Source organism: Microvirga sp. TS319 (assembly GCF_041276405.1).
Lineage (GTDB): Bacteria > Pseudomonadota > Alphaproteobacteria > Rhizobiales > Beijerinckiaceae > Microvirga.
The window spans coordinates 335,807-391,028 of the sequence record NZ_JBGGGT010000001.1; the positions used below are offsets into that span (position 1 = coordinate 335,807).

Here is a 55,222-nt window from a genome sequence, read left to right on the forward strand (position 1 = left end):
CGTCGAGCCGGTGGCAATGATAGCCTTCAAAACCTCGAGCTGCTTCAGATTCATGAGCAGGACAAACCTCGGAAGCCTTCGAGGCATTCGCAAAATTTCATAGAGCTATCTGATTTTCTCATACTATTGCGCACCTCCCCGGGTGATGAGTAACTGCCTCATACCATCCGAACGCGAGCGTGTTAATGAAACATCACCTGCGGACATTCTCGAAGAGCCGATCGGGGCTCTGGCTCCCGTCACGGGGGTGTTTCCTGTGACCGTCTTCGTCATCCGGCGCCTGACGCAGAGCCTGCTCGTTCTTTTCATCACATCGATCATCGTCTTCGCTGGCATCTACGCGATCGGCAATCCCATCGATATCCTGATTGCCGGCGATGCGACGCCCGCCGAGCGGGAGCAGGCGATCCGGGCCCTCGGTCTCGACCGGTCGCTTCTCGAACAATATAGCACTTTCATATGGCATGCCCTCCAGGGCGATCTGGGCCGCTCCTTCGTCTTTAATCAGCCGTCCATCAACCTCATCCTCAGCCGGATGCCGGCGACCCTGGAGCTGGCCTTCGTCGCTCTCGCACTTTCCCTCAGCCTGGGCATCCCCTTGGGGCTCTGGGCCGGTCTCAGACCCCGCACGGTTCTCGATGAGACCGTCATGACCGGGTCGATCCTCGGCTTCAGCCTGCCGAATTTCTGGCAGGGGATGATGCTCATCATGATCTTCTCGGTCTGGCTCGGATGGCTGCCATCCACGGGACGCGGAGAGGTCGGGAGCTTCTTGGGAATCCAGACCAGTCTCGTAACCTGGTCCGGCCTGACCCATCTCATCCTGCCGGCCCTCAATCTGGCCCTGTTCAACATCTCTCTGGTCATTCGCCTCACCCGAAGCGGCGTGCGGGAGACCATGCCCCTCGATTTCGTGAAGTTCGCGCGGGCCAAGGGGCTTTCCGAGCGCCGGATCGTCTTCGTGCACGTTCTCAAGAACATCCTGATACCCATCGTGACGGTCGTCGGCGTCGAATTCGGGAGTCTCATCGCCTTCGCGATCGTGACGGAAACGATCTTCGCTTGGCCAGGAATGGGTAAACTCCTGATCGACTCGATCATGCGACTCGACCGTCCCGTCGTCGTCGCCTACCTCCTCATCGTCGTGACATTGTTCATCGTCATCAACTTCGTGGTCGACATTCTCTATTCCCTGCTCGATCCGCGCATCCGGCTGGGAGGCACGCCATGACTGTCATCGCTCTTCGAAAGCCGAGTTCGGATACGGTCCTCGGGCGCGCGCTCAACGGACTGCTCAAGAGCCCGAAGGCCACCATCGCGGCGATCGTCTTTCTGCTGCTGCTGTTCACGGCGGTCTTCGGGCCATCGCTTGCGCCGCAGGACCCTTACGATTTGATGCAGATCAGCATCATGGACGCCAAGCTCCCTCCGGGTTCGGAGAGCATGTCCGGCGGCATCTACTGGCTCGGCACGGACGGGCAGGGGCGCGACATGCTGTCGGCCATGATCTACGGCCTGCGCACGAGTCTCGCAGTCGGCGTCGTCAGTGGCGTCGTGGCGCTCGGGATCGGCACCGCGCTCGGCTTGATCGCGGCTTATTTCGGCGGCCGTGTCGATGCGCTGATCATGCGCCTCGTCGACCTGATGCTCGGCTTTCCGACCATCCTCGTGGCCCTGATGCTGCTTGCCACGATAGGGCAGGGCGTCGGTAAGGTCATGTTCGCCCTGGTGCTGGTGCAATGGGCCCTCTTTACCCGTGCGGTCCGGAGTGCCGCGCTGGTCGAGAAGGGTAAGGAATATGTCGAGGCGGCAGCCTGTCTCGACCTGAGCAAAGCGCGCATTCTCTTCGGCCATCTCCTGCCGAACTGCCTGCCGCCCCTGATCGTGATCGGAACATTGCAGGTGGCGAATGCCATCTCGGCGGAGGCGACCTTGAGCTTTCTCGGGATCGGGCTGCCGATCACCGAGCCGTCGCTCGGCCTCCTCATCGCCAATGGTTACGAGGTTCTCATGTCGGGACAATACTGGATCAGCGTCTATCCGGGCCTTCTGCTAGTTCTTCTCGTCTTCAGCATCAACATCGTCGGCGATCGCCTGCGCGAAGTGCTGAACCCGCGGCTTGAGCGGTGAAGGGGAGCAGCATGAGCGGTTCGACTCTCATCGTCGAGAATCTCCAGACCCATTTCTTTACCGACAAAGGCGTCGTCAAGGCTGTCGACGGCGTCAGCTTCGAGGTCGCGCGCGGCGAGGTGCTCGGCCTCGTCGGCGAATCCGGATCGGGCAAGTCGATCACCGGATTTTCCATTCTGGGGTTGGTCGATTCGCCTGGACGGGTCGCCGGTGGACGGATCATCTTCCAGGGCCAGGATCTCGTGGGCTTGCCAACGCACGAGATGCAGAAGATCCGCGGCCGGCGGATCGCGATGATCTTTCAGGATCCCATGATGACGCTCAACCCGGTGCTCAGCGTCGGCACGCAGATGGTCGAGGCTGTTCTCGCCCATGAGAAGATGAGCGTCAGCGCGGCGCGCGAAAGGGCTCGCGATACGCTCGGCATGGTCGGCATCCCCTCGCCGGAGGAGCGGCTCGCCGCGTATCCCCACCAGTTCTCCGGGGGCATGCGCCAGCGGGTGGCCATTGCCATCGCGCTTCTGCATCGCCCCGACCTCATCATCGCGGACGAACCGACGACCGCCCTCGACGTCACCATCCAGTCGCAGATCCTCGCTCAGATCCAGCAGCTGTCGAAGGAACTCGGCATGGCGCTCGTGTGGATCAGTCACGATCTCGGCGTCGTCGCTGGACTCGCTCACCGGATCGCTGTGATGTATACCGGCCGCATCGTCGAGATCGGGCCCACGGACGATGTCCTTGACCGGCCCGTTCACCCCTACACGATCGGGCTGCTCCAGTCTGTTGCAGCCAATGTGCCACGTGGGGCCCCGCTGCAGGCTATTCCCGGAATGGCGCCATCCCCGCTGAACCGCCCCTCCGGTTGCGCCTTCCGGACCCGCTGCGCCTTCGCGACTGCGATCTGTGAGACCGAGCCGCATATCGAAAGCGCTGGGAGCATTGCATGGCGCTGCTTCCACCCCCAGGCGAGGAGAGCCGCATGACGCCGCTGATCGAAGCCGTTCAGGTCTCCAAGCGCTTCGTCCGAGACCTGGATTATGCGGAGCGGATCGTGCGCATGCTGGGTACCGATCTCAAGCCGCAGGTCGTGCATGCCGTCGATCATGTCGATCTCAAGATCATGCCGGGCGAGGTCGTCGGTCTGGTTGGAGAGTCCGGCTGCGGGAAATCGACCCTCGGTCGCGTTCTCGCAGGCATCATGCCTCAGAGCGATGGAACAGTCCTTTGGAACGGAAGGGACCGGCGAGAGCTCAGTTCAAAGGAGGCCCGGGCCGCCCGCCTCTCCGCCCAGATGATCTTTCAGGACCCGATGTCGTCGCTCAATCCGCGCAAGCGCGTGATCGACATCATCGGCGAGGCACCCGTTGCGCACGGCATCATCCCCCGGCGCGAGAAGGACGCCTATGTGGCCGGCCTCATGGAGCGGGTTGGTCTTGATCCCCACTATCGCGAACGGTACCCGCACCAGTTCTCGGGCGGGCAGCGGCAGCGGATCGGGATTGCCCGGGCGCTTGCGGTCAAGCCGCAGTTCATCGTGTGCGACGAGTCCGTCGCCGCGCTCGACGTGTCGATCCAGGCGCAGATCATCAATCTGTTCATGGACCTGAAGCGCGATCTCGGGCTGACCTATCTCTTCATCAGTCACGATATCGGCGTCGTGAAGCATATCAGCGACCGCGTCGCGATCATGTATCTGGGCCGCATCGTCGAGAGCGCTCCGGCTGAGGAGTTCTTTGCCAGGCCCAATCATCCCTATACGGTCGCGCTCCTCGATGAAGTGCCCAGCATCGCCAACCGGCGGCGCATCTTCTCACCGATCAAGGGCGAGATACCGTCGCCCCTTTCTCCTCCGAGCGGCTGCCATTTCCATCCCCGCTGCCCGCACGCTTTCGGCCGATGCCGACGCGAGGCGCCGAAGCTGCGGGAAATCGCGCCAGGCCACATCAGCGCCTGTCACCTCAACGATGCCACATCGACCAACAGGCGGCCCGAAATCGCCGCTGCATCCTGATCCAGAAGGGAGAACACCATGAAACCGCTTCATCGCCTGAAAACCCTGAGCATCACCGTATCAGTAGCCGGACTGCTCGGATTGTCGCCTGCATACGCCGCCGACATCGTCATCGGCAGCTCCACGGAACCCTCAGCTCTTGATCCCCATTTCTCGAGGACCGGCAACAACCAGAACATAGCCGCTCAAATCTTCGACCGGCTCATCACGCCCGATCCGAACCTGCAGGTCACGCCGGCCTTGGCCGAGTCATGGCAGAATACCGACCCGACCACATGGCGGATCAAGCTGCGGTCGGGCGTGACGTTCCAGGACGGCAGCCCGCTTACCGCCGAGGATGTGATCTTTTCCCTCAACCGGGTGAAGGATATCCCGAACAGCCCGGCGCCCTTCACGGGCAATGTCGGCGCCATCGCCAGCATGACGATCGTCGATCCACAGACGATCGAGTTCAAGACGAAGGGTCCGACGCCCGACTTCATCGAGCAGGTGGGGCTCGTTTACATCGTCCAGAAGAAGCTGGCTGAGGGCAAATCGATCGATGCCTTCAACGATCGGTCGGCAGCGATCGGGACCGGCGCCTACAAGGTCAAGGAATGGGTGCCCGGCGATCACATCACGCTCGTGCGCAACGATGCCTTTTGGGGCAAGAAACCGGCCTTCGAGAACGTCACGATCAAGTTCATCGCCAATGACGCAGCGCGGGTGGCTGCTCTGCGCTCCGGCTCCGTGGATCTCATTGATGCCGTCCCGCCAGGGGATGTGAAGGCCTTGTCAGGCGTCAATGGCGTCAAGCTCTGGTCGATCCCATCGGCGCGTGTCGTGTATCTTGCTCTCGACGCAAGTCGCGATGAGAGCCCCTTCGTGGTCGGGACGGATGGGAAACCCTTGAACCCGAACCCGCTCAAGGATGTGCGCGTTCGCCAGGCGCTCTCGAAGCTCATCAACCGTCAACTCATCGTCGACCGCATCCTCGACGGCGCTGGCGAGGCTGCCGGGCAGATCGTGCCGGACGGGATCGGCGGCGCCGATCCGTCGCTGAAGGCTCCTGCCGCTGATCCGGAGGGTGCCAAGAAGCTGCTCACTGAGGCCGGATACCCGCAGGGGTTTGGCCTGACCGTCCATACCTCCAATGATCGATTCCCCGGAGATGCCGAATCTGCTCAGGCGATCGGGCAGATGTTCGCCCGAGGCGGCATCAAGGTGAACGGCGTGGTGGCCCAGCCCTACAATGTCTACGCCTCCGCCGCGGGCAAGCAGCAGTTCAGCGCCTTCATCTTCTCGCTTGGAACCACGACGCCCACATCCGCCACCAGCCTCCGCAATCTCATGATGACGCCCAATAAGGAAGCTGGGACAGGCTCCTTCAACCGCACGCGCTATTCCAGCGGGCAGTTCGACGAGAAGATGAAGGAGGCAACGTCGGAGTTCGAGTCGCAGAAGCGAATTGCCCTGCTGCAGGAAGCGACGCGGATCGCCATGAACGACGTCGCCGTCATCCCGCTGTTCTGGCCCAAGGTGTATTGGGCATCGAAGGTGAACGTCACCTATACCCCAAACAGAGGCGAGGATCTGATGGCGACTCTCGCAGGAAGCGCTCAATGACATCACAAGCCGCTCTGACGCCCGATGCCTCCACCGCTTACGCGGTGGAGATCCTTGCCGATGATGTCGTCGTTCAGCGGAACGTGATGGTCCGCATGCGCGACGGCATCCATCTCGCAACCGATGTGTACCGCCCCGCCATCGACGGGCAACCTGTCACAACTCCTCTGCCTGTCATTCTGGAGAGGACGCCCTACGGAAAGACGCAGCGCTCGCGATCGGAGATCGAGCCTGGGATGAGCCAGCCTATGGCGCGAGCCGAGGTCGCGATGCACTTCGTGCGCGCCGGGTTCGTGGTGATCTATCAGGATTGCCGTGGGCGCTACAATTCAGAGGGCACGTTCACGAAGTATCTCTCCGAAGGGCCCGACGGTTACGATACCTGTGCCTGGATCGTCGAGCAGCCTTGGTGCGACGGGAAGATCGGCACGATGGGCCTCTCCTACGCCGCGCACACGCAGGCTGCTCTGGCCTGTCTCAACCCGCCCGGGCTCGCCTGCATGGTCCTCGATTCCGGGGGCTTCTCGAGCGCCTACCGCACGGGCATTCGCCAGGGCGGTGCATTCGAGCTCAAGCAGCTTACCTGGGCTTACAACAACGCCAAGGAGAGCCCGGAGGCTCAGAACGATCCTCTGATTCTCAACGCCCTCGAGGCGGAGGACCTGAAATCCTGGTTCAAGGTCCTCCCGTGGTCCGAGGGGCGTTCGCCGGTACGCTGGGTTCCCGAATACGAGAGCTACGTTCTCGAGCAATGGCGCCAGGGCACGTTCGGTGATTTCTGGAAGAAGGTCGGCATCTATGCGGAGGGATCCTACGACACCTTCCCGCAGGTGCCGGTTGCTCTTCTGTCGAGCTGGTACGACGCCTATGTTCGAACGACCTTCGACAATTATGAGGGCTTGTCCCGTGGCGGAAAGCGTCCGATTTCGCTGATCATGGGCCCGTGGCTGCACGGCAACCGGAACACGACCTTCTCTGGCGACGCCTATTTCGGCGAGACCGCGATGATCGCCGGCAATGTGACGCCATCCTGGCTCGAGTTCCGGCGGCGCTGGTTCGAGCGGTGGCTCAAGGGCATCGGGAACAGCGTCGACACCGATCCGGCCGTTCACTTGTTCCTCATGGGCGGAGGCACCGGGGAGAAGACGAAGGCGGGCAAGCTCGATCACGGCGGCCGCTGGATCGAGGCGACACGCTGGCCGCTGCCCGGGACGGAGTTCCGATCCTTCTATATTCGCAACAACGGAGTGCTGCATGCCGCGCCTGCAGAGCAGGAGGCCTCGCCCCTGAGCTACGATTTCGATCCATCGGATCCCGTGCCGACGATCGGCGGAGCCTTGACGAGCGGTCAGCCCGTTTTCGAGGGCGGCGCGTTCGACCAGCGCGAGGCAGCGCAGTTCTTCGGCTGTCGCAATCCGGGGCTGCCGCTCTCGGCGCGTCGGGATGTCCTCTCATTCGAGACGCCTCCCCTGGAGGAGGACCTCGCGGTCATCGGACCGATTACGGTCGAGCTATGGGTCTCGTCGGATGCACGCGATACGGACTTCACGGCGAAGCTGATCGACGTCTATCCTCCCTCGAAGGATTACCCAACCGGCTACGCCATGAACCTGACCGACGGCATCCTGCGATGCCGCTACCGCAAATCATGGGAGTATCCGGAACTCATCAATCCGGGTGAGGTCTTCCAGATTACGATAGAACTTTTTGCAACGGCCAATCTGTTCAAGAGAGGCCACCGGATACGGTTGGACATCTCATCGTCCAATTTCCCCAAGTTCGACGTAAACTCGAATACGGGCGAACCGGAGGGCATGGGGCGGACACGCAAGGTCGCCCGCAATACCGTCTATTGCGACGCGGTCCACGCCTCGCGCATCATTCTTCCGTGCGTGCCGCCGGATCGCATCATAAATCTGCAGAAGTGCGGTACCTGAAGGGTGAAATTGAGCGTTGCTCGAGCCGGTACCCGATACCCTCGATAGAGGCGGTCATAGGCTCGGGCGGGCACTGTCACGGGAACAGCTGCCGGTCCACAGCGAGGCGCAGTAGCGTAGGGGTATGCATCCCATCTCCTATTCTCGTCACCAGTTCCCGCCCGAGATCATCTGGCACGCTGTCTGGCTCTACCTGCGCTTTACGCTCAGCTACCGTGATGTCGAGGATCTGCTCGTCGAACGCGGTCTCGATGTCTCGTATGAGACGGTCCGGCGGTGGGTGCTCAAATTCGGACCAGCCTTTGCCCGCAATCTCCGCCGGTTGCGGTCTCGCACTGCCGGTACTTGGCACCTGGATGAGATGGTGGTCTCGATCCAGGGCAGACGCATGTTTCTCTGGCGAGCGGTCGACAGCGAGGGCGAGGTCCTGGACGTCCTCGTCCAACCCAGGCGGGACAAAGCTGCAGCCCTGAAGCTCATGCGTAAGCTCCTGAAGAAGCACGGCTTCGCTCCGAGCGTACTTGTGACCGACAAGCTGCCGTCGTACGGTGCAGCCCGTCGAGAACTGGGCCTCGCGGCTCACCATGAGCAGGGCCTGCGTAAGAACAACCGGGCCGAGAATTCTCATCAGGTGGTGCGACGACGAGAGCGCAAGATGCAGAGCTTCAAGTCTCCCGGGTCAGCCCAGCGATTTCTCTCTATTCTTTCCGCCGTCTACAACACCTTCAACCTCCAGCGCCATCTCGTCTCTCGCCGTTCGTTGCGCCTCTTCAGGGCCGCGGCTGCGGGCGCGTTCACGTCCTAATCAACAGGGAGAGGTGGCGCTCGCAGTCGATGTCCTTAACCGCATGATCCGGATCGGCAAGCCAGTATCGGTACGCGTCGCTTGAGCACCGTCAAGGAGGGGCCTCGGCGGCATCGTTGTGCCTTCATGCACCAACGCCTATTGTTGCGACAGGTTCGCTCCGCACGGGCAGGGGACTCATTCACTCAAGATTCATTCACGTAAGATTCAGCAGTGCCGGTTCATCCTGGTGGCTCAACAGAGCGCGTGAAGCCCCATGCCCTCGCCGCGATTGACCCAGTCCCGATGAGTCCTCCTCCCTCCGTCTCCGCCGTAGCGGACTGTCCGTCCGTCGCCGAAGGTATCACCGCGAGGCGCGCCGCTCCGGCCAAAGACACGACCTTCGCGGCCATCGGCCTGGCTGTCCTGTCGACCATCTTCTTCGCTATGGGTGATGTCACCGCGAAGGTTCTGACCGGCATGCTGCCTGCGATCGAGGTCACTTGGCTGCGCTACGTCGTGTTCTGCCTAGTGGTCGTTCCAACGGTCTTCATCGCACGTGGCGCGACGGCAATGCAGACGCAGCGCTTGCGCCTCCAGATCATCCGGGCGCTGGCGATGGCCGGCTCATCCGTCCTCTTCATCCTCGGACTGGGGCACCTCCAGATGGCTGAGGCGACGGCGATCAACTTCATTTCACCGCTCTTCATCACGGCCCTCTCGATCCCCCTTCTCGGAGAAAGGGTGGGCATTCGGCGCTGGGCTGCGGCGGCGCTGGGTTTTCTGGGCGTGATGCTTGTCGTCCAGCCCGGCGGCTCGGCTTTCCAGCTGGCCGCCTTGCTCCCGATCGGCGCCGCGCTCTCATGGGCTGTGGCCGCTATCGTTACCCGCCGGATGATCTCTGAACGGCCCGAGGCGACCTTGGCATGGTCGGCGGCGGTTGGGCTGATCACCCTGTCAGCCTTCGTGCCGTTCAACTGGCGCACACCCGCTGTTGGGGAGATCGGCTTGGCCGTTCTAATGGGCGCGTTCTCGACCACGGGCCACTGGCTCATCATCCTGGCCTACCGGAAGGCAGCAGCCTCCACAGTCGCCCCGTTCTCCTACGTCCAGCTCCTGTTCGCCGGGCTGCTCGGCTTCGCCGTCTTCGGTACCGTCCCGGGGGCAATGACCCTCGCTGGCGGAGTCGTCATTGCGGCGAGCGGCCTCTACACGGCCCATCGCGAGCGCATCAGAGCCAGGGAGGCGAGGCTTGCTGCCGCCGGGCTCCGCCGTCCTTAACTTGCGGTGCACGGCGGCGACGGCTCTGATCGACAGGCGCGAAAAGGGTTTACCACCGCCAAGGACCGGATCGGGTCGATCCAGGTGTTTCGACGCAGCAGGCGACATGAAGCCCCGCGACAGGTCGGCAGCGGGAGCGGTCCACCTGGGTTCGCCTCGAGGAGGACAGGGCCTGCTGATCCTCACCACGGTCAGCTCTTACGGGAGGTCGAGGACCAGACCGAAATCTCGCTGGTCCATGAATTGTCGATCAGCGCGAAACCAAGGCTCGCGCGACGGCGGGGCCGGTTTCATTGTTCGGTGGGGCTGAGCTTCAGAAACAGATGGGCGGCCAGCAGTGCATCGTTCAAGGCATCGTGCTCGGCACGCAGGTGAGCAATGCCGATGCCAACTTGCCTACAGGCCTGGCGAAGTTTGCCAGGAAGACCGGATCGTTTCGCCAGAGCCATCGTGCACAAGAAGCGGTCCCTTGCATAGGTCGGCTGATCTGCGCGCTCGAATTCCCGTCTGAGCGTGTTGTACTCGTAGGCGTAGTTGTGAGCGATGATTGTGTCACTGCCCACGAAGTCAATCAGGTCGTGAACAACATGCTCAAAGTACGGCTCCTCCTCCAGGTCCGCCAACGAAATGCCGTGTACCGCATAACAGAAAGGGCTCATGGCTGAGCGGGGCTTGACCCGCCTGACAAACGTGCGAGGGGAGATTGTCCTGCCGAGGACCTCAACAGCGGCAATTTCGATGATATGATCATACGACTGCGCAGTTTCGACGTCGATGACAACGTACCTGTCTTCCGGATTCATGGGGAATATCGTCAATGTATTGTAGCTCGGTGGGAGGTTAGAGCATCGAACGCGGGAAGTGGGAACCGGTTCTGCGTGAAAAGATGCTCAAGGTCAAAATGTTACAGCGTCCAACGCTATAGTGGGCGCGTAGCGTATGCGATACGGAAAGCCTGCGACGAAGAATACCCGCTCTCCATGCTCCCCTTATAGAAAAACGCATCGTTTTTGCGAAAAACCGGGGCCACTTTTTCGCACGATGCTCTAACGTCGCAGAGCGTGCGACACGCCGGTGTTCCGTAGGCTTGCAGTGGCATGGCGCAAGCGTCGGACGGATCTGTATCAGAATCGTCGTTGTAGGGCGCGACGGTGCAGTCTCGAGCCTCAATCTCGAGTGGCCGTCACGAGGGGCCCGCCTCGGCCCCCTGCGCACCACGTTGGCTTTTGCCGTATGTCGGAACGAAGACACGCTTGCGGTGCCACTCGCACCAGCTCGAGCCCTCTCGCGTCGGGGCTCCGCAGCACACAGCGCTCCGGAGATCATCCGAGACGATGTAGCGACACTGCCGCAATCCTAGCTTGAGCATCTTGGCACGATGGCGGGGATCGGGCTCTTCGGCATCAGACATTGTCATCGCATGCGAGGCGGTTTCTGAGACAATTATTGGGCCCTGATCCCCGGCAATCAATGGGCGTATCAAGGTGTGTCGTCTCACTTGCGGGCGGCCATGAGGTCGTGCGTCAGGACGGTGAGCTTACCGATCAGGGATGCCATATCGCCAGAATCGCACGACCATTGGGTTCCGATCGCCGAACCATCCGCGGACACGGATACGACGGCAAGCGAGCGCAGCTTGCCCTCGCGAGCGAGCCGCAGATGCTCCTGCAAGAGGTCGATCATGGAAGCTGTATGCTCATCAATGGGCGGAGCCGCGACCGGCTGGAGTCTGGTTACCGATCCTCGTTGATTTGCGTGCGTATCGCTCATGGTGCACCCCTGACTGTCATAAATCCTGTGTTGCTGCAGCCTTGTGCTCGGCTGACGAGCCGTTACTGGACATGAATGAAGTGTCAACACTAGGCCCGTATAGCAGAAACATTGACTGTGTCGCATTTCGACAACAGGCTGCGAATAAGCTTGGCCGACACTCCCGGAGTCGGCTGAAGACGGAGATCTTCCTTCAACGATACTGGAACCTCTCAAGGCGTTCGGCACATGTTCTCGGCCTGAACTCCACGTCTCGCCTCTAACCCTCCCTTTACCTGTTGTGCCTAAACCATTGGGGATCCTTAACCGCGCCCGCCACGCGGCATCCAGGTGCCCAGAGATCATGCGACCGACTTCGAAACTCCCGTTTTGTCCGCCGCGCCGTCCTCTTGCGCCAGATCAACAGGGCCCTGGCGCCACCAATCTCTCCTGGAAGACGCCATGGGCCGCACGAGTTCTCCACCGAGGCAGAGGCGGCGCCGGCGACACTGATCGACATTGACGAGGCCGATCTCGATCTGGGCTATCTCGCTCTCTATGCGGATGAGCTTCACTTGGTCGCCAAGCCTGATTCCCAGCCAGGATTCGTTGCCGAAGAGATTAGGCTGAGGGCCGCCAGTGCGGCTGAGAGCGCCCAAACGACTGATCCGATCGTTCGTGTCCCGGCACCCTATGGCGGCGGGGAGTTCTCGACGGGCGTCGACACGCCTGAGGATCTCGCGCGTCTTCCAGCCAACTACGCGGGTGGGGTCTGAACTAACGAGGTCGAGCTTGTGGCTAGAGCCCTCAAGCAACGGGAGCAGTGAACATCTCGGTTCGCGATCCTTTCTGGGCGAACGTCCAGCCAGGTTAGCCGTCCTGAAGGGAGTCCTGAACCTGGAAGGTCTCTTGATGGCACGGGGCAGACGAAAGCCGAACTTCTGCACTTGCGGCGTAAGCCGACCATCATAGGCAAGGGCTCAATGGCTCAGTTTGACCCCGAGCGGAATCTAGTCGACCCGAAGCCCAAGCATTCATCCCATGGCTCTGGCAGCGGAGCTAGAGCATCGAACGCAAAAGTGGGAACCGGTTTTGCGTGAAAGGACGCTCGAGACCATCAACTGACTGCATCGGATGTGGGTTCGATGTCATGTCCGATGCTGTAGTTCAGCAGGATGATCGTTTCCGAGTGCGTTGCTCCCGGTAGCGCGCGAGCGTGACGGATACCCGAGGCTGGCAGGAGGTACTGTGACGCTGGCGGTCAGACATCTTGGGCACGGGGTGGAGCCACGCACCGGGAATCGGTGCAGCCTCCGCCATTGTCCGATCGTCTCCCGGCACGCCAGGATCACATCGCCGACGGTCCACCCAAGGCTGGTCGCCGTGACCTAACGGCTCCCCTTGCGCCCCTTTGCAGAATTTCAGGTGCCTGATTAACATGGTTCGAATCCTTGATTGGAGAAGCCGATGCCTGATGAGATCCGGTTCGCGAACATCGAAGATGCCGCCGCCGTGGCGTTGCTGGTGCGGGACATGGATCGTCATTACCGTCCCGGCGAGGAGCTCCGACCCGAGGCCGATTATCGCCGGATCATGGAAGAGGCGATTGCCAGCCATGAAGGCACGCGTTTCGTCCTCGCGCGGGATGCAAGAGGGCAGAATGTCGGCCTCGCATGTGTGGCGATCCTGCGGCCCGGTCGGGACCTGCGGAGCCTGCTGTACCTGAAGGACCTCTATGTGGTCGAGGAAGCCCGGGGAGCCGGCATAGGGACCCGCATCATCCGCTTCCTTGCAGCCTTTGCGGTCAGGAACGGGATCGGACGGATGGACTTCACGACGGATCACGGCAATGTCCCGGCACAGCGACTCTACGATGCGCTTGGAGGTGTGGTGAAGCACAAGGTGCACTACACCCTGTCAACAGAGGTGTTGGGGGCACTGGCCGCCGAATGCTTGGCCTCCTGAGAGCGGGCTATTCCATCTGCGACTAGCGGGATGGAAAACTATTCAATTGCCAAGTCCGATTGAGCTGACAGCATTAGGCGCTTGCGGAGATTGCCATGTCGACTGACCCCACACCACGCCCGGCCAATCCGGCTCCGCCGGCTCCTCAATTCCCGTGGCCTGACGGCAAAAGATGCGCCCTGTTTCCTGGCTTCGACGTTGACGCCGAGTCCGTCTGGCTCGGCATGGACCGCAGCAATGCGGACCGCCTCGTCACCATGTCCTATGGGGGGTACGAGGCCCGTGTCGGCATTCCGAAGCTGCTCGAGCTCCTGGCTCGCTACGAGGTCAAGGCGACGTTCTTCATCACCGGATGGACCGCTGAGGCGCATCCGGCAGCCTGCGAGGCCATCCTCAAGGGCGGCCATGAGATCGGTCACCACGGCTACTGGCACCTGCGGCCCGAGCCGGGTGATCTTGCCGCGATGGTGGAAGAGGTGGATCGCGGTTTCGATGCGCTCAAGCGCGTCCTTGGCGTGAAACCCACCGGCTACCGCGCGCCATCCGGCGAGAGCTTCACGGAACTTCTCGCGCTGCTGCGGGATCGCGGCATCCGCTATTCGAGCTCCTGGCGCGACGATATCCGGCCCTATCGTCATGTCCTGCCGACGGGTCCCGGTCCCATCGAGATTCCCGTAAACTACAGTTTCGATGACTGGAATTTCGGCATCACGCACCGCATGAGTCCGCGTGCGCTGTTCGGGCGTGAGGAAGTGCTGTCGATCTGGCGCGATGAGTTCGACCAGACGCGGGAATGGGGCGGTGTCGCCACTATGATCATGCATCCGCAAGTATCCGGCCGTCCCATGCGCTACAGGATCCTCGAGGAATTCCTGCAATATGTCCGTCGATACGACGACGTGTGGTGGACGACGGGTCGCGAGATCGCCGATCATTTCGAGGCATGCGAGCGCGCAGCACGATAGGTCCTCAAGAGCCGGCATCCTGTGCGATCGCGATCTCCATGGATTCCGTTTGTCGAGCCTCCCGGAGGAGCCATTCGCGCAGGGTCATGAGGCCGCCACTGACGGGCTTGGTTGCCGGCGTAGTCAGCCAGTAGCAATTTCGACTCTGGAATCCGAGACCGAGCGGATTGACCAACTGGCCGCTTTCGATCTCGTCAGAGATGAGGCTGCGCGGCACCAAGGCAAGGCCTTGCCCGCCGATCGCCGCACGGATCACAAGGGAATAGTAGGCGAACCGCGTAATGCGTACAGGCGCAAAATCGTGGAGGTCGGAGGCCTGCGCGAAGTCGTTCCAGCGCAAGGGCGTCTGCCGATGTTCCAACACCGGGAAGCGGCGGATATCCTCGATGGAACTGAGTCCGCCCCCTCTGTCGATGAATTGGGGCGCCCCGACCAGGATGACATCCCGACCGAGGAGATAGTCGGCTTTCCAGCCCGGCCAATTGCCGTCGCCAAAACGGAAGACCGCGTCCGCCTCTTCCACGGTATCGGCTGCCGCATAGGTCGTGAACTCGACCTCGATCTCCGGATGCCGTTCGGCAAAGCGCGAGAACCGGGGGATGAACCAGCGATCGCCGATAATGGGCAGCACATGCACAAGGATTGCGGGTTGGGCCCGGCGCAGGGCGGCCACACGGACCGCTGCTGTCTCCAGCGCGCCAAGGGCGATACGGGCCTGTTCGATGTAGATCACCCCGGCCTCGGTGGGCGTCAAACCTTGGCTGGTTCGATCGAAGAGGGGTATCCCCACCAATGTTTCGATGCTCTTGAGCTGCTTGCTCACGGCACTTTGGGTCAGATGAAGCACCTCGGAGGCCGCCGACACGGTTCCATGTTGGGCGAGCGCCGCCACGACCCGCAAGCCGATCGTGCTGGGAAGCTGAGTTCTAGGCATGAGGCTCCGGTCCCGAATGCAACAACGACACTATTCCATTTCGGACTAGCCTCACGGAAATCAATTCAATTGTCCAGATCGGAAACGGGTGCAAGCATCCTCCGCAACCAGGAGGATAGACAATGACAGAGACCGTCAGACTTTGGGGCGCGCGATTCCGGACGCCGCCGTCTGCGGCGCTGATGCGCCTCTCCCGCGCTCCACAGAATTACTTTCGCCTCGTTCCCGAAGACCTGCGCTCCTCCATCGCCCACGCGAGCGAACTGGTCCGTTCCGGAATTCTCACCCAAGACGAGGGCGACAAGATCAGCAAAGCGCTGACGGCCATCGGCAACGACTACGCCGCCGGAACGGTCGCGCCATCGCATGGGGACGAGGACGTCCATACCTTCCTCGAGCGCGTGCTCGTCGAGCGCCTCGGCGTCGTGGGCGGCAAACTGCGTGCCGGGCGTTCGCGCAACGACCAGGCGGCAAACGATCTCAAGCTTCACCTGCGGGGAGTTGCGAAGCAGATCGCCGGCGACCTCCTTTCGCTTCAGGATGCCCTGATTGCGCAGGCGAGCGAACATCAGAATACGCTCGCGCCGGGCTTCACGCATCTTCAGCCGGCCCAGCCGGTCACCTTCGCGCATCAGCTCCTTGCCCACGCGCAAGGATTCTCGCGCGATATCGAACGCCTTCAAGACTGGCATCGCCGTTCTTCCCGTTCGCCCTTGGGTGCAGCCGCCCTGGCGGGCTCCGCAATCGCACTTCATCCCGAGCTGTCGGCAAGGGAACTCGGCTACGATGCGCCGTGTGAGAACTCCATCGACGCGGTCGGCAGTCGCGATCATGTGGCGGAGTTCCTGTTCGTCTGCGCGATGATCGGGGTCAATCTCTCGCGCTTGGCAGAAGAGGTGTTTCTCTGGTCGTCACGCCAGTTCCGCTGGGTCGTGCTCGATGACGGCTATGCTACGGGCTCCTCGATCATGCCGCAGAAGAAGAATGCGGATATCGCCGAACTCGCCCGTGGCCGCGCGGCACGCCTGATCAGTGGCCTCAACGGCATGCTGGTGGCGCTGAAGGGATTGCCCTTCGCCTACAATCGCGATCTCTCCGAAGACAAATGGGCCGCCTTCGAGGCCATCGACACCTTGGGACTGGTATTGCCCGCCATGGCGGGCATGATCGAAACGATGCAGGTCGATGCCGCTCGTCTCAAGGCGCAATCGACCGAAGGCTTCACGCTGGCGACGGAGGTGGCCGACTGGCTTGCCCGCAACGGCGTGCCCTTCAGCGAGGCACATGAGATCACGGGCGCACTGGTCCGTTACTGCGAGGAAAAGGGTCTTGAGCTCTCCGACCTCACGCCTGCCGACCTCGGTGCCGTGGACGCGCGACTGGGCGAAGAGATGCTCGGTCATCTGACGCCCGAAGCGGCCGTCGCCGCACGGGCAGGATATGGCGGAACCGCACCGGCACGCGTGGCCGAGCAGATCGGACGTTTGAAGGAGAATGTCTCGCGCCAGCGTGACTGGGCAAAGGCTTGAGCAGAGGGCCGGCGAGGGGAAGCACGCCGGCTCCGAGCTCTCTTAGACAAAACCAACGAGCTGCGGACAAAACCGTGGCCCAGATCCAACCAATGGGAACCATGAAACGATGAATACGCGCAACACGCTTGTCAGGACCCTCCGCAACGCCGCGCTTGGAACGGCTCTTTTCGCGCTACTGCCCGCCGCCGCAATGGCGCAGGACGCGGCCCTGCCGGAGAAGATCAAGGCTGCCAAGGCCCTTGTGGTCGGCATCGAGGCCACCTATCCGCCGATGGCGTACAAGGATCCGAAAACCAACCAGCGGGTCGGTGTCAATGTCGACCTCGTCGAGAGCATCGCGAAGGAACTCGGGGTCTCGGTCAAGTGGGAGGAGATGACCTTCGAACAGCTCATGACGTCCCTCACTACCGGTCGCATCGACATGATCGGCACCGCGATCAGCGATCTCCCGTCGCGCCGTGAGAAATTGACATTCGTCGATTATCTCGTCACGGGAGCGCAGCCCTTCACGACGGTCACGAAGAAGGATGCGATCAAATCTGAAACCGACCTGTGCGGAAAAACCGTGGGTGCGCCGCGCACCACGAACTACTTCCCGGTCGCCCAGGCGTGGAGCGAGAAGAACTGCGTCGGTGCCGGCAAGCCCGCCGCGACCGTCAATGGCACGGCTGGGGCCACGGCTACGAGGCTCGATCTCAAGCAGGGCCGCCTCGATGCGGCGGTGCTCGGCCCGGAGTACGTTGCCTACCTGATGGCCGACGAACCCAACACCTATGCCCTGGCGGGCGAGCCGCTGATCAAGACGCTCTTCGGCTTTGCCTTCGACAAGAAGGATACCGCCTTGCGGGATGCGGTCGCGACGGCTTTGAGGGCCACGATCAAGAATGGCAGCTACCAACAGGCACTGCAGAAGTTCGGCCTCGAACGTCAGGCCGTGACCGAAGTGACGATCGACGCCGGTACCTGACGGACCCAACTTCGGAGACGAACATGCGCGCTGTCATTCTGCCCCACACCGGAGGGCCGGAGTCCTTGGTCCTGGCTGAGGTTCCCGACCCGCATCCCTCATCCGGCGAGGTGGTCATCGACGTTCACGCGACCGCGCTGAACTTCGCCGATCTCTTGCAGCGGAAGGGGACCTACGGCACACCGGCGAGCCTGCCCGGCATCCTCGGCATCGAATGCTCTGGGACGATCCACGCCATTGGCCAGAACGTGCAAGGCTGGAAAGTCGGCGATGAGGTCTGCGCATTGGTTTCCGGAGGAGCCTATGCCGAGAGGGTGGCGGTTCCCGCCACCCAACTCCTCAAGCGACCCCATAATGTCGACATCATCGCAGCGGCTGCGCTGCCAGAGGCCGCTTGTACGGTGTGGTCCAACATCATCGACATTTCCGGACTCGCAGCCGGGGAAGTCGTCCTCGTTCATGGCGGAGCCGGAGGGATCGGCACCTTCGCCATCCAGGCCGGGCGCGCCATGGGAGCGCGGGTCTTCGCCACCGCCGGCGATAGCGACAAGATGCAACGTTGCGTAGATCTGGGTGCCGAGCGGGCCATCTCCTATCGCGACGAGGACTTCGTCACGATCGTCAGGGACGAAACGGCCCAGCACGGCGCCGATGTCATTCTGGACAACATGGGCGCCGCCTATCTGTCCCGAAATATCGACGCACTTGCCCCGGATGGACGGATTGCGATCATCGGCCTCCAGAGTGGGCGCGACGCACAGATCCCCCTCGGCCGCATGATGGCCAAGCGTGGCTCACTCTTCACGACGTCGCTCCGGGACCGCCCCCTGGCAGCCAAGGCTCGGATCGTGGAGGGCGTCAGGCGGGATCTGTGGCCGCACGTGGAGAGTGGGCGTATCCTGCCGACCGTCGACAGGATCTTCCCCTTGGACGAGATGGCCGCAGCGCATCGGTACATGGAAGCTGGGCGGCATGTCGGCAAGATCGTCGTGAGTGTCAAAGAGAGCTAGACATCAAAGGCCGAGGAGGAGGAACCAACCCATGACCGATACGGTCTATCAAATCAGTCACCTTACGCTTGTCCCGAAACGCCACTACGGACGCATGATTGCCGCCGTGCTCGTCCTGACGGTCCTTGCCGTCGTCATCCATGCCTTCGCCGTCGGTCAGATCGAGTGGAATTACGTCGCGGAGTTCCTGACCGTTCCGGTCATCATGGAAGGGCTCGTGAACACCATCGTCATGGCGATCCTCGCCATGGTCGTCGGTATCGTGCTTGGCATCGTCTTCGCGATCATGCGCCTATCTGACAACCCGGTCCTCTCCATGACGGCATTGGGCTACGTCTGGCTCTTCCGTGCCATTCCGGCCCTGCTGCAATTGCTCTTATGGTTCAACCTCGCCCTGGTCTTCCCGACCATCGGGATCCCCGGCCTGTTCTCGGTCAACACCGTCGATGTGATGACACCCTTCGTCGCGGCGCTCCTCGGTTTGGGCATCCAGCAGGGCGCCTTCACGGCCGAGGTCGTGCGCGCCGGCCTGCTCTCCGTCGACCGTGGCCAATACGAGGCGGCGCAGACCATCGGCATGACGCGGTTGCAAATGCTGCGCCGGATCGTCATGCCCCAAGCGATGCGGGTCATCGTGCCGCCGGTCGGCAACGAGTTCATCGGCATGGTCAAGCTGACATCGCTGGCCAGCGTCATCCAGTACGCTGAGATCCTCCACAGCGCGCAGAACATCTACTACGCCAACTCGCGGGTCATCGAACTCCTGATCGTTGCCGCGATCTGGTACCTCGTCGTGGTCACCATCCTCAGCCTGATCCAGGGCCGTATCGAGAAGTACTTCTCGAGGGGCGTGGCTGCGACCGGAAACACGAAATAGGGAGGAGCAGGACATGGATACGCAGAGTCTTTCCGCCGATGCTCCACTCGTGGTGGCCGCCGATGTCCGCAAGCAATTCGGCTCCCTCGAGGTCCTGAAAGGGATCAACGTAAAGGTGCCGAAGGGTGAGGTGCTGTGCATCATCGGTCCCTCCGGCTCCGGCAAGAGCACCTTCCTGCGCTGCATCAACCAGCTCGAGCGCATCAACGGCGGTGCGATCTGGGTCGGCGGCGAGCTGGTCGGATTCCGGCGTGAAGGCGACACCCTTCACGAACTCGATGACGCACAGATCGCACGTCAGAGACGCACCATCGGGATGGTCTTCCAGCGTTTCAACCTGTTTCCGCATCTTACCGTGACCGAGAACATCATCGAGGGTCCCGTGCAGGTGCTGAAGGAAAGCAAGACCGAGGCGAAGGACCGCGCCCACGCATTGCTGGAACGCGTGGGCCTGATCGACAAGCGTGATGTCTATCCCGTCCATCTCTCGGGCGGGCAGCAGCAGCGCGTCGCGATCGCCCGGGCCCTTGCCATGCGCCCCCAGCTCCTGCTCTTCGACGAGCCGACCTCGGCGCTGGACCCCGAGCTCGTCGGCGAGGTCCTGAACGTGATGAGAGACCTGGCGCATTCCGGGATGACGATGATCGTCGTGACCCACGAGCTGGGTTTTGCCCGCGAGGTCAGCCACCGCACAGCCTTTATGGATCAAGGGCAACTCGTCGAGATCGGGGACTCGCGCTCCGTCCTCGCGAGTCCGCAACAGGCACGCACCCGCGAGTTCATCTCGGCCGTGCATAAATGAGAATGATGCAAAGCTAACCGGGGAAGGAGCCCGAACATGAAATCAACGACGATCCTCTTCTCATTTGCCGCCCTGCTGGTGGCGGGCGGTGTCGCCATGGCGCAGCAATTGCCCGAGCGAATTGCCGCCAAGAAGACACTGGTGGTCGCGAACGTGCCGAACTACCCGCCTCTCGAGTTCAAGGACCCGAAGACGGGAACGCTCACCGGTCTGGACATCGATCTCGGCAATGCGCTCGCGAAGAAACTCGGCATTGAGATCAAGTGGGAGGAGATCAGTTTCGAGCAGATGGTCAGCGCCCTGACGACCGGCCGTGCCGACATGATCCTTTCGGGCATGAGCGATCTTCCGGGCCGCCGGGATACGCTCGACTTCGTCGACTACCTGGAGTCGGGTGCGCAGTTCTACACGACGAACGACCGCAAGGATCAATACAAGACCCTGACCGACCTGTGTGGCAAGACCGTCGGCGCAAGCCGTCGCACGTCATTCCCGAACGAAATGGAGACCTGGAGCAAGACGGCATGCGAAGGTGCCGGCAAGCCGCCCCTGAAGATCGTCGGGACGGAAGGCTCCGCGGACGCGCGGACACAGCTTCGTCAGAAGCGTCTCGATGCCGCGGTCCAGGGGTCCGAGACCCTGCCGTACCTGTTGAACCTGGAGCCGAACACCTACGCCATCATCGGTGAGCCCTTCACATCGGTTTATCAGGGTATGGCCTTCGCCAAGAAGGATACGCAGCTTCGTGACGCGGTCGCCAAGGCCTTCGGTGAGATGATCAAGGACGGCACCTATGCGGAAGTGCTCAAGAAGTGGGAACTGCCTTCCGCCAAGGTCGAGAAAGTCATGATCAACGGCGAGGCCGTCAAAACCCAGTAGCCTCCCAACGCACCGCCGGCCGAGGCCGATGCCGGCGGTGCATGTCCGGAGCGCGGCCCCGATGGTCTTTTCGACAGGATTCATTGCATATGAGCACGCATGCCCCGGCATCGCGCATCATCGCGCTTGCCCAGTTCGTCACCGCCGCCACGCCGACGGATCTGCCTGAGCCGATCCGCGTCAAGGCCGCGCGCCATGCCCTCGATACGCTGGCTTGCGGCGTCGCAGGGGCTGCGTCGCAGGAGGCCCAGTCCACTCTCGACCTGATCCTGGCGACCGAGCAGCGAGGCGCAGTGTCCGTCTGGGGAACGAGCGAAGGTCTCTCCGTCCGCTCCGCGACCCTCGTCAATGCCATTGCGTGTCATGCCTTCGAACTCGACGATACGGGTGGATGCGACCATTCGGGAGCCGTCGTCCTGCCTGCCGCGCTGGCTGCCGCGGCCCTGGCAGAGCATCCGGTCAGCGGCGAGGAGTTCCTTCTCGCGGTCGTCCTCGGCTATGATGTGGGGCGCCGCGTTCTCGAGGCCTGTGGTGGGTACGAGGCGCACAACGAGGCAGGGTGGCATTCCACGGCGACCTGCGGAACCTTCGGTGCGGCTGTCACCGCTGCGCGCATCCTTCGGCTCGATGTGACGCGGGTTGCTCATGCACTCGGCCATGCCGCGAGTTTCAGCGGAGGATTGTGGGCCTTCATCCACGATGGCAGCCAGACCAAGCGCGTTCATGCCGGTCGAGCCTCGGAAGGCGGTGTCCTCGCGGCACTCCTGGCGCGCGCCGGCGTCAGTGGCCCGTCCGCGGTCTTCGAGGATGTTTGGGGCGGTTTCCTGACAACCTTCGCGCCCAAGACCGCCCGCCCGGACGCATTGACACTGGGGCTCGGTGAGAGCTGGCGCCTGGAGCGTGTTTCCCTGAAACCCTACGCATCCTGCCGCGGGACGCACTCATCGATCGATGCATTGGGGCTGCTTCTCGAGCGGAACGGTTCGGCTGAGGATGATGTCGAGCGGATCGAGGTCCGGCTCAGCCCGTTTCTCTCCGAGATGTGCGGTGGGCGGGACGTTGCGACGTTGCCCTTCGCACAGATGAGTCTGCCCTATGCTCTCGCGGCAAGGCTTGCCCTCGGACAAGCGGGTCTATCGGCCTATGCGGCCGATGAGCGAGACAATCCGCGGCTTCGGACGGTGATGGAGCGGGTTACCCTGGTCGTCGACCCCACGATCGCCGCCAACGAGGAGCCTTTCGTACGGATCGTGACACGGGATGGGCGAACGGACGAGGCGCGGGTCCCGAAGGCGCTCGGATCGCCGGCGAACCCGGTCACCGATAACGCATACCTTGCGAAAATCAGAAGCCTTTCGGGCATGGCTCTCGACGGGGTACGCACCGAGCGCCTGATCGAGGGCCTGCTCGGGCTGTGGGGCCAAGAGGATGTTCGGTGGCTCAACCACGGCTTGCTGTCCGATCGGCCACGCCCGGCGCTCTTCCGATAGACATTCGATATGCCGGAGGAGGCCAGCATGGATCAGAAGAGGCTCGAGAGCCTGGCGCATCGGGCGAAAAAGTGGCCCCGGTTTTTCGCGAGACCGATGCGCCCATCTAAGAAGGGAGCATCGAATGAATCCCAAAAGTGGAATCCACTTTTCACGTCCGTTGCTCTAGCGCCCGCCACCGCGACAGGCCGGCCGATTTCTTCCACGGGCAGCCGGATGCCGTTGCCACCGTTTCCCCTCGCGGCCGGAACCGGGAGGCCTACGCGATCACCCCCATCTGAACAGAGGACGAGCCGAAGCCATGATTGATTCCAGAAAGCTGCAAGCCCTTCGCGAGAAGTATGCCAATGCCTCGGGCGGGGATATCTTCGATCCGCACTTTGCATCCGTGGCCCGGGCCCAGTTCACGGGGTCCGACAGGCGCAAGTGGCCCTTCGCAGGGATTCCCACGCTGCTCGATGCACCCTATCGGGCGGATGCCCAGGACCTGCCCGACTTCGGCGGCCTCGACGTCGCGCTCGTCGGCGTCCCGATGGACTTGGGCGTGACGAACCGTAACGGAAGCCGCTTCGGACCCCGTGCGGTGCGGACCATCGAGCGCGTCGGCCCATACGATCACGTCCTCCGGTGCGCACCCTTCTCCAAGGCAAGGATCGCGGACATCGGTGATGTGCCGATGCAGAGCCGCTACGACCTCGCCCTCTGCCATGCCGACATCGAGGCCTTCTACAAGCGGCTGGTGGGGGCCGGGGTGCGGCCGCTCTCGGTCGGTGGCGATCATTCGATCAGCTCATCGATCCTGAAGGCCGTGGGCGAGAGACAGCCCGTTGGAATGATCCACATCGATGCCCATTGCGATACCGCAGGTCCATATGAAGGCGCCAAGTTCCAGCACGGCGGCCCTTTCCGCCTGGCAGTCCTGGACGGAGTGCTCGATCCCGAGCGCACCATCCAGATCGGCATTCGCGGCGGCGCGGAGTATCTCTGGGAGTTCTCCTACGAGAGCGGCATGACCGTCATCCATGCCGAGGAAGTGCCAGGGATCGGGATTGGGGCCCTGATCGAGAGGGCCCGCGCCGTCGTCGGCGACGGTCCCACCTATCTGTCCTTCGACATCGACAGCGTCGATCCGGGCTTCGCACCCGGGACGGGCACTCCCGAGGTGGGTGGCCTCACACCGCGCGAGGTGCTGGAGCTCCTGCGAGGCCTGAAGGGGATCGACTTCGTCGGCGGCGACGTGGTCGAGGTCGCACCGCAGTACGACGCGACAACCAACACGGCTCACGTCGCCGCGCAGGTGCTCTTCACCATCCTATGCCTGATGGTCGGCGACTGAACTCAACGGACGAAAGGATTCGACCGAAGGGTGTCATGCGGGCATTCTTATGGCTGTTCATCCGGGGCTCCGAGGCAGGCGATGGTTGGGGTCGCAACCCCATCCTCTCAGCCCAGCCTCGGATGAACGACCTTCATGGCTTCGACATGAGACCTACTGCTGCCACGTTATTCAGACCGAAATCCTGCATGCGAGCTCCCTAGTTGCCACATGGCAACGTAACCTCCCAGCCAAGGTTCCGTTCTTTGGACGTCGGCAGCGCTGCCGAGCGGGCCCGAACTGGCCCTCACGAGTTGGGAGGGTTTTGTTGCAACTCTTTCTTTCCGATCGTGGGGCTATGGCCTGCTCTGGCGAGAGAGGGTGAGGTGCGATGTTCAAGGGTAGGCAATTCGACCGATCGGTAATCCTGCTCTGCGTTCGGTGGTATCTCGCTTACAGCCTCAGCCTACGCGATCTCGAAGAGATGATGGCCGAGCGCGGCATCTCCGTCGACCACGCCACGGTCGGCCGCTGGGTGGTCCGTTACTCACCCGAACTGCTCGAGCGGTTCAATCGACGCAAGCGACCCGTCAGCCGGAAATGGCATCTGGACGAGACGTATATCAAGGTCCGTGGGCGGTGGATGTATCTCTACCGCGCCATCGACAGCCATGGCGATACGGTCGAGTTCTGGTTCAGCGAGCGGCGTAATCTAACGGCTGCCAAGCAGTTCCTGCGCAAGGCGCTGAAGCGGCATGGCCGTCCTGAACGGATTGTCATCGACGGCAGTCAGACGAACCGCGAGGCAATCCTGTCCTGCGATGCCGCAGACCGGCTCCAGAACAGATCTCGACGCGGTCTGAAACCCATTCGTATCCGCCAAAGTGCCTACCTCAACAACCGGATTGAGCAGGATCACCGAGCTATCAAGCGGCGAGTACGGCCGATGATGGGGTTCAAGTCCGTGAATAGCGCTCGTTCAGTGCTGGGCGGCATCGAAATGGTCTATATGATGCGCAAGGGACAGGCGAAATACGCCTGCACTCGTCAACTGTCGCTCGCTGAACAGTTTGAGTTGCTTGCCGCCTGAACGCTCTACCGTGCGATTGGCCCTTTCGCGTCTCCTCTCCAAATTTGCGACACAACCGGTCGCAGTTTGCCGCCCTTAGGGACGAACCCCGACCGCAACGCCCACTACATGACCGAGATGGACGTTCCTTACGCTCTCTATCGCCCTGAGAGGATCTCGGGTTTGGGGAGGCTAGCGCTCAGGAGCCTTCCGGGCGGCCTTTTCCATCCCTTCCGGGTTCTTCTTGACTCCCTCCTGAAGCACCTTCGCGGCGGCATCCTGTTCCTGCTCCAGAGGAGCAGCGATCGGCGCGGTGTCGCCCTGGGCTTCAAGACCTTGGTCCTGTGGTTTCTGGCTTCCCGCCTTCGCGGCGGATTTCAGCGAGCGCAAAGCCTCGGGCTGTTGACCATCCTGCTTGCGGTCTGGCATCGGGCGAACTCCTCCAGGGGTGGCTTCATCGCCGCCTCCCTAAGGGAATTCCCATCATGCTGCGGTGTTCCTTCCAGAGGGCCTTCCGGATGACGAAGCGCTCGGCGGTTAGCACAATTGAGAGGGGCTCGACCGTCGGCTCAAGGAGGTGAAACCTGACCTGCTGGAAGGGCAGGAAACCTCAGAGGTTGACCCGAAGCAGGCATTGCGCGGTGTCGAAGACCTTGTCCAGCTTCCATGACATCGGCTATGCGAGAAATGTCAGATCGGACGATGTCCGGTACCGTTTGAAGGATCAGGGAATCAATGGCGACGGCGTTGGTCATAATCGACATGCAAACGATGATGCAGCACCGGATCGATGCAGGTCGCGACTGCGTTAACCCGGATGCATCGGCGCGTGTGGCTGAGCTTGCCAAAGCCTTCCGGCAAAGGAAGTGGCCGATTGTTCACATCCGGCACCACGAGGATGATCCTGCCTCGCCGCTCCATCCGGACGCGCCCGGATATCTTCCCATGCCTTGCGCCGAGGCTCTTGAGAACGAACCTATTTTCTTGAAGCGGACCTCCTCGGGCTTCGCATCGACGGACCTTGAAGCCTACCTCCGTAACGATGGCATAACCGATCTGGTTGTGGTTGGTGCTGTCGCGGGGTTTTGCGTCAACTCAACGGTACGGGCTGGTGCTGATCTCGGGTTCAAGATGACGGTCGTGGGCGACGCCATCATCGGGTTCGATCTGCCGTCTGCCAATCTCTCAGCGCGTTCGATCTTCGATGTTACGATGGCACACCTTGAAGCTGACTTTGCCAGGGTTGTCGATGCTTCCTCAGTACTAGACAGTCGATCTGAGGCTGCGTGATCTAACAATGAGCCCATAAGGTCGGGTCTTGGCACTCCTGAGACGTAAGCATTTGATCCGCTTCGGCGTTCAAGAGCCGACGTTTATTGAGCCGCCGGAATGTGAAACTTTGACCCAGTGCGGACCTTTCGAGGCCGCATTATGTCTGTTCCGGTCCGCGAATTGTGCCAAGCATGTTCTCTCATGAGACATCGGCTTGGATCCGGAGTAGGATACTCGGGGGATCGGGGAGGTGCGCCATGAGGATCGACGGGCGCTTCCGCTGCGGTTTCATCCCCTACGAGGCGGCGATCGACTCGGAGACGGTTATGCTCTGCCACTGCACCGCTTGCCAGACGCTCACGGGATCCGCCTTCCGAACCTTCGTCCTTTCGCGGGAGGACGGGTTCGCCCTGCTCTCGGGCCAGCTCAAGACCTACGCGAAGACCGGCGACAGCGGCGTGCGGCGGCTGCAAACTTTCTGCCCCGAATGCGGGTCGCCGATCTATTCGGCCTCGGAGGGTAAGGGGCCGAGAATCTACAGCATCCGTGTGGGCACGAGCCGTCAGCGCAATGACCTCGTGCCCCGAGGGCAGATCTGGTGCCGCACGGCCCAGCCCTGGATTGCCGGCATCGGAAGCCTTCCGGGAACCGACACACAGGTGGGTTCCTGCCTGTGAGGGTATCACGGCGCGATCACGTCGAGGACGACCGGCCAGTCTGACGACCCGTGCTGGAGGGGGGCATACAGACGACCTCAGGAGAGGAGGTCATGATGTTCGGACTCCTGCTCTGCGTTCCCGTCCTCTTGGTGCTGACGAGTGCTGGACGGGCTCGCCCGCTTCACCATCCTACATCTTCGTACGCCTGTCGGTTGGGACGACAGCCCATGCCGGACCTGGATGCGCTTGTCCTGCGCAGCAGCCCGCGCATCCAGGCGACCGGCCGCCTGATCAAGGGGCTCTACTACTCCGAGTCCCTGACCGGTCCGAACGACATGGCGGCGTTCCACATGGCCTGTGACCGGTTCCTCGAGCGGAAGCCATTTCTGATGATGGACTTCCGTTCGGGTCGGTTCTTCCTTGACGGCGACCGGGATGGCTGTGTCGATGAGGCCGGGGAATTGGCACCGCCGGAGATCAATCCGGCAGACTTCCTCCCTGCCGTGGATGGCGCCGAGGAGCTTTGCAACGGTGACCTCGTCGGCCAGCGTCGTCTTCACGGTTTGGTCGCCGACCTTGAGCCGTCCGCGGAACCGAGTCCGTAACTGGAAGGTCGCGCTTGCGCCACGAGGCGCAGGTCCACGAAGCCGGCAGGGACAGAATGACAAAGCCGCTCCTGATTCTCGCCGCCTGGTGCCTCGGCTTCGCATCGGCCCTCCTGGGCCTGACTTTTATTGATCGGCGTGCCCCCAAACTGACGGGCACGGTCGTTCTCGACTTCAAGCCGTTCTGCCAGGACTTCGTCGTCCAGACGGGAAAAGGCTTCGTGATCCTCCTGTGGGAGGACGGCACCCTGTTCTTCGGCGAAGGGGACACGCTCGTTGGGCCGTTGCACTCGCAGGGATCCCAACTCATCGAGGCCGAGGGGCGGGGCGTGATGACGGCGAGGGTCGGGGGCTTGCTTCCCGATCTCGGGACGGCGCAGCAGGTGTTTCGCGAGCGCTGCGGTCTCGGGCCCGACACACCCCTCAGCAGGCCAACGCCCAACTAGGTCGTGAACCCATAAAGACAGAGATCGGATGAATAGCGGCCTGTGCGCTTCTTGCGATCGGAAGGGACAGGCCGCCGTCGAAGGGCGCTATTTCAGCGGCAAGAACAGTTCCGCGACCGCCTCATGCTCCGGCACCTCCGGGAAGAAGCTCAGCCGCTGGCAATAGATCGGGAAGTCGCGTGCTTCCTCGCCGCTGGCCGGAAGCCAGTCGCGATAAAGGTAGAGCGCAGCGGGCTCCAGATTGTCGGTGTTGCCGACCACGCGCAGGACCGCGCAGCGTCCGCCAGGGATCTCGCCGGCTTTGATCTGCTCCGCCTCGATCGGTTGGTCGGTCCCGACACAAAGGTCCACGCTATAGTCGCCAGGCGACGCAGGACGTCGCTCGGAATGCCAGACATTGAAGGTCGGGTTTGTCTTGGGGTGCAGGCCAGCGGCCGTGCGCCACGCGATGAACCGCTGGATGGTGGCGCCAAGCGTCGCAGGGTCGCCCCGGTGCTCCATGATGGCAACCCGCGTGGGCACCACATCGCGAATTGTCACGTCGTCAGTGGTAAAGGTCTTCTGCATGAGCTTGCTCCTCGCGTTGTTGAGAGGCCCAAAGGCCGCAAGCCACGGCTCCCAGTCGGGATCCTTCCGGAACGACGAAGGCGATTGCCCGAACCGTTGCCGAAAGGCGCGGGCGAAGGCGTCCGGTGCATCGTAACCGGCATCCATCGCTATGTCCGTGACGCTTTGGTCATCCCTGTAGGCCAGCCGGTATGAAGCGCGCTTCATGCGGGCGAGCTGGATGTAGCGATGCACGGACAGCCCGAAAGTCGCCGTGAACTGCCGGTGGAAATGATACTTCGAGTAAGCGGCGACGCTGCTCAGCGCGCCCAGGTCCAGATCGTCATCCAGATGCCGGTCTATGTAGTCCAGCACCCGCTGCATCCGGGCATGGTAGTTTCGAAGCGCCGCCTTCATCGCTCTGTCCTCCGTGGCAGCACCACCTGAGCGCACGCAGACATGACGCGCTCGACTGATCTTGCGGTTTTGTCATGGGTTGCAGAAGGTCGCCAAGGACTGTTTATGGGCGCGCCCAATTTATCGATGAACGGCGATAAGGGGCGCTCGCAGATTGGTGGCTTTCATATCGTGCCGAGCTCTGATTCAAGCTCAAGAGGAGCCGCTATGACCTGAGCGACTTCGAATGGCGCGTGATCAAGCCGCAACTGCCCAACAAGCCGAGGGCGTACCCCGTGTCGATGAGCGGCGAGTGCTAAACGGCATACTTTGGGTGCTTCGATCGGGAGCACTATGGCGGGACCTGCCAGAACGCTATGGACCGCGCACCACCTGTTACAACCACTTTGTGCGATGGCGAAGGGCCGGTGTCTGGGATCGGCTGATGGACGCTATCAGCGCTTCGCACGATGGCAACATCCAGATGATCGACAGCCCCCTCCGTTCGTGCGCATCAGCAGGCCGCGACGGCGAAAGTAGGGCAGATCATTGTCGCGGTCGATCGTGAGGCGGACTCACGACCAAGATCCATGTCGTTGTCGACGCGCAAGGCCTCCCGATCAGGCTCGGCCTGACGCTCTCCAAGCGACATCGATGGAGTAAAGCCGGAAAGCCCGCAGCAATCACGGGGCCTTCCAGACGATCGTGGGCCGAGGCAGGCATCGTCGTGGCCATCCCGCTCCCCGCTTGGCGAAAAAGGTCAAGCAGGCGTCACATTCGGTCAAGCACGATCCCACCGTTACGCTATCGTCGGACGGTATGTGACTGTCCAGGGGTGCATCGGACGTGACATCGAACCCACGTCCGACGTGGTAAGTCTCTATTTGTGAACGTCTTTTCACGCAGAATCGGTTCGCGCTTTCGCGTTCGATGCTCGAGAGCCAGGAGGGAGAGATGCGCCTGCATGAGGCGCTTCACCTGATGATCGGTCGGAAACCGAGAGATGCTGGAGTGGACCGGCGCGGGGATAGAACGGGGCTGAAGATGCTGATCCTGCGCGAGGATGCCACGCGCGAGTACGCCTATGGCCCCGCGCAAGACCTGCCCGACCGCACGGTCGGCACTTTCTCTCCCGGGTTCTACGACGAAGCGGCGAAGAAGGACGGCTGGACGGTGATCGGCATGCAGAATGATGGGAGGCGCATCTTCGCGGTTGAGCAATGACCGAGCCGGAGCGGCGGTATGCCACCCGGTTTCGGTCATGGAGTCGATCCGGGCATCGACCGCAGCCTGAAGTCGATCGATCTCGGCCGGGCAGGGCGCGGCGGCCCGGTCAGCAAGCGGCGGGGGACGAACGAAGAGGAAAGAGCGATGAAACTGAAAACGCTGATCTGCGGAGCGTCCATGCTCTGCGGCGCCTGGGCAATCGCGCCCGCTCTGGCGCAGGCACCACCGGCCGGAACGCAGCAGAAGCCCAACATCCTCGTCATCATGGGCGACGATGTCGGCTGGTTCAACATCGGCGCCTATCATCGGGGCATCATGTCCGGCAAGACACCGAACCTCGACCGGCTGGCCTCGCAGGGCATGATGTTTACCGACTACTACGCCGAGGCAAGCTGCACGGCGGGTCGGGCGAGCTTCATCACCGGCCAAATCCCACTGTGCACTGGGCTCACCACGGTCGGCCAGGCGGGCGCCGATGTCGGTATACCGGACCATGCCGTGACGATCGCCTCCGCCCTCAAGGCGCAGGGCTATGCCACCGGTCAGTTCGGCAAGAACCATCTCGGTGACCTGAACAAGTATCTGCCGACATTGCACGGCTTCGACGAGTTCTTCGGCTACCTGTATCACCTCGACGCGATGACGGATCCGTACTGGTATTCCTTTCCGGACGATCAGTCCTATCGCGATAAGGTCGGGCCGCGCAATCTGCTGCACACCTATGCGACCGACACGGACGATCAGACCGAACAGCCGCGTTGGGGCCGGATCGGCAAGCAGCGGATCGTCGATGAGGGCCCCTTGGCGCCCTATCCCAACATGACCAACGTGCCGAACATGCACGACATCACCCCGAAGGCAAAGTACGACATGACCACCTTCGACGAGGTGCTGGTCAAGGCATCGTGCGACTTCATGGACAAGGCCAAGACCGACAGGAAGCCGTACTTCGTCTGGCATAATACGACCCGCATGCACGTCTGGACGTTCCTGTCGCCGAAGTATCAGGCGCTGATGAACAGCCAAACCAACTACGGTCTCGAAGAGGCCGGCATGGCGCAGCTCGACGACAGCGTCGAAGCCCTGCTCAAATGCGTGGAGGATTCAGGTCAAGCCGACAACACGATCGTCATCTTCACCACCGACAATGGAGCGGAGGTGTTCACGTGACCCGACGGCGGCATGACACCCTTCAAAGCGACCAAAGGAACGGTCAACGAAGGCGGATTCCGCGTCCCGACGCTCATCCGCTGGCCAGGCAAGATCAAGCCCGGCGCAGTCGAGAACGGCATCTTCTCGGGGCTCGACTGGTTCCCGACGCTGCTCGCCGCCGCCGGCAACCCGAACATCACCGATCAGCTTCTCAAGGGAGTGCAACTCGGCGATCGCAGCTACAAGAACCATCTCGACGGCTACAACCAGCTCGCGCTCCTGCAAGGCAATGGTCCGTCGGCCCGGCATGAGTTCTTCTATTTCGGCGGTCCGCAGCTCGGTTCAGTCCGCATCGACGACTTCAAGTTCCAGTTCTTCCAACAGCCGGATGGCTGGCCCGGACCGAAGGTCACGACGGACATGCCGGTCATGTTCAACATCCGGCAGGACCCGTTCGAGCGCACGCCGTCGATCGGTCGCCAGAGCTTGAACGATCTGGGGGGCGGCTACATGAACGACTTCTACGCCCGTGAGTTCTGGCGCTTCGTCTCCGTTCAGCAGGAGGTCGCGAAGCTCGCGGCCACGGCGGTCGACTACCCGCCGATGCAGGATCCGGCCTCCTTCAACCTGGAGGCCGTTAAGCGGCAGGTCGAGCAAGCGATCCGCAACAAGCCGGGAACTGAATAAACCAAGGCGCGGGCAATTCCCGCGCCCGCCCCGGAGCTCGGCCCTGTCCGCTTGTGGACGACTGTGCTGCGGTGACGGGCAGACGCATTATGCAGCCTCAAGAATGACTGCAATTGGCACACCTGAGACGTTAGCCCGAGGGCAGCAATACTCACGTAACCGGACGTTCCGAAGGAACCAGGAATTTCAGTGAGTGACCCAGAGCTGACTCTAGCTGTTCCGGGGTAGCCTCGGTTTGACAACGGTTGTCGTTGCTTCATCGGATCGCGATTGGCCAGGCAGCCCGAGGCCTAAGGGTCATGGGATGCTAGTTTCCATCGGTTCTGCCTGACAGTCGCGATCTGGGACAGGGTTTGAGCCTTGGCCGCACAACGGGCCAGGTAAAGGGTTGCCCTACGTTTTCAGGAACGTTTCTGCTGCGCCTGCGGCCAAACCTGCTTCCGCCATGATCCGTCGCGCCAGAACCGCCGTGGACGGCCGCAGCCGGGTTGCCGGGCGATCCAGCCAATAGGCGACGGGGTTAAGGGCCGTCCGAGCATCAACAGGGACCAGGCGCCCGATCCGTAGCGCCTCCCCAACGAGGGGCGGGCGGGCCAGGGCCACCCCGAGGCCATGGGCTGCTGCATCGAGCACGAGGTTGTAATCCTCGAAGCGGCGATCCTGCGGTCGAGGCCTGTAGTCCAAGCCCTGCACGGCAAACCAAGCTCGCCATGCCGAAGCGTCCGAGTCGTGCACCAGCGGCTGTTGCAGGATCCGTTCCGGATCACCGCTCCCGAGAGCGTCAGCGAGCGCGGGCGAGGCGATCGGGAAGCAGCGCTCCTCGAACAGGCGCGCCGACACCCGCCCCGGCAGGTTGCCCCGACCGCACCGGATCGCCAAGTCGATACCCTCCGCTTCGAGATCGATGTGGCGGTGCTCGACTACGAACTCGATCCGCAGAGCCGGATCGCTCCCCTCAAAAGTACGCAGGCGCGGCATCAGCCACAGGCTGCTGACGGACGGGATCGACGTCAGGCGAACGACGGCCGCGCCGCGCCGCTCGATCCAGCGGTCGGAGCTGTCGGCGATCAGGGCGAAGGCTTCGCTGGTGCGCTGATGCAGGCGCTGCCCCTGCGGCGTCAGGGCAACGCCGCGCGCCTGCCGCTCGAAGAGCCGCTCGCCGAGCCAGTGCTCCAGCTTGGCGACCTGGCGGCTGATGGCGCCGTGCGTGAGATGGAGGTCATTGGCCGCCGCCGAGAAGCTGCCGAGACGGGCGGCGGCCTCGAAAGCGCGCAAGGCGTCGAGCGGAGGAAGGGACGGAGAGCTGTGATCCATGATCACAGCAGATGCTCGAATTGTTAGATTGTCAATCAGCTCTGCCTTCCGGAATGTTGGGTTGTTCTGTTCCTTTCGTGAGATTCAGTCATGAGTGCTGCCGCCACCCTCTCCGAGCGCAAGGCCATCGACGGCGTGACCACCGCCGCCGTTCTGGTCACGATCCTGGCCTGGGCCTCGGCCTTTCCCGCCATCCGTGCTGGCCTTGAGGCCTTCGGCCCGATCGAACTCGGTGCTCTCCGGTTTGCAATCGCGGCGGTCCCGGCGGCTCTCTTTCTCGTCGTCACGCGTCCGGCGTGGCCGAGTGCCCCGGACTTCCTCCGGCTGGCAGTGGGCGGCATCCTCTTCGTGGCGTTCTATACGGCGCTCCTCAACATGGGCGAGATGACCGTCTCGGCCGGAGCGGCGAGCTTCATCATCAACACCAATCCCATCATGACGGCCGGGCTCGCGATGCTTTTGCTCGGCGAGCGCTTTACGGCCCGGGCCTGGGCCGGGACGGCCGTATCCTTCCTTGGGATTGGGCTCATTGCTCTTGGCGAGGGCGAAGGGATGCGCCTCGACACCGGTGCCCTGCTCATTCTCGGGGCTGCCCTCTGCAACTCGGTGACGACCGTGGTGCAGAAGCCGCTCTTTGCCCGCCACAAGCCGCTGACCGTCTCGGCCTGGAACATGGTCATGGGCGCGCTTGTCCTTGCGCCCTGGCTGCCGAACGCTACGTCCGAGTTCGCGGCCGCATCGGCTTCGGGCATTCAGGCGGCGGTCTATCTCGGTCTGGTCCCCAGCCTTGTCGCCTACGGGACGTGGTCCGTGGCCTTGTCGCGCCTGCCGGCCAGCCGGGCGTCGAATTTCATGTACTGCGTGCCGCCTGTCGCCACGCTTCTCGGCTTTCTTTGGCTTGGGGAAGCGCCGACCGCTCTCGGTGCCGTGGGCGGCGTCCTGGCCTTGCTAGGTGTCGCGGTCGTCAATTGGCGGCGATAGGGGCCATGTGGCTTGAACCGGCTCTATGAAACCGGCGCGCCTAGCCTGCAACGGGCGCAATCACTCTTTCCACGAGCGAGAGGACAGCCGCCCTGAACTCGGCCGGATCAGCGCCGGCCTCGATCGCGAGGGCTGCGCGGTCAAACGCTGCCGACAGAAGCGTTGCCACGGCCGGGCCGGTGATCGATCTGCCGCCAGCCCCAGGCACGAGGGCTTCGAGCCCCTCCTGCAAGGTTCGCGCCGCATGCGCAGCGTCAATGGCGGTGATCTCGCTTGAGCCAAGGACGGCTGGACCGTCGATTAGCAGCAAGCGGGTGCGACCTGGAACCGCCATGGCATCGAGGTAGGCCACACTGCCTGCCAGCAGCGCCTCCTTGGCGGACATCGCGGGCGAGGTCGCGGCGCCGATCTTCGTCGCCACGGCTTCCGCCTCCTGCTCCAGCACGGTCCGGAAGAGATCGCGCTTGTCGGTAAAATGGTGATAGAGCGCGCCGCGCGTGACCTTGGCCTTGGCGACGATCTGCGGGGTGGAGGTCTCCGCATACCCATTCTCAATGAATAGGGTTCGCGCTGCCTCCACGAGGGCGGCCCGCGTGGCTTCCGTCCGCTCCCGGTTTGTCCGTCCCCGCCGTGACCGTTGCATGCATACAGCCTGGATGTTAATCAGAATACATACAGAATGTATGTTATTTAGGGAGGCTTGAACAGCCATGAGGATCACGAGCTTCTATCCGGTCATCCTGACCCGTGACGTGGCCGGCACGGCCGCCTTCTATCAAGCGCATTTCGGCTTCCGCCCGCTCTTCACGAGCGACTGGTACGTTCATCTGCAATTCGGTGAGGACGCGGCAGTCAATCTCGCGGTCCTGGACAGCCAGCACGACACCATCCCGGAAGGAGGCCGCACTCCGGCATCGGGCCTGATCCTCAATTTCGAAGTTGAGGATCCGGACGCCATCTACCGCGAGATCAAGGCAGCGGAATTGCCCATTCTCGTCCCGCTTCGGGATGAGCCATTCGGACAAAGGCACTTCATCACGGCGGACCCGAATGGGGTGCTCATCGACATTATCAAACCGATTCCCCCGAACGCCGAATTTGCAGCCCAGTACGAGGCGGCGGCCTTGCCCTGTGGCGGCTAGTCAGAGTGTCAAAGGAACCATCATGAACGAACTCCACCACGCCACGCTGAGCGGCGATGTCTTCGAATACTTCGATATGGGCGATGGTCTGCCCATCCTGCTCCTGCACGGCGCGCTCGGCGATCTCAGGACATGGCGAGATCTTGTCCGGCCGCTACCGCTGCATCGGTTATACCCAGCGGTACTTCGGCCGCGGTTCCTGGCGCGATGACGGACCCCCATTCGGCGTTGCCACGCACGCCGAGGACCTCATTGCGTTCGTGGAGGCTCTCGGACTTGCTCCAGTGTACCTCGTCGCCTGGTCCTATTCCGGGCATGTCGCCTTCCAGGCCGCGCTGCGGCGGCCGGACCTGTTCCGACGTCTGATGGTCTACGAGCCGGGCGTGCCGAGCTATGTAACCGATCCGGAGGAATTGGCCGCCTTCGGACAGGATGCCCGCGCCATTTACGGATCGATTGCTGCTGCCGTAAACAATGGCGATCTGGAAGAAGCCGCTCGCCTGATGATCGACGGCTCAGGTGGAGACGGCTATTTAGGCCGCCAAAGCCACGAATATCGGACTATCATTCGCGACAACCTTCACTCACTGCCGCGCCTGATGGCTCAGGAGCCGCCACCGAACATCACCTGCGAGGATCTCGCGACCCTGAGGATGCCGGTCTCGATTGTCCACGGTGGTCTGACGAGACCCATCTTCGCCATACCGTCACGCGCGGCCGCTCGGTGCATCCATCATGCGCGGCACGTGGAAGTACCAGATGTTGGCCACCTTTGGCCGCGGGAAAGTTCTCACGGTTTCGCGGCTGTCGTCGAGGAACTCGATTGCACGACGTGAGAGACATAGAGCGGCAAACCAATCTACAGCATCAAATGAAAGGGCAGCAAATGCGCCACATGCTTCAACGTGCGAGCGCTGTTCTTATGCTGACGGCCGTCATGGCGCCAGCCCAACCAGTCCGAGGCCAAGAAAGGCGGGATATGGGCGCCTTCGCCTCTGCCGAGGTGATCCCCGAGAGGCCCGCCCGCTGCAACGAGATCAAGGATGTGATCCGAGACGTGCCATCCCCGTCCGGCCTGGATCGCATCGACTTCAGCGCGGTCGGCGCCCTCAGCCTCGTGCACTTCGACGGCGTGCTCGCCTATATGGGGATCTGCGATGAGCCGGACGCGAAGGTCCTCTGCGTGACGTACAGTACGAACGACCGGAAGGTCGGGGATGCCGTGATCGTGACCGGAAGCTATCGCAAGATGGCCCCGAACTTTGTCGTCCTGGATCCGTGTCTGACCAGCAGACCAGGGCCATAGATCAGCTAAGGACTTCAATGGGTCGGAATGACGCTCGTACGCATGTCCACTGCCTTGTGTCCATTGAAGGTGATCGTCCCGAGTGGCATTTTGCCGATGGTCGGGAACCGTTCAGGAGGGTTGATCCATCATGCCGCGTGAACGCGCGCCGATCCTGGCCAGCCGTGCCGGGCGATATACTGAGGCCCTTCCGATCGCCCGGCTGCTCCCGCACTTCCAGTGCGTGTGGATGAGTTCTGTCTCCCCCGACCATTCAGGACCTGCTGCCGTCGTTCCGGACGGCTGTGTCGATCTGCTCTGGCGGGATGATCGGTTCACGGTCGTGGGGCCCGACATCACTGCCGCGTCCCCGGAATTGGGAGCTGGCTCCAACGTTCTTGGCATTCGCTTCGCGCCTGGGGCCGCAGCCAGGTGGTTGGGAAGGCCTCTGACCGAGATCGTCGGACAGGAAGTTCCGATGGCGGAGTTCTGGGGAAGCACGGCCGACTTCATCGCAGACAGGATCGCGGCGGCGTCTTCAGCGCGGGATAAGGCCTGCGTTTTGCAGGAGCTTCTGGCCGCCGAGGCACCGAAGGTGGAGCCCACGCGCCAGGAGGCGGCCATGATCTTTGGGTTTCTCGGGGCTGATGGGAGTGCCGAAGGGCGCAAGATCATGGCTCTGCGCGAATGTCTTGGGGGCAGCGAGAGAACCTTGCGCCGGCAATGCGATGAGCTTTTCGGCTACGGCCCGAAGACGCTCGACCGGATCCTGCGCCTCCAGAGGTTCCAGGCTCTCGCGCAAATCGAAGCGGATGAGGGTCTGGCCCTCCTCGCACTGCGCGCCGGGTATGCCGATCAGGCCCACCTCACGCGGGAGGTCCAATCCCTCTGCGGAATGACGGCAGGCGAGTTCGTGCATCAGTTGGCAGCCTGACTGGCCGTTTTGTTCAAGACGGCTCCCGTGAACACAGCCATGATGTGATCCGTAGCCGCCACGATGGCGACCGTACTTGGAGCGGAGGACGAATGAGACCACGCATTTCGGTGTTGACGCTTGGGGTCGAGGATTTGGAGCGGGCCGTCGCGTTCTACCGCGATGGGCTCGGGCTGCCGACCGAGGGCGTCGTCGGCAAGGAGTTCGAACACGGAGCCGTGGCCTTCTTCGACCTTCAGTCCCAGGTGAAGCTGGCCGTGTGGCCTCGCGCTGATCTTGCCCACGACACGGGTTTGCCGCAGACGGCTCCGTGCCCGACGGGTTTCACGATCGGGCACAACGTCACCCGCAAGGACGAAGTGGACGAGGTCATGGAGCAAGCCCGGAAGGCCGGGGCCAAGACTCTCAAGCCCGCCCAGGACACGTTTTGGGGCGGTTACGCTGGCTACTTCCAGGATCCCGACGGCCACGTCTGGGAGATCGTGTGGAACCCCGCCTTCATTCCAGTAGATTGAGTCTGACCCCAGTCCTGACGAGCGACCGCTGCCGGATCACCCTCCCAGATCCATCAAATGCCGATTTTTTCGGATGGGCGTCACAACCCTGCTTGCTGGTCCGTCATACGGGCAGATGGCTGCGGCCGGGCCGCGGAACATCTCACCATCGCTCAGGACAACTCGGAGGTTCCGATGAACAAGGCCGCCCTTCTCATTACGCACAGGACCCTTCCCGGAAAACGTGACGAGGTCCGTCACGTCTGGGAGAAGCACCTCAAGCCCAACATTGCCAGCAACCCCGCGCACGAGGCCTACTTCTACTGTTACGACGACAAGGATCCCGATGTGATCCTGGCCTTCCAGCAGTACACCGACCGTATCTCACCGCAGGACTTCGTCAGGGCCCCGTGGTATGCCGCCTACATCGAGGAGGTGACACCCCTGATTGCCGGAGAGCCGGACGTCCGCGCCGTCACCCCGGTGTGGGCGAAGGGCGGATTGATCTGATCTCGGGAGACGATGGGATGCTGGACCGCAACGACGTTCTCGCCTTCGAGCAATCGAGGTCCAGGCTCCTCGGGCTGGCCTATCGCATCCTCGGCTCCTGGGCCGATGCCGAGGATGCCGTTCAGGACACTTATCTGAAATGGCAGGGGACCGACCGAGGCCTGATCGAGAACCCGGTATCCTGGCTGACGACCGCTTGCACACGACGGTGCATCGACATGCTGAGAGCCCCTAACAGGGCCAGGGTCGACTATGTCGGCCCTTGGTTGCCGGAGCCGATCCAGACCGCCACTCCAGAAGCAGCGGAGGAAAGCGTAGTGCTCGCCTCCTCCCTCTCGACCGCCTACCTGCTCCACGACATTTTTGAGATGCCCTATCCCGAGATCGCGCGCACGCTCGGCCTTCAGGAGGGAACCTGTCGCAAGCTCGTCTCGCGAGCCCGCGAGAACATCGCCCGAGGCAAGGTCAGACACGTCACCCCGGCCGATCGGCAGGAGGAACTGCTCGCCGCCTTCGAGGCAGCCATTGCGAGCGGCAGCGCCGATCCACTTGCGGGTCTGCTTTCGGATGAGGTCGAACTGAGTGCCGACAGCGGCGGGAAGGTTCCGACCATCCAGCAGGTCCTACACGGCAAGGGCGCGGTGCTCGCATTCCTTGCGCTGGCTCGCCAGTGGTGGAGCACTTATGATTGGGTGGCCGCGCAGATCAATGGTGGCCGAAGCATCATCTTGCAGAAAGACGGTGCGACAACGACTTCGATTTCCTTTGCCTATGACGAGGATGGCGTCGTTACCAACTCACCCGATTGCACGAAGCGCGGACGCTCGAATGAGGTGACCGATGGCGGCAGGGGCTACCACGCGGAAAACCATTTCCGACCAGGATCTTGCGTGTCTCTTATCGGTCTTTGCTAGCGAATGCCGCACGAGTGTCGGGAGACGCTCTGATCTTGAACGACACATTCCGTAATTTCCGTTCTAGGAGATCCGGTCTGCTGTGAGTGCCATTTTTACGCGCGGGAGGAGGATGCCTCGGCCAAAGCCCTCTCAATGAAATCGGCACGCTCCGACACACTGACTACCGGCAAGATCGACACTTTGTATCCAAGTGCTGGGTAGGCTTCCAGCAACCGGGAGTATTCAGCTTCGGCTGCCTCGATGCCGTGACGCCGTTCTGGGTCGTTCACGTAAATTTCCGGCCAGGGCGGCGTTAGAAACACAGTCCGGTGGTAGCGATGCGACTGAGCGAGTGCAGCCAGAACTGGCTCATTGGTCAGGTGCTGTAGGAAGGCCGCAGCATCGACCAAGCCCCTGTCGAAGAACACCCACCCATGTAGAGCGGTTGCTGACACTCGATCTTCGAGGGCCATAGCGATTGCACGATGTGCAAATGCTTGTGCGTCATTCCAGGGAAGCGCCACCCCTCCTTCTTGCAGTTCCTGTTGGACAATCCGGCGACCAGGTTCCTCCACGATGGAGTGACCGCGCCTACCAAGCTCGGCAAGCAACGTGGATTTACCACCGCCTGAACAGCCAGAAATTACGATAAATCGCTCCATTCAACCTCTTCTGCCTGTTGGGTTGCTACCCGTTCCGTAAACGACCTTAGCGGGGATACTGTCTGCTGGGCGCTCAGTCCCGGCCGTCCGTGAATTGAACAAGATCCCACAGATTGCCGTACAGATCCTCGAACACAGCGACAATGCCGTAGGGAGCCTCCTTTGGCTCGCGAACGAACTTGATGCCCTGCTCAACCATCGCAGCGTAGTCCCTCTGAAAGTCATCAGTCCGAAGGAACAGGAAAACGCGACCGCCAGCCTGGTTGCCGATGAATGTCTGCTGGTGGGGAGTGGAGGCGCGGGCCAGAAGCAACGACGTCGTTCCATCGCCTCGAGGGCGTACGACAACCCAGCGCTTGTCCTGCTCCGGCTGGTACGTGTCTTCAACCAGCTCGAACTGGAGCTTGCTGACGTAAAAATCGATGGCTTCGTCGTAGTCGCGAACCACGAGAGCGATATGCGCGATGCTCTGCTTCAAACTGATCTCCTTTGTCAGACATACCCCGTTGGATCGGGAGGCTCTGATACCGACTGGCTCGGAGGCGGCTCATGAATGCCGTGGTGAGGCGGTCCGACGGTTTCCGGACCGCCTCCCATCTTTTCACTTCGGCTCCGGCATTTTGGGCAGCAGTACAAGCAGGCCGACGGACAAGGCATGGATCCCGCAGGTCACTGCACCGAGGGTCCACAAACCCTGGTTGATCAAAGGCGCAGCGACCAATGTGCCCAGACTGGTCATGGCCAGAATGAAGAACACGATCAGAGCCGAGCCGCGAGCGCTGTTGGGGCCGGACGCAACGATCCCGCGATAGAACCCGAGGGGGCCGCGAAGTCCCAGACCCACGTTCATCGGCAGGAACAAGGCGGGAAGCAGTGTGCTGTCGTTTCCGCCAGCGAGAGCATAGGCCACGATCATGACGGCGCTTGCCAGGGCCATGGCGGTCCCGACGAGGATGATACGCTCGGTGCCCCACCGCTCGGCGAAGCGCGACGTCAGATTGGCGGCAACGATGAAGCCAAGGACGCCGCATACCTGCATGGCAATGAAGTGATCGAGTGAGCCCCCCATGGTCCCGACGATCACGGCCGGAGCACCGAACACAAAAACGACCAGGCCGGCCAGCGTCATTGCCTGTGACAGCGCATACCGCATGAACACCGGGTTCAGAAGGAGCGCACGATAGCTGCCCTGAGCACCAACCGCTTTCGGCTGCTGCGGCAGTCCCAGCACGAGGATCAGCGCTGCCGCAACCATCGCCACGACGCCAACAAGCTCGAACGAGCTCTGCCAACCGTACCTGGCGAGGAGCAGGACGCCGAGGATGGGCGCGAGACCCGGAACGAGGGACTCGACGCTGCCGAGTAAACCAATGGCCCGGACCCCGGCTTTCTCGCTGAAGATCTGTCGGATGATGGCGGGTCCGAACACGGGTGCGGCCGCCGATGCGGTGCCCTGAACGAAGCGCAGCACGATCAGGGTCCAGATGTCCGGTGAGAGCGCGCAAGCCACCGATGCGATGGCAAAGACAACGAGCGAGGACACGACCAAGGTTCGCAGCGCCACGTGATCGGCCAGCGTCCCGAAGAGCAGGAGGCCCACGGCCGTGCCGGCGACGTAGGAGGCCAGCACGAGCTGGGCGGTCGCCTCGTTTGTCGTAAAGATCGCCGGCAGCGCCGGCACGGCGGGCAGGATGAGGTCAGTACCTGCCAGGGACAGGACGGCGCAGAGCATCAGTAGGGCGAAGATGATTCCACGACGGGAGCCAGTCACGGGACTTTCCCGCCGATCTCGAGAAGATGCGAGCATGATTGAAACTGTCTTTGATGTCAGGAAGGCCGCTTGTTGTATCGTCTCCGGGCGGGAGAGGCCGGCCTGGCCGAGTCCCGCTGCTATCCGGAGACGCAAATAGGGAACGCGCCCGCCGGGTGACCGGCGAACGGAACATTAGCAGCAGCAATGTTCTGCATCGAAGACATTGGGATTAAATACCACGCTCCGCGCGCCGAGACAAGTTGTGTGGCCATGACCTAGGCCCTCGGAGCTATCCCCGCGATCAACCGAGTGCGGCGAGGGCCGATCATTTCGGATGCACGAAAAGCCTCCAAGATCGCGACGGATTTCCCGGGATGAATCTTGGAAAGAGGAAAGCCCGGTCGTGGCATGGGGCGGACCTTAGCCCTGCTTCCGCAACGGAGGAGCGAGGTGACTTTCACGTGACCTCGGTTGAGGGCTCAGGTTGACTCCAAGCCGACTTGCCAGTTCCGGATTGCTCTTGATCAGACCGGTTGAAGGCCCATGTGAACAGGGCAACAGTGCTGAACAAGGCGCCAAGCCCGCAGACACCCTGCCATCCGGCTTGATCGTAGATCATGGTCGCGCCGATAGCGCCGATGGCGCTGCCCACCGAATAGAACACCATGTAGCCTCCGACGAGGCGGCTGCTGGCCTCCGGGTGCAGGGCCAGGATAATGCTCTGGTTGGTGACGTGGATGGCCTGCACCGCAAGGTCGAGCAGGATCACACCAGCGAGAAGAAACAGGACCGAGTGCGGCAGGAAGGCGATAAGCCCCCATGATGCTGCAAGAAGCGTGAGCGACAGCCCTGTCGTCCATTGGCCGAGCCCTCGGTCGGCAAGCCGGCCAGCTCCCGACGCCGCCAGGGCGCCCGCCATCCCGACGAGGCCGAACAGACCAATCTGCGTATGGGAATAGGAGAAGGGTTCTTGGCCCAGCGGCAGCACCAGCGCCGTCCAGAAGGTGCTGAAGGCCGCGAAGATCAGTAGCGCCAGGAGGCCGCGCACGAGGAGAACTCGGTCGCGCAAGAACAGGGCGGGGACTGAGCGGAGCGCAGTTCCATAGCCCTCGCGACTCACCGGAGGGAGCCCACGCGGCAGGACCCGCAGAAGCAGGCCGGCCATCCAGAGCGTCAGGACGGCGGAGGTCAGGTAGACAGCCCGCCAGCCGCCGAGATCGGCGAGAAGCCCGGCGGCGAAGCGGGCTCCCAGAATGCCGATCACCACGCCACTCGTTACGGTTCCGACCGCCTTGCCGCGATCGCTTGGTGTGGCCAGCGTCGCGGCAAAGGCCACCAGCACCTGCACCACCACCGCCAGGACGCCAGTCATCGCCATGCCTGCGAAGAGGATCGAAGCCGTTCCGGCCGTCGCCACGAGGCTGAGCGCGACCGCTGACAACAATGCCTGTCCGACGATGAGGCAACGCCGGTCGACAAGATCGCCGAGCGGCACAATGAAGACCAGCCCCAGTGCATAGCCGACCTGCGTCAGCGTGACGACGAGGCCGATGGCAGCCGGCGCGATGCTGAAGTCTCGCGCCATCGCGTCGAGAAGGGGTTGGGCATAATAGATGTTGGCGACGCTGAGCCCTCCTGCGACGGCAAAGAGCACTGTGGTGGCTCGCGTCAGACCGCCTCCGGTCGGACGGCACGTTTGCCTTCTGGCATCCTGCGGCACGATCGCTTCCCATGACAAGTGAATTGGTCCTATATTGAGACCACTTGCGTCTCGCCAAATCTAGTTCTAATTTAGAACCAGATAGCAGGTGTCGGAGAGGTGGTGACGTCATGGTCAAACGGGTTAGCTTCGGCCATGCGCCGTGCCCCGTGGCACGGGCGCTGGACGTGATCGGCGACTGGTGGTCGCTCCTGGTCATCCGCGATGCCTTCGACGGCGTGCGGCGCTTCAGCGAGTTCGAGGCCAGTCTCGGCATTGCCAAAGGCATCCTGACGTCCCGCCTGCGCAATCTGACGGAGCACGGCATCCTGGAAACCGCTCCTGCTTCCGACGGCAGCGCGTATCGGGAATATGTGCTGACCGAGAAGGGGCGCGGCCTGTTTCTCGTCATCGTCGCGCTTCGGCAATGGGGCGAGGACCATCTTTATCGCCCCGGCGAGCCCCGGTCCTCGCTCATCAACACTGAAACGAACGAACCCATTTCCCGTCTGGAACTGTGCACCGCCGATGGTCTCCCGCTCGGCTGGGAACGAACGCGGGTGAAGAAGGTGGACGCCGCCTGAACGAAGACCGGCGCACAAGAGTAGTACCGACGCAAGAACTCGACCTGATCGCGGACGCGGATCCGCGGGCCAGAACCTATCTGGCGACGGTGGACACGCGCCCACCCTTTCCGGACCAAGCCGCGTGCGACAGGCTGGCTGCCTTCGCCGAGCGCGGCCATGATGCCGAAGAGGAAAGTCCGGTCGTGGCACGAACAGGAAGTAGCGCTTTAGTCAGGTCACGAGCAGTAAGCAGACGTTCATTCTGCGTAGCTATGCCGACTGGATCAACCTGAATAAGGACGTCGTCGATCCAACTCTTTATAATGGCTGACAAAGATCGGTGACTTGGTTCAAGCTGCTTGGTGGGCTTTTTAGAGCATCGGACCCAAAAGTGGAGTCCACTTCCTGCGTCCGATGCTCTAGGATTGCTGACGCAGCCCCACCAAGCCGACAGTCGTCAAGGAAGCTGGTTAAAGTCCTTCGGACAATCGTGGGATGTCCATGTTCGGACATCATATTTGCAAGCAGGTTTTCCGCTTCGGACGGGCGCTTCCACGAGGTTTCGGACCCGGCCTGCCTTTTCGATCGGGAAAGGACCTATTTTCGTGACATGTTCGCCTCCTTTCCTGCTCGGAAGCAGCCAGTCAGAAGCCTCTTCCTATTAGAGCAATGGGCGCTGCCTTTTACTGCGAGGCTTCCTGATGAGTTCCGCTCTCCTCCGGCAGGACCACGATTCCCGAATGCGGCTCGACCCACGCCACCTGATCGATCACCGCCTGCACCCCAGGCACGTTCTCGGCCACGACCTTGGCGGCATGGCGCATGCGTTCATCGAAGATTGCGCCCGTTAGGGTCACCACGCCATTCTCGACATGCACCCGGATGAACCTGCCGCCCCAGCTCTGTTTGTCGAGCTCCGCCAGCACGGCTTTGCGGATCTGATCATCGGCAATAGTGGCAGGGGAGGCCGTGGGCAGGGCTCGCGCGAGCGCCCGCAACACGTCGGAGCGGGCCACGATCCCGACCACCTTGCCGTTGTCGAGCACCGGCAGCCGCTTGATCTGGTGGCGGCTCATCGCCGTGACGACCTCTTCGAGCGGCGCATCCCGGCGTGTCGTCACGGGATCCGTCGACATCACCTGCTCGACCCTGCGGCCGTGGGTCCGCACGTATTCATCGGCCAGCTTGCCCGGACCGACGAGGAATTCGAGCCATGAGGACCGCTTACGCTCGGTGCCGAGCTCCCCTCTGCGCAGAAGGTCGCCTTCGCTGATCATCCCGGCCAGGGTGCCGTCCCGCGTCGTAACGGGAAGGCCGCTGATCCGCTCCGCCAGCATGAGCTGCGCCGCTTCGGCGATGGTGGCGGACGGCTCGACGCTGATCACCGGTGTGGTCATGACATCTGCGACAATCACGAGATCCTCCTGACGATGTGGTCACGAGCAGAAAGAAAGCGGGCGTGGGTCCCAGTGACGAGGGCGACATGCCCATCCATGCGAAAGTCCGCGAAGGAATCGAAACGGGCCATCGGAATCTCCTTTCATCCTGCGGGACGCTCCAGCCCTTCTGAAATGTCAGTCCAGCTCCTGGATACCCCCACCTGAGACGGTGAGGACTTGGCCACTGATCCAGGACGCGGCTGGTGAGCACAGGAACAGGGCGGCGTTGGCGATGTCCTCGGGCCGGCCGAGGCGTCCGAGCGGAGTATGCCGCAGCATCGCCTTCTCGACCTCGGGCGTCAGCACACTGGCCAGCGCGTCCGTGCGGATCGCGCCCGGCGCGATCGCATTGACCCGGATGCCTTGCGGTCCGAGGTCGAAAGCCATGTTTCGGGTGAGGTGGTTCACTGCCGCCTTGGAGGAGCCGTAGGAGGTCATCCGCATATTCCTGTTCTCACCGGCCATGGACGAGATGTTGAGAATCGCGCCATGGCCTTTCGAGGCCATGTGAGGCGCAGCCAGTTGCGACAGGCGAAAGAGCGAGAACAGGTTGAGCTCGAAGGCCCCGCGGAAATCCGCCATCGGCATGTCGAAGGGCTTGGGGCCGCCGCCACCGGCATTGTTGACCAGGATCGTGAGTGCGCCGAAGCCGTCGACGGTTGCCTGGAGCGCAGTCTGAAGGTCGGCCTCCCGCGTGACGTTGCAGCCGATCCCCACAGCCCGGCCGCCTGTGCGTACGACCTCGGCGGCGACTGCCTCAGCGGTCTCCGCCTTGAGGTCGCTGACCACCACGGCCGCGCCGGCCTCGGCGAAGATCTGGGCAATGGCCTGGCCGATACCGGCGCCTGCTCCCGTTACCAGAGCCACTTCATGATCGAGACGGAACTGCCCGGGATCGTACATGCCAATGCTCCGTCAGAGGTCTGCAGGCGCAGGGTGCCACTCCTCAAAACGTCAGGTCAACGAGAGATTTTACCCACGTCCTCATGGGCATTCCCCTGATACGCCCGCATTCAGGCCACATAATCCTGCGATGCTCCCTTCCTGGAATGAGCGCATGGGTCTCGCGAAAAACCGGGCCGCTTTTTGCACGATGCGCTGGGATCATTCGGCTCCGAGGATACAGCGTGGAGGACGGTCGGCAATGTTTCTTCCGAAGGGCAAGCGGCATCTGCTCGCCCTTGCCTTGGCAGTCGACGTGAGCGGTCCCGCAAGCACCCTGGCTCAGCCGGCATGGACGTCACAGACGTCCAATCCGATTGCCCTGGGGTGGATGCAGGGTTCGCCGCCGCCGCCGGACCGGATCATCCGCTTTGCGGATGGCACCTATCGTTCGTTTCCACAATGGCGTTGGTCCGTCTGCCATTTTCAGCAGCTGATGCCGACGACACCGGTCTCGCGGGGCCTGGGGGCACCGCGTCCGCTCGAGAGGGCTGCACGGGCCGACATCGAAACCGTTCGCTTCACCCCGACAGGCGCGACCGAGCCGATGACGTTCATGGAAGCATTCGACCGGAACTTCACCGACGGGATCGTCATCCTGCACGAAGGGCGCATCGTCTATGAGCGCTATGCCGGTTGTCTGTCGGAGCAGAACAGACATGCGGCGATGTCGGTCACAAAGTCGCTCATTGGCCTGCTTTCGGAACTCCTCATTGCCGAGGGCACACTCGACGAAAACCGCCGCGTCGATTCCTATGTTCCCGAGCTTGCGGCGAGTGCCTTTGGAGATGCGACCGTTCGACAGGTCCTCGACATGACCACAGGCCTCGAATTCAGCGAGGATTATGCCGATCCCTCAGCCGACGTGTGGCGACATGCGACGGCGGGCAACCCGCTGCCCAAACCGGCTGATTACTCCGGTCCCCGCAACTACTACGAATACCTGGTCACAGTCCGTCGAAGCGGCGCTCACGGTGCCGCCTTCGGCTACAAGACCGTGAATACCGACGCTATGGGCTGGATCCTCAGCCGAGTGACCGGCCGGCCGCTCGGCGATTTGCTCGCGGAGCGGATCTGGAGCCGGATCGGCGCCGATCTCGAAGCCTATTTCACGGTAGATTCCATCGGCACACCATTTGCCGGAGGCGGCTTCAACGGGGGCCTCCGGGACCTTGCACGCATCGGCCAGCTATTCCTCGACGGCGGCATGGTCGATGGCACTGCGGTCGTGCCGGAAGCGGCGTTGAACAGCATCAGGCAAGGCGGCAGCAGGAGCGCCTTTGCAAAGGCTGGTTACTCCCAACTCGCCGGGTGGAGCTACCGCAGCATGTGGTGGGTAACCCACAACAAGAATGGTGCTTTCATGGCGCGTGGCGTGTACGGCCAGTCCCTCTATGTAGACCCCACCGCCCATGCCGTGATTGCCAGGTTCGCTTCGCATCCGGAAGCGGGCAACGCCGCCAACGACCCGACGACACTGCCCCTTTATCAAGCCATCGCTGACCGCCTGCTGGGCTCGACTCGTTAGAGCATCGAACGCAAAAGTGGGGGCCGGTTTTGCGTTCGATGCTGTATCCTTCAGCTTCCTTTCGTGCCAAGCCAAGCCAGCGCGCCGACGACCAGCGCCTCGACGCCTGTCTCTAGGGTGGGGTGCAGGACAGGTGCGAATTGCGGGCTGTGATTGACCGGCAGGTCGTTCAGTCTCCCCTCAGCCTTCGCCTTGGCATAGGTCGCCGGATCGGTGCCGCCGACGAACCAGAACACCGACGGCACCTGCCATGCGGTGCCGAAGCAGCCGAAATCCTCGCTGGCCGGCGCAGGCCCGGTGTGTTTCACCCGTTCGGGCGCGAAATAGCCGCGAAACGCCTCGGCGATGCGGTTGCTTGCCGTCTCGTCGTTGACGTTCAGCGGATAGCGGTCGAGCGGCGTGATCTCCGGCTTGCGCGGGGCGCCCGAGGCTTCGGCCTCGGCATTGACGATCCGCTCGATCGCCTTGAGCACACGCTTGCGCACTCCGGCATCGAAGGTCCGCACGTTGAGCTTGATGGTCGCATCGTCGGGGATCACGTTCTCCTTCGTGCCGGCCTGCAGAACGCCAATGGTCACCACCGCCGCCTCGGTGGCGGCGACCTCGCGAGACACGATGGTCTGGAGCCGCAGGACGACGGACGCCGCCATCACGACGGGATCGATGCTGGCTTGCGGCATCGACCCATGCGCGCCGCGCCCGAACAGGCGGATCTGCAGGCTGTCGGCCGCCGAGGTGATCGGGCCGGAGCTTCCGGCGACGAAACCGGCGGGCCCCACCATGACGTGCTGGCCGAGCACGACCTTCGGCATGGGAAAGCGCGTGAGCAGGCCGTCGTCGATCATCGCCTGCGCCCCTTGCGCGGTTTCCTCGCCCGGCTGGAAGACGGCCATCAGCGTCCCCTTCCAGGCATTGCGCGCCTGCGACAGCAAGGTCGCCGCACCGACCAGCCAGGTGACATGCAGGTCGTGGCCGCACATGTGCCCGACCGGCACGGGTTGTCCGGCGGCATTGACCGCCGTGACCGTGCTGGCATAGGGCAGGCCCGTGTTCTCGGCGATGGGCAGCGCATCCATATCGGCGCGCAGCATCACCGTCGGCCCATCGCCGTTGCGGAGCAGGCCCACGACGCCGGTCTTGCCGACCCCGGTCGTCACGTCATAGCCGGCTTGCGTGAGCCGCTCGGCGGCGATGCCTGCCGTCCGGGTCTCCTGCATCGACAGTTCGGGATGGGCGTGGATGTCCTTGTAGAGCGCCTCCAGGTCGGGCAGCAGCGTGCCCATGCCGGCCAGAACCGAGGATGCGCCGTTCGGGGTGGTGTGTTCGGACATCATTATCTCCTGGTGATGGTACATCGCTGGCACTTCAGAGGTCCCATGTGCGTGGGACGTCATCTCTTCGGTTCGGAGCCGCTTTCGAACGAAGTCGAAGATCGCCCGCAGCGTAGCGAGCACCGGCACGGCAAGAAGCACCCCTGTGATCCGGCCAAGGGCCCCCTGCCAGGACCCCAGGGGGAACAGGACCCCCAGAAGGACCAGGACCGCCGGAACCTTGATGGTCTGCGCCTGGATGCGTGTCATTCAGCTTCATCGCACGCTCGTTATCCCGGAGTGACGGTTCATCCTGCAGGCCACGAGCCTTTCTTAAAACTGCGGTTTTATTCCGCCAGCGTGTGCGCCGATACCGGATGTCCAATGGGACAGCAGTGCCGGCCTGGCCCAACCAATATTCCTTTTGCGGCAGTCATGAATGGATGCCCGAGCGCCACAACCAAGCCAGACCCTCGCGCGTTAGGACAAGGAACAGAGATGGCCGTGGAGCCACGCGTTCCGATCACCGCTGGGGCTTCCAGCCCCGGATGGGAAATGGCACGGGCCCTCGCGGGAACAGGAGCGAAGATGTTCGTCTACGTTCCAATCTGCAACGCCGGCACCGCGAGCTCGGCCGCGCCAGTCACCGAGCCCTATCCCCTGATCCCTGTGGGCTTTCAAGACACGTTGTCGAAGACGCCGACCTGCAGGGGCGCGCCCGCTCGCATCCGGCTCGATGGAGGAGACGCATGATGGCGGCGCTGGAGGGGACATATTGCGGCCCGGCGCCTCTTCCGGCGGACATCTGGTTGCGCTGGAATCTCGACCCGGCGCTGCTCCTGGTGCTTGGGCTCCTGGCCCTCGCAGCAGGGCGGAACAGAGCGGGGGCGCTCGCCATGGTCGTGCTGGCAGTCGCCTTCGTGTCGCCGCTCTGCGCGCTCTCGGCGGCGCTGTTTTCGGCGCGGGTCGTGCACCATGTCCTGCTCGTGGCGGTGGCCGCTCCGCTCCTTGCGCTCGCCTGGCCGGGGCGCAGGCCGAGATCTCCGGTGGTGCCGCTCCTCGTCGCGACGGTAGTCCTCTGGGCCTGGCACTGGCCTCGGGCCTACGATCTGGCGCTGTCGAACGTGGCGGCCTATTGGGCGATGCAGGCGACGCTCCTCGGCTCGGCCCTCGTCTTCTGGCGGGCTGTCATCCATCCGGAACAGGCGCTGGGCGTGGGCCTCCTCGGGGTGTTGGGAGGCTATATGCAGATGGCGCTCCTCGGGGCGCTCCTCACCTTCGCGCCCCGGGCGCTCTATGCAATCCACGCGGTCGCGCCTCTGGACTGGGGCTTCACGCCGCTCGGCGATCAGCAACTGGGCGGGCTCATCATGTGGGTCCCGGCCGGCCTCCCCTTCGCGGCCTGGGGAGCTGTCGTTGCACGTCGGGGATGGCACACGATGGCGCAAGGACTCGCATGATCCCGTGGCTCGACAGCGCGATCCCCTATCTGAAGGCGCTCCATGTTGCAGCCCTGGTGCTCTGGTGCGCGGGACTGTTTGCGCTGCCCCTGATGCTGGCCCGTCACGACCCGGCGATCGGGCAGGCCGACTACAGCCGGATCAGGCTGGCATCCCATTACGGCTATGTCGGACTGGTCACTCCCGCCGCCCTAGTCGCCATCGCAGCGGGCACGCTCCTGATTTTCCTGCGAGACGTCTTCGTCGTGTGGATGTTCGCAAAGCTCGTCTTTGTGGCGCTGCTCATCGGCTACCATGCCTGGGTCGGCCACACGATCGTCGCCGTGGCCGAAACCGAGGGAGAGCAGCAGACGCCCGAGCCTCTGGTGCCCCTGCTCCTCCTGCTCCTTCTGGTCCTCGCAATCCTGATCCTGGTCCTGGCCAAGCCTGCGCTGGAGGAGGTTCCGCTGCCGAACTGGCTCATGCAGCCGAGGGGCGGTCAGCTCCCGTTCGATGTGCCCAGGCGATAGTCGAAGACGAGCTTTCCGCCATGCCATCCTGTTGCGCCCACCATAACGACGCAGAAGCCCGACAGCAGGATGCCGTAAGGCAGCACCGCCGTCTCGTAGCCGTGAAGCCGATAGCCCCAGTTCGCACCCAGAATCGACAGGAGCGCCACCGCAATCGCCGCGTGAGTCCAGGCGGAAGCCCTTGCGCGGATACCGGGGACCATCAGCAGTTCCATCGTCCCCGAGGCCGCGGCGGCAAGGCCAATGAGGAAGGCCATCCCTGCCGCCCACACGCCGGCCCGCGCCCAGAACACGTCGCCCGTCCACCAGTAGAACGCATCCGCGCCGAAATTGCAGAAGGTAAGAGCAATAGGGAAGGCCACGGTCATGGCATGGATCGGGTGGCCGGCGATCGCGATCGTCGACCTGGTCTCATCGAAGCCGGGTCGCTGAGCGACAGGGTCGACGAGGGTCTCGTCCTTGGTCTGAAATTCAGTCTCGGACACGGGCGGCGGCTCCTGCAGGGTCTGGTCGGGTGCCTAACGCCCATTGCTCTGGCTGGTTGCCAGGAGCCTCTCTCGACCGTCGATCCGGCGGGACCCGCCGCCGACACCATCGCCACCTTGTGGTGGATCATGCTGACCGGGGCGGCAGCGATCTTCCTGCTCGTCATGACCCTGCTTGTGCTGGCGCTCCGAAGCGGCGAAGGGCCGTCCGGGTCTGAGGCGGATATTTGGCGCGAGCGGGTCTGGATCCACGGTCTTGGTCTTGGCTTCTCGCTCGCGATCTTGGCTGCCCTGACCGTCTACGGGCTCTCTATCGGCGAGCAGCTCCTGCCTCGACCGGGACCGGAGGTCGTGACCGTCCGCGCAGAAGGGCGGCAGTGGACATGGTCCTTCGGCTACGCCGATGCGCCGGGGCGCGCGACCGAGGGTCTCCTCCACATCCCGGCCGGGCAGCCAGTGAACGTGGAGATCACCAGCGCCGACGTCATCCACAGCTTCTGGGTGCCGCGGCTCGCAGGAAAGCTCGACGCGATCCCGGGCCATGTGAACGTTCTACGCATCGAGGCGGACGCCCCGGGCGACTACGCGGGCGTCAGCGCCGAGTTCAACGGCCAGGGCTACACCAAGCACCGCTTCACCGTGCGGGCGCATGACAGCGCCGCCTGGAACGCCTTTCTCCGCGGAGAGACCCGATGAATGCCCTGCGCCGCCACCGCGCGCTCGAACGCATCTGGGCCTCCCGGCCGGGCTGGCGCGGCAAGCTCACGACCGTGAACAACAACGATATCGGGCTGATGTTTCTGTCCCTGGCGGTGACGTTCTTTGCGGTCGGCGGCATCCTCGCGATGCTGATCCGCGCGCAACTCGCCACCCCGCGCTCCGCCTTCATGGGACCTGACGTCTACAATCAGGTCTTCACCATGCACGGGACCGTCATGATGTTCCTGTTCGCGATCCCGCTCTTCGAAGGGCTGACGGTCTATCTGCTGCCCAAGATGCTCGGAACGCGCGATCTGGCCTTTCCCCGGCTCAGCGCCTTCGGTTTCTGGTGCTACGCCTTCGGAGGCTCGCTGCTGATCGTTTCGCTTCTCGCCGGGATTGCGCCCGAGAGCGGCTGGTTCATGTACCCGCCGCTCTCCTCAACGCTCGGCTCGCCGGGGATCAACGCGGATTTTTGGCTCCTCGGGATCACCTTCGTCGAGATTTCCGCGATCTCGGCTTCGGTCGAGATCGTCGTGACCGTGCTGCTCTACCGCGCACCCGGCATGTCGCTCGACAAGCTGCCGATCTTCGCCTGGTACATGCTGGTCGTGGCGGTGATGATCCTGACGGGCTTTCCGCCGCTGATCCTGGGCTCGCTTCTGCTCGAGCTCGAGCGCGCCTTCGGAATGCCCTTCTTCCAGGCTGCGGCCGGAGGCGATTCCATCCTCTGGCAGCATCTGTTCTGGCTCTTCGGACATCCGGAGGTCTACATCATCTTCCTGCCTGCCGCAGGTGTCGTCTCCACGGTCCTACCGGTGATGGCGCGAACGACGCTGCTGGGTTACGGCTGGATCGTGGCGGGGGCCATCACCCTCGGGGTCATGAGCTTCGGGATCTGGGTCCACCACATGTACGCGACCGGCATCCCGCATATGGGCCTGGCGTTCTTCTCGGCGGCCTCGACGTTGGTGGCGGTGCCCACAGGGGTGCAGATCTTCGCCTGGATCGGGACACTCTGGAAGGGCCGGCCGGAGATGCACCTGCCGATGCTCTGGATTCTCGCCTTCTTCGCGACCTTCGTGATGGGAGGGCTCACCGGCGTCATGGTGGCGATGGTGCCCTTCGACTGGCAATCGCACGACACCTACTTCGTCGTGGCGCATCTCCACTATGTCCTGGTCGGCGGCTTCGTGTTTCCGATGCTCGCCGGGCTCTATTATTGGCTGCCGCATTTCACAGGGCGGCAGCGCTACTTCAAGCTGGGTAAAACGGCGTTCTGGCTCATCGTCCTGGGCTTTCACGGGACCTTCCTGCTCCTGCACTGGGCGGGCCTGCTGGGGATGAGGCGGCGGATCGACAGCATCGAGCCCGGATCGGGCTGGGAGCTCATCAACCTCCTGGCCTCGGTCGGCGGGTTCGTCATGGCGATCGGCTTCGCGCTCGTGCTCATCGACGTGGGCGTGAACGTGGCGGTGACGGTCCGTGGCCGGCGCAATCCCTGGGGTGCGGGAACCCTGGAATGGGCCATGCCGTCGCCGTCGCCCTCCTACAATCTCGCCTCGCTCCCCAAGGTCCACAGCCGCAACCCTCTCCAGGATGATCCCGACCTGCCGGTGCGCATTGCGCGTGGCGAGGGATACCTGGGAGACCCAGGCAGCGGCTTGCGCGAGATCCTCGCGGTGGAGATCGCGAGCGGGCGGCCGAGTTGCCTCGTCATCTTTCCGACCAATTCGGCGCTGCCCATCGTCATGGCCTTCGTCACCGGCGGAATCTTTGTCGGAATGCTGATCAAGATCTACTGGCTCGTGCCACTTTCCGTCCTTGGCGTGGCGGCGCTCGCGGCCTGGTGGGCCTGGAGCCTGGGAAACCGCGGCGACCTGGGGCTGCAGCCGGTCGGGCATGGGCTTGTTCTGCTGCGGGCTTCGGAGGTGGCGCGACCGCCGGGTTGGTGGGGCTCGCTGTTCCTGCTCCTTGCCGACGGGGTGTTCTTCGGGGCGCTCCTCTTCGGCTACGTCTTCCTCTGGACGGTCGCGCCGAACTGGCCCCCGCCTGCCTGGCTCGAGCCTGGCCTTTCCGGGCCGCTGCTGGCGCTCGGCGGCGCGGTCCTGGCCTTCGGCGGCATCCGCCTTGCCGACCGCGCAATCCGCTGCAATGCGGGACCTTGGCTGGGCCTGCTTCTGAGCCTCGCGGGCCTTGCCGCCCTCGGGTCAGCTGCCATCACGGTGCTCGCGCGGACCACCCACGATGCCCATGCCTACGACGCCACCCTCTGGGTCGTGGCGGGCTACGTCGTCTTTCATGCCGCCGTCGCGGGGC

56 protein-coding genes and 2 pseudogenes (2 of these 58 cut by a window edge) are annotated in these 55,222 nt (G+C 62.8%); 41 read left to right on the forward strand and 17 right to left on the reverse strand.

The features are described from left to right. A protein-coding gene (locus AB8841_RS01470) for a LysR family transcriptional regulator (protein WP_370434106.1) crosses the window boundary here: on the reverse strand, positions 1-54 show its start. Its footprint begins 870 nt before the window's first position; the window shows 54 of its 924 coding nt (coding positions 1-54); it begins with the start codon at positions 52-54; its stop codon lies beyond the left edge, outside the window. A 202-nt stretch (positions 55-256) separates the two neighbouring features. Between AB8841_RS01470 and AB8841_RS01475 the strand changes: the two genes are divergently transcribed. The 8 genes from AB8841_RS01475 (at position 257) to AB8841_RS01510 (ending at position 9,751) form a co-directional block, all read left to right on the forward strand. Continuing rightward, a complete protein-coding gene (locus tag AB8841_RS01475) occupies positions 257-1,231 on the forward strand; it encodes an ABC transporter permease (RefSeq protein WP_370434107.1) in 975 nt (324 codons plus the stop codon). Next, complete coding sequence (locus tag AB8841_RS01480) at positions 1,228-2,130, forward strand: ABC transporter permease (RefSeq protein ID WP_370434108.1); 903 nt, start codon at positions 1,228-1,230, stop codon at positions 2,128-2,130. Before AB8841_RS01475 ends, AB8841_RS01480 begins: the two co-directional genes overlap by 4 nt. Positions 2,131-2,141: 11 nt before the next feature. Further along, on the forward strand, positions 2,142-3,116 hold the full coding sequence (locus AB8841_RS01485) for an ABC transporter ATP-binding protein (RefSeq protein ID WP_370434109.1): 975 nt from the start codon (positions 2,142-2,144) through the stop codon (positions 3,114-3,116). Next, entirely contained in the window at positions 3,113-4,144 is a 1,032-nt protein-coding gene (locus AB8841_RS01490; RefSeq protein ID WP_370434110.1) for an ABC transporter ATP-binding protein, read from the forward strand. Before AB8841_RS01485 ends, AB8841_RS01490 begins: the two co-directional genes overlap by 4 nt. Before the next feature lie 18 nt (positions 4,145-4,162). Continuing rightward, the gene (locus AB8841_RS01495; RefSeq protein ID WP_370434111.1) at positions 4,163-5,749 is read left to right on the forward strand and encodes an ABC transporter substrate-binding protein; all 1,587 of its coding nucleotides are present in this window, start codon (positions 4,163-4,165) and stop codon (positions 5,747-5,749) included. Further along, the gene (locus AB8841_RS01500) at positions 5,746-7,686 is read left to right on the forward strand and encodes a CocE/NonD family hydrolase (RefSeq protein WP_370434112.1); all 1,941 of its coding nucleotides are present in this window, start codon (positions 5,746-5,748) and stop codon (positions 7,684-7,686) included. Before AB8841_RS01495 ends, AB8841_RS01500 begins: the two co-directional genes overlap by 4 nt. Positions 7,687-7,810: 124 nt before the next feature. Continuing rightward, positions 7,811-8,491: an IS6 family transposase gene (locus tag AB8841_RS01505; protein ID WP_370434113.1), complete on the forward strand. Its 681-nt coding sequence runs from the start codon at positions 7,811-7,813 to the stop codon at positions 8,489-8,491. Between the two features lie 285 nt (positions 8,492-8,776). Continuing rightward, positions 8,777-9,751, forward strand: coding sequence for a DMT family transporter (locus AB8841_RS01510; RefSeq protein WP_370434114.1), 975 nt, complete (start codon positions 8,777-8,779; stop codon positions 9,749-9,751). Positions 9,752-10,041: 290 nt separating this feature from the next. Here the strand turns inward: AB8841_RS01510 and AB8841_RS01515 are convergent, their stop codons facing one another. From AB8841_RS01515 to AB8841_RS01525, 3 genes are all read right to left on the reverse strand, one after another. Continuing rightward, entirely contained in the window at positions 10,042-10,554 is a 513-nt protein-coding gene (locus tag AB8841_RS01515; RefSeq protein WP_370434115.1) for an exonuclease domain-containing protein, read from the reverse strand. Positions 10,555-10,934: 380 nt separating this feature from the next. After that, positions 10,935-11,249, reverse strand: coding sequence for a GcrA family cell cycle regulator (locus AB8841_RS01520; RefSeq protein ID WP_370434116.1), 315 nt, complete (start codon positions 11,247-11,249; stop codon positions 10,935-10,937). Then, positions 11,246-11,521, reverse strand: a complete 276-nt coding sequence (locus AB8841_RS01525; RefSeq protein ID WP_370434117.1) for a hypothetical protein — start codon at positions 11,519-11,521, stop codon at positions 11,246-11,248. The genes AB8841_RS01520 and AB8841_RS01525 overlap by 4 nt, the downstream gene beginning before the upstream one ends. Before the next feature lie 389 nt (positions 11,522-11,910). Here AB8841_RS01525 and AB8841_RS01530 point away from each other — a divergent pair, with 389 nt between their 5' ends. From AB8841_RS01530 to AB8841_RS01540, 3 genes are all read left to right on the forward strand, one after another. Next, entirely contained in the window at positions 11,911-12,276 is a 366-nt protein-coding gene (locus AB8841_RS01530) for a hypothetical protein (protein ID WP_370434118.1), read from the forward strand. Positions 12,277-12,967: 691 nt separating this feature from the next. Next, complete coding sequence (locus AB8841_RS01535) at positions 12,968-13,465, forward strand: N-acetyltransferase family protein (protein WP_370434119.1); 498 nt, start codon at positions 12,968-12,970, stop codon at positions 13,463-13,465. A gap of 95 nt (positions 13,466-13,560) precedes the next feature. Then, complete coding sequence (locus AB8841_RS01540; RefSeq protein WP_370434120.1) at positions 13,561-14,430, forward strand: polysaccharide deacetylase; 870 nt, start codon at positions 13,561-13,563, stop codon at positions 14,428-14,430. A gap of 4 nt (positions 14,431-14,434) precedes the next feature. Here the strand turns inward: AB8841_RS01540 and AB8841_RS01545 are convergent, their stop codons facing one another. Further along, positions 14,435-15,322 (reverse strand): LysR substrate-binding domain-containing protein, encoded by an 888-nt coding sequence (locus AB8841_RS01545; RefSeq protein ID WP_370434121.1) that lies wholly within the window; start codon positions 15,320-15,322, stop codon positions 14,435-14,437. A 164-nt stretch (positions 15,323-15,486) separates the two neighbouring features. Here AB8841_RS01545 and argH point away from each other — a divergent pair, with 164 nt between their 5' ends. The 9 genes from argH to AB8841_RS01590 all read left to right on the forward strand — a co-directional run bounded on the left by argH (position 15,487) and on the right by AB8841_RS01590 (position 25,326). Next, positions 15,487-16,893, forward strand: coding sequence for an argininosuccinate lyase (gene argH / locus AB8841_RS01550; protein WP_370434122.1), 1,407 nt, complete (start codon positions 15,487-15,489; stop codon positions 16,891-16,893). Positions 16,894-17,002: 109 nt separating this feature from the next. Then, positions 17,003-17,863: an ABC transporter substrate-binding protein gene (locus tag AB8841_RS01555; RefSeq protein ID WP_370434123.1), complete on the forward strand. Its 861-nt coding sequence runs from the start codon at positions 17,003-17,005 to the stop codon at positions 17,861-17,863. A gap of 23 nt (positions 17,864-17,886) precedes the next feature. After that, positions 17,887-18,873: an NAD(P)H-quinone oxidoreductase gene (locus tag AB8841_RS01560; protein WP_370434124.1), complete on the forward strand. Its 987-nt coding sequence runs from the start codon at positions 17,887-17,889 to the stop codon at positions 18,871-18,873. Positions 18,874-18,904: 31 nt separating this feature from the next. Beyond that, positions 18,905-19,750 carry an amino acid ABC transporter permease gene (locus AB8841_RS01565; protein ID WP_370434125.1) on the forward strand — a complete coding sequence of 282 codons (846 nt, stop codon included), beginning with the start codon at positions 18,905-18,907 and terminating at the stop codon, positions 19,748-19,750. 13 nt (positions 19,751-19,763) lie between these two features. After that, a complete protein-coding gene (locus AB8841_RS01570; protein WP_370434126.1) occupies positions 19,764-20,552 on the forward strand; it encodes an amino acid ABC transporter ATP-binding protein in 789 nt (262 codons plus the stop codon). 36 nt (positions 20,553-20,588) lie between these two features. Next, positions 20,589-21,431, forward strand: coding sequence for an ABC transporter substrate-binding protein (locus tag AB8841_RS01575; protein WP_370434127.1), 843 nt, complete (start codon positions 20,589-20,591; stop codon positions 21,429-21,431). 89 nt (positions 21,432-21,520) lie between these two features. Further along, positions 21,521-22,921, forward strand: coding sequence for an MmgE/PrpD family protein (locus AB8841_RS01580; protein ID WP_370434128.1), 1,401 nt, complete (start codon positions 21,521-21,523; stop codon positions 22,919-22,921). A gap of 301 nt (positions 22,922-23,222) precedes the next feature. Further along, entirely contained in the window at positions 23,223-24,257 is a 1,035-nt protein-coding gene (gene speB, locus AB8841_RS01585) for an agmatinase (RefSeq protein WP_370434129.1), read from the forward strand. Between the two features lie 370 nt (positions 24,258-24,627). Continuing rightward, positions 24,628-25,326, forward strand: a complete 699-nt coding sequence (locus AB8841_RS01590; RefSeq protein WP_370434130.1) for an IS6 family transposase — start codon at positions 24,628-24,630, stop codon at positions 25,324-25,326. A 171-nt stretch (positions 25,327-25,497) separates the two neighbouring features. On the opposite strand, the gene AB8841_RS01595 is transcribed toward AB8841_RS01590, so the two are convergent. Beyond that, on the reverse strand, positions 25,498-25,734 hold the full coding sequence (locus tag AB8841_RS01595) for a hypothetical protein (RefSeq protein WP_370434131.1): 237 nt from the start codon (positions 25,732-25,734) through the stop codon (positions 25,498-25,500). A gap of 306 nt (positions 25,735-26,040) precedes the next feature. On the opposite strand from AB8841_RS01595, the gene AB8841_RS01600 reads away from it, so the two are divergent. The 4 genes from AB8841_RS01600 to AB8841_RS01615 all read left to right on the forward strand — a co-directional run bounded on the left by AB8841_RS01600 (position 26,041) and on the right by AB8841_RS01615 (position 28,287). Continuing rightward, on the forward strand, positions 26,041-26,595 hold the full coding sequence (locus tag AB8841_RS01600; protein ID WP_370434132.1) for an isochorismatase family protein: 555 nt from the start codon (positions 26,041-26,043) through the stop codon (positions 26,593-26,595). Positions 26,596-26,834: 239 nt separating this feature from the next. After that, positions 26,835-27,254, forward strand: coding sequence for a GFA family protein (locus AB8841_RS01605; protein WP_370434133.1), 420 nt, complete (start codon positions 26,835-26,837; stop codon positions 27,252-27,254). Positions 27,255-27,463: 209 nt separating this feature from the next. Continuing rightward, positions 27,464-27,841 (forward strand): hypothetical protein, encoded by a 378-nt coding sequence (locus AB8841_RS01610; protein ID WP_370434134.1) that lies wholly within the window; start codon positions 27,464-27,466, stop codon positions 27,839-27,841. Between the two features lie 56 nt (positions 27,842-27,897). After that, positions 27,898-28,287 carry a hypothetical protein gene (locus tag AB8841_RS01615; protein ID WP_370434135.1) on the forward strand — a complete coding sequence of 130 codons (390 nt, stop codon included), beginning with the start codon at positions 27,898-27,900 and terminating at the stop codon, positions 28,285-28,287. A gap of 87 nt (positions 28,288-28,374) precedes the next feature. On the opposite strand, the gene AB8841_RS01620 is transcribed toward AB8841_RS01615, so the two are convergent. After that, positions 28,375-29,250, reverse strand: coding sequence for a GyrI-like domain-containing protein (locus AB8841_RS01620; RefSeq protein ID WP_370434136.1), 876 nt, complete (start codon positions 29,248-29,250; stop codon positions 28,375-28,377). 212 nt (positions 29,251-29,462) lie between these two features. Between AB8841_RS01620 and AB8841_RS01625 the strand changes: the two are divergent. The 3 genes and pseudogenes from AB8841_RS01625 to AB8841_RS01635 all read left to right on the forward strand — a co-directional run. Continuing rightward, a pseudogene (locus AB8841_RS01625) lies at positions 29,463-29,881 on the forward strand (IS5 family transposase); the annotation flags it as partial. A gap of 302 nt (positions 29,882-30,183) precedes the next feature. Next, positions 30,184-30,453 (forward strand): hypothetical protein, encoded by a 270-nt coding sequence (locus tag AB8841_RS01630; protein ID WP_370434137.1) that lies wholly within the window; start codon positions 30,184-30,186, stop codon positions 30,451-30,453. A 147-nt stretch (positions 30,454-30,600) separates the two neighbouring features. After that, positions 30,601-32,295, forward strand: a pseudogene (locus tag AB8841_RS01635) (arylsulfatase). A 393-nt stretch (positions 32,296-32,688) separates the two neighbouring features. On the opposite strand, the gene AB8841_RS01640 reads toward AB8841_RS01635, so the two are convergent. Continuing rightward, a complete protein-coding gene (locus AB8841_RS01640) occupies positions 32,689-33,609 on the reverse strand; it encodes a LysR substrate-binding domain-containing protein (protein ID WP_370434138.1) in 921 nt (306 codons plus the stop codon). Positions 33,610-33,699: 90 nt separating this feature from the next. Between AB8841_RS01640 and AB8841_RS01645 the strand changes: the two genes are divergently transcribed. Next, complete coding sequence (locus AB8841_RS01645; protein ID WP_370434139.1) at positions 33,700-34,590, forward strand: DMT family transporter; 891 nt, start codon at positions 33,700-33,702, stop codon at positions 34,588-34,590. A gap of 40 nt (positions 34,591-34,630) precedes the next feature. On the opposite strand, the gene AB8841_RS01650 is transcribed toward AB8841_RS01645, so the two are convergent. After that, complete coding sequence (locus AB8841_RS01650) at positions 34,631-35,233, reverse strand: TetR/AcrR family transcriptional regulator (protein WP_370434140.1); 603 nt, start codon at positions 35,231-35,233, stop codon at positions 34,631-34,633. A 67-nt stretch (positions 35,234-35,300) separates the two neighbouring features. Here AB8841_RS01650 and AB8841_RS01655 point away from each other — a divergent pair, with 67 nt between their 5' ends. From AB8841_RS01655 to AB8841_RS01685, 7 genes are all read left to right on the forward strand, one after another. Beyond that, positions 35,301-35,732, forward strand: a complete 432-nt coding sequence (locus tag AB8841_RS01655) for a VOC family protein (RefSeq protein ID WP_370434141.1) — start codon at positions 35,301-35,303, stop codon at positions 35,730-35,732. A 56-nt stretch (positions 35,733-35,788) separates the two neighbouring features. Next, complete coding sequence (locus AB8841_RS01660) at positions 35,789-36,568, forward strand: alpha/beta fold hydrolase (protein WP_370434142.1); 780 nt, start codon at positions 35,789-35,791, stop codon at positions 36,566-36,568. A gap of 143 nt (positions 36,569-36,711) precedes the next feature. Next, positions 36,712-37,038, forward strand: a complete 327-nt coding sequence (locus AB8841_RS01665) for a hypothetical protein (protein ID WP_370434143.1) — start codon at positions 36,712-36,714, stop codon at positions 37,036-37,038. A gap of 130 nt (positions 37,039-37,168) precedes the next feature. After that, positions 37,169-37,951: a DUF6597 domain-containing transcriptional factor gene (locus tag AB8841_RS01670; RefSeq protein ID WP_370434144.1), complete on the forward strand. Its 783-nt coding sequence runs from the start codon at positions 37,169-37,171 to the stop codon at positions 37,949-37,951. A 92-nt stretch (positions 37,952-38,043) separates the two neighbouring features. Next, on the forward strand, positions 38,044-38,466 hold the full coding sequence (locus tag AB8841_RS01675; RefSeq protein WP_370434145.1) for a VOC family protein: 423 nt from the start codon (positions 38,044-38,046) through the stop codon (positions 38,464-38,466). 174 nt (positions 38,467-38,640) lie between these two features. After that, on the forward strand, positions 38,641-38,955 hold the full coding sequence (locus AB8841_RS01680; protein ID WP_370434146.1) for a putative quinol monooxygenase: 315 nt from the start codon (positions 38,641-38,643) through the stop codon (positions 38,953-38,955). A gap of 17 nt (positions 38,956-38,972) precedes the next feature. Beyond that, complete coding sequence (locus tag AB8841_RS01685) at positions 38,973-39,869, forward strand: sigma factor (protein WP_370434147.1); 897 nt, start codon at positions 38,973-38,975, stop codon at positions 39,867-39,869. Positions 39,870-39,964: 95 nt separating this feature from the next. Here AB8841_RS01685 and AB8841_RS01690 read toward each other — a convergent pair whose 3' ends face one another. The 4 genes from AB8841_RS01690 to AB8841_RS01705 all read right to left on the reverse strand — a co-directional run bounded on the left by AB8841_RS01690 (position 39,965) and on the right by AB8841_RS01705 (position 43,986). After that, complete coding sequence (locus AB8841_RS01690; RefSeq protein WP_370434148.1) at positions 39,965-40,513, reverse strand: AAA family ATPase; 549 nt, start codon at positions 40,511-40,513, stop codon at positions 39,965-39,967. A gap of 73 nt (positions 40,514-40,586) precedes the next feature. After that, a complete protein-coding gene (locus AB8841_RS01695) occupies positions 40,587-40,991 on the reverse strand; it encodes a VOC family protein (RefSeq protein WP_370434149.1) in 405 nt (134 codons plus the stop codon). Positions 40,992-41,114: 123 nt separating this feature from the next. Then, a complete protein-coding gene (locus tag AB8841_RS01700) occupies positions 41,115-42,284 on the reverse strand; it encodes an MFS transporter (RefSeq protein WP_370434150.1) in 1,170 nt (389 codons plus the stop codon). 439 nt (positions 42,285-42,723) lie between these two features. Then, complete coding sequence (locus tag AB8841_RS01705; protein ID WP_370435501.1) at positions 42,724-43,986, reverse strand: MFS transporter; 1,263 nt, start codon at positions 43,984-43,986, stop codon at positions 42,724-42,726. A gap of 110 nt (positions 43,987-44,096) precedes the next feature. Between AB8841_RS01705 and AB8841_RS01710 the strand changes: the two genes are divergently transcribed. Then, the gene (locus AB8841_RS01710; RefSeq protein ID WP_370434151.1) at positions 44,097-44,549 is read left to right on the forward strand and encodes a winged helix-turn-helix transcriptional regulator; all 453 of its coding nucleotides are present in this window, start codon (positions 44,097-44,099) and stop codon (positions 44,547-44,549) included. A 665-nt stretch (positions 44,550-45,214) separates the two neighbouring features. Here AB8841_RS01710 and AB8841_RS01715 read toward each other — a convergent pair. Further along, positions 45,215-45,946, reverse strand: coding sequence for a CBS domain-containing protein (locus AB8841_RS01715; RefSeq protein WP_370434152.1), 732 nt, complete (start codon positions 45,944-45,946; stop codon positions 45,215-45,217). Positions 45,947-46,105: 159 nt separating this feature from the next. Next, on the reverse strand, positions 46,106-46,873 hold the full coding sequence (gene hdhA, locus AB8841_RS01720; RefSeq protein ID WP_370434153.1) for a 7-alpha-hydroxysteroid dehydrogenase: 768 nt from the start codon (positions 46,871-46,873) through the stop codon (positions 46,106-46,108). A 241-nt stretch (positions 46,874-47,114) separates the two neighbouring features. On the opposite strand from hdhA, the gene AB8841_RS01725 reads away from it, so the two are divergent. After that, positions 47,115-48,440 carry a serine hydrolase domain-containing protein gene (locus AB8841_RS01725; protein ID WP_370434154.1) on the forward strand — a complete coding sequence of 442 codons (1,326 nt, stop codon included), beginning with the start codon at positions 47,115-47,117 and terminating at the stop codon, positions 48,438-48,440. A 50-nt stretch (positions 48,441-48,490) separates the two neighbouring features. Here AB8841_RS01725 and AB8841_RS01730 read toward each other — a convergent pair whose 3' ends face one another. Beyond that, entirely contained in the window at positions 48,491-50,020 is a 1,530-nt protein-coding gene (locus tag AB8841_RS01730) for an amidohydrolase (protein ID WP_370434155.1), read from the reverse strand. Between the two features lie 479 nt (positions 50,021-50,499). Here AB8841_RS01730 and AB8841_RS01735 point away from each other — a divergent pair, with 479 nt between their 5' ends. Both AB8841_RS01735 and AB8841_RS01740 read left to right on the forward strand, forming a co-directional pair. Further along, positions 50,500-51,210 carry a cytochrome c oxidase assembly protein gene (locus AB8841_RS01735; RefSeq protein WP_370434156.1) on the forward strand — a complete coding sequence of 237 codons (711 nt, stop codon included), beginning with the start codon at positions 50,500-50,502 and terminating at the stop codon, positions 51,208-51,210. Further along, on the forward strand, positions 51,207-51,719 hold the full coding sequence (locus tag AB8841_RS01740; RefSeq protein WP_370434157.1) for a CopD family protein: 513 nt from the start codon (positions 51,207-51,209) through the stop codon (positions 51,717-51,719). Before AB8841_RS01735 ends, AB8841_RS01740 begins: the two co-directional genes overlap by 4 nt. Here the strand turns inward: AB8841_RS01740 and AB8841_RS01745 are convergent. Next, the gene (locus AB8841_RS01745; RefSeq protein ID WP_370434158.1) at positions 51,689-52,204 is read right to left on the reverse strand and encodes a DUF2231 domain-containing protein; all 516 of its coding nucleotides are present in this window, start codon (positions 52,202-52,204) and stop codon (positions 51,689-51,691) included. The two genes, AB8841_RS01740 and AB8841_RS01745, sit on opposite strands and share 31 nt — an antisense overlap. On the opposite strand from AB8841_RS01745, the gene AB8841_RS01750 reads away from it, so the two are divergent. Both AB8841_RS01750 and ctaD read left to right on the forward strand, forming a co-directional pair. After that, the gene (locus tag AB8841_RS01750; RefSeq protein ID WP_370434159.1) at positions 52,091-52,900 is read left to right on the forward strand and encodes a cytochrome c oxidase subunit II; all 810 of its coding nucleotides are present in this window, start codon (positions 52,091-52,093) and stop codon (positions 52,898-52,900) included. The genes AB8841_RS01745 and AB8841_RS01750 overlap by 114 nt on opposite strands. Further along, a protein-coding gene (gene ctaD / locus AB8841_RS01755; RefSeq protein ID WP_370434160.1) for a cytochrome c oxidase subunit I crosses the window boundary here: on the forward strand, positions 52,897-55,222 show its 5' portion. Its footprint extends 155 nt past the window's final position; 2,326 of the gene's 2,481 nt are visible here — the first part of the coding sequence; the start codon lies at positions 52,897-52,899; its stop codon lies beyond the right edge, outside the window. The genes AB8841_RS01750 and ctaD overlap by 4 nt, the downstream gene beginning before the upstream one ends.

What these genes read in the sequence shown, in the direction of transcription:
- AB8841_RS01480 (WP_370434108.1), top strand. Translation starts at nt 1,228, where the DNA reads ATGACTGTCATCGCTCTTCGAAAGCCGAGTTCGGATACGGTCCTCGGG.
- AB8841_RS01620 (WP_370434136.1), bottom strand. Translation starts at nt 29,250, where the DNA reads ATGAAGGCGGCGCTTCGAAACTACCATGCCCGGATGCAGCGGGTGCTG.
- AB8841_RS01605 (WP_370434133.1), top strand. Translation starts at nt 26,835, where the DNA reads ATGAGGATCGACGGGCGCTTCCGCTGCGGTTTCATCCCCTACGAGGCG.
- speB (WP_370434129.1), top strand. Translation starts at nt 23,223, where the DNA reads ATGATTGATTCCAGAAAGCTGCAAGCCCTTCGCGAGAAGTATGCCAAT.
- AB8841_RS01655 (WP_370434141.1), top strand. Translation starts at nt 35,301, where the DNA reads ATGAGGATCACGAGCTTCTATCCGGTCATCCTGACCCGTGACGTGGCC.
- AB8841_RS01590 (WP_370434130.1), top strand. Translation starts at nt 24,628, where the DNA reads ATGTTCAAGGGTAGGCAATTCGACCGATCGGTAATCCTGCTCTGCGTT.
- argH (WP_370434122.1), top strand. Translation starts at nt 15,487, where the DNA reads ATGACAGAGACCGTCAGACTTTGGGGCGCGCGATTCCGGACGCCGCCG.
- AB8841_RS01575 (WP_370434127.1), top strand. Translation starts at nt 20,589, where the DNA reads ATGAAATCAACGACGATCCTCTTCTCATTTGCCGCCCTGCTGGTGGCG.
- AB8841_RS01675 (WP_370434145.1), top strand. Translation starts at nt 38,044, where the DNA reads ATGAGACCACGCATTTCGGTGTTGACGCTTGGGGTCGAGGATTTGGAG.
- AB8841_RS01730 (WP_370434155.1), bottom strand. Translation starts at nt 50,020, where the DNA reads ATGACACGCATCCAGGCGCAGACCATCAAGGTTCCGGCGGTCCTGGTC.
- AB8841_RS01490 (WP_370434110.1), top strand. Translation starts at nt 3,113, where the DNA reads ATGACGCCGCTGATCGAAGCCGTTCAGGTCTCCAAGCGCTTCGTCCGA.
- AB8841_RS01650 (WP_370434140.1), bottom strand. Translation starts at nt 35,233, where the DNA reads ATGCAACGGTCACGGCGGGGACGGACAAACCGGGAGCGGACGGAAGCC.
- AB8841_RS01510 (WP_370434114.1), top strand. Translation starts at nt 8,777, where the DNA reads ATGAGTCCTCCTCCCTCCGTCTCCGCCGTAGCGGACTGTCCGTCCGTC.
- AB8841_RS01495 (WP_370434111.1), top strand. Translation starts at nt 4,163, where the DNA reads ATGAAACCGCTTCATCGCCTGAAAACCCTGAGCATCACCGTATCAGTA.
- AB8841_RS01630 (WP_370434137.1), top strand. Translation starts at nt 30,184, where the DNA reads ATGCGCCTGCATGAGGCGCTTCACCTGATGATCGGTCGGAAACCGAGA.
- AB8841_RS01710 (WP_370434151.1), top strand. Translation starts at nt 44,097, where the DNA reads ATGGTCAAACGGGTTAGCTTCGGCCATGCGCCGTGCCCCGTGGCACGG.
- AB8841_RS01640 (WP_370434138.1), bottom strand. Translation starts at nt 33,609, where the DNA reads ATGGATCACAGCTCTCCGTCCCTTCCTCCGCTCGACGCCTTGCGCGCT.
- AB8841_RS01525 (WP_370434117.1), bottom strand. Translation starts at nt 11,521, where the DNA reads ATGAGCGATACGCACGCAAATCAACGAGGATCGGTAACCAGACTCCAG.
- AB8841_RS01600 (WP_370434132.1), top strand. Translation starts at nt 26,041, where the DNA reads ATGGCGACGGCGTTGGTCATAATCGACATGCAAACGATGATGCAGCAC.
- AB8841_RS01540 (WP_370434120.1), top strand. Translation starts at nt 13,561, where the DNA reads ATGTCGACTGACCCCACACCACGCCCGGCCAATCCGGCTCCGCCGGCT.
- AB8841_RS01555 (WP_370434123.1), top strand. Translation starts at nt 17,003, where the DNA reads ATGAATACGCGCAACACGCTTGTCAGGACCCTCCGCAACGCCGCGCTT.
- AB8841_RS01685 (WP_370434147.1), top strand. Translation starts at nt 38,973, where the DNA reads ATGCTGGACCGCAACGACGTTCTCGCCTTCGAGCAATCGAGGTCCAGG.
- AB8841_RS01570 (WP_370434126.1), top strand. Translation starts at nt 19,764, where the DNA reads ATGGATACGCAGAGTCTTTCCGCCGATGCTCCACTCGTGGTGGCCGCC.
- AB8841_RS01750 (WP_370434159.1), top strand. Translation starts at nt 52,091, where the DNA reads ATGGATCGGGTGGCCGGCGATCGCGATCGTCGACCTGGTCTCATCGAA.
- AB8841_RS01615 (WP_370434135.1), top strand. Translation starts at nt 27,898, where the DNA reads ATGACAAAGCCGCTCCTGATTCTCGCCGCCTGGTGCCTCGGCTTCGCA.
- AB8841_RS01515 (WP_370434115.1), bottom strand. Translation starts at nt 10,554, where the DNA reads ATGAATCCGGAAGACAGGTACGTTGTCATCGACGTCGAAACTGCGCAG.
- AB8841_RS01595 (WP_370434131.1), bottom strand. Translation starts at nt 25,734, where the DNA reads ATGCCAGACCGCAAGCAGGATGGTCAACAGCCCGAGGCTTTGCGCTCG.
- AB8841_RS01485 (WP_370434109.1), top strand. Translation starts at nt 2,142, where the DNA reads ATGAGCGGTTCGACTCTCATCGTCGAGAATCTCCAGACCCATTTCTTT.
- AB8841_RS01565 (WP_370434125.1), top strand. Translation starts at nt 18,905, where the DNA reads ATGACCGATACGGTCTATCAAATCAGTCACCTTACGCTTGTCCCGAAA.
- AB8841_RS01610 (WP_370434134.1), top strand. Translation starts at nt 27,464, where the DNA reads ATGCCGGACCTGGATGCGCTTGTCCTGCGCAGCAGCCCGCGCATCCAG.
- AB8841_RS01670 (WP_370434144.1), top strand. Translation starts at nt 37,169, where the DNA reads ATGCCGCGTGAACGCGCGCCGATCCTGGCCAGCCGTGCCGGGCGATAT.
- AB8841_RS01505 (WP_370434113.1), top strand. Translation starts at nt 7,811, where the DNA reads ATGCATCCCATCTCCTATTCTCGTCACCAGTTCCCGCCCGAGATCATC.
- AB8841_RS01500 (WP_370434112.1), top strand. Translation starts at nt 5,746, where the DNA reads ATGACATCACAAGCCGCTCTGACGCCCGATGCCTCCACCGCTTACGCG.
- AB8841_RS01665 (WP_370434143.1), top strand. Translation starts at nt 36,712, where the DNA reads ATGGGCGCCTTCGCCTCTGCCGAGGTGATCCCCGAGAGGCCCGCCCGC.
- AB8841_RS01680 (WP_370434146.1), top strand. Translation starts at nt 38,641, where the DNA reads ATGAACAAGGCCGCCCTTCTCATTACGCACAGGACCCTTCCCGGAAAA.
- hdhA (WP_370434153.1), bottom strand. Translation starts at nt 46,873, where the DNA reads ATGTACGATCCCGGGCAGTTCCGTCTCGATCATGAAGTGGCTCTGGTA.
- AB8841_RS01735 (WP_370434156.1), top strand. Translation starts at nt 50,500, where the DNA reads ATGATGGCGGCGCTGGAGGGGACATATTGCGGCCCGGCGCCTCTTCCG.
- AB8841_RS01740 (WP_370434157.1), top strand. Translation starts at nt 51,207, where the DNA reads ATGATCCCGTGGCTCGACAGCGCGATCCCCTATCTGAAGGCGCTCCAT.
- AB8841_RS01690 (WP_370434148.1), bottom strand. Translation starts at nt 40,513, where the DNA reads ATGGAGCGATTTATCGTAATTTCTGGCTGTTCAGGCGGTGGTAAATCC.
- AB8841_RS01660 (WP_370434142.1), top strand. Translation starts at nt 35,789, where the DNA reads ATGTCTTCGAATACTTCGATATGGGCGATGGTCTGCCCATCCTGCTCC.
- AB8841_RS01580 (WP_370434128.1), top strand. Translation starts at nt 21,521, where the DNA reads ATGAGCACGCATGCCCCGGCATCGCGCATCATCGCGCTTGCCCAGTTC.
- AB8841_RS01645 (WP_370434139.1), top strand. Translation starts at nt 33,700, where the DNA reads ATGAGTGCTGCCGCCACCCTCTCCGAGCGCAAGGCCATCGACGGCGTG.
- AB8841_RS01535 (WP_370434119.1), top strand. Translation starts at nt 12,968, where the DNA reads ATGCCTGATGAGATCCGGTTCGCGAACATCGAAGATGCCGCCGCCGTG.
- AB8841_RS01725 (WP_370434154.1), top strand. Translation starts at nt 47,115, where the DNA reads ATGTTTCTTCCGAAGGGCAAGCGGCATCTGCTCGCCCTTGCCTTGGCA.
- AB8841_RS01560 (WP_370434124.1), top strand. Translation starts at nt 17,887, where the DNA reads ATGCGCGCTGTCATTCTGCCCCACACCGGAGGGCCGGAGTCCTTGGTC.